A 55,818-nucleotide genomic window follows, 5' to 3' on the forward strand; every position below is an offset into this window, starting at 1 on the left:
ACACCGACCGCAACGGCTGCGACACCCGCAACGACGTCCTGGCGCGCGATCTGACGGCCGAGACCTTCCGGCCGGGTGCCCGGGACTGCGTGGTGCAGTCCGGCACGCTGGCCGATCCGTACTCGGGGTCGGTCATCGAGTTCGTGCGCGGGGAGGGCACCAGCGAGGCCGTGCAGATCGACCACGTGGTGGCGCTGTCGGACGCGTGGCAGAAAGGGGCGCAGGGCTGGGACACCGACCGGCGCGTGGCGTTCGCCAACGATCCGCTGAACCTGCTCGCCGTCGACGGGCCGCTGAACATGCAGAAGGGCGACGGCGACGCCGCCACCTGGCTGCCGCCGACGACGTCGTTCCGGTGCGCCTACGTCGCGCGTCAGATCGCGGTCAAGGTGACCTACGGACTGTGGGTGACCCAGGCGGAGCGGCAGGCGATGGCCGACGTCCTGGCGGAGTGCCCGGCGGAGCCGCTGCCGGACGGCGGCACCGGCCCGGCGGTCCTCCCGCCGTCCGGACCCGCGGCGGTGACCTACGCCGACTGCGCGGCCGTGCGGGCTGCCGGCGCCGCCCCGATCCGCCGCGGTGAGCCCGGCTTCTCGGACGCGTTCGACGGCGACGGCGACGGTGTGGGATGCGAGTCGTGAGGCGCACGCGGTCCTGACCTCGGCAGTTCCCTCGCGGGTTGCGTGTCGCGGCGTACCGGGGCGGTGGCCGCGCCTACGTTCCGGAGCGCTGTCGTCTCGCCCGGGGGAGTAACCGTGTCCGCTGCACCTGTCACCGGTCGACGCCGGGTGGCCCTCGCTGGAGCCGCCGCGCTCGCCCTGGTCCTCGTCGTGGCCGGTGCCGCCTCCGGCGGAGCTCCGGGCGCGCTGGTCATGGCCGGGCTGGTCGTCCTGGTTCTCGGTGTCGGCGCGGCACTCCTCGGGCACGCGCGCTGGGCCTTCATCGCCAGCCGCCGCGCCGCCGGGACCGTCGCAGCCGCCGGCCTGGTCGCGGTGCTCGTGGGTGGCGCGACCATGCCCGGCACCGAGCCGACAGCGTCGACTTCCGAGGCGCAGGAGGTGGAGGAGGAGCAGCAGGCGGAGCCCACGCTCAGCGCGGCCGAGCTCGAGGCCGCAGCGGCGGCCGCCGACGCGGCGCTCGCCGAGGCCGAGACCGCCGAGACCGCTGTCCAGGCCGACCGCATCGCGTCGGCCGCCGGCGTGCTCAACCCGACCAGCGCCGACGCCGTCGTGGGCACGGCGTCCCCGACCTCGGCGCTCGCCGCGCTGGCGGCGCTAAAGGTCAAGGGCCGGGCACCGCGCACCGGCTACGACCGCGATCTCTTCGGCTCCGGCTGGGTGGACACCGACCGCAACGGCTGCGACACCCGCAACGACGTGCTGACCCGCGACCTGACCGGTGAGACGTACAAGCCGGGCACCCGCAGCTGCGTGGTGCTCTCCGGCTCGCTGGCCGATCCCTACTCCGGCCGGGACATCGCGTTCACCCGGGGGCAGGGCACCAGCGAGGCCGTGCAGATCGACCACGTGGTGGCGCTCTCGGACGCCTGGCAGAAGGGCGCCCAGGGCTGGTCGACCGACCAGCGGGTGCGCTTCGCCAACGATCCGCTGAACCTGCTCGCCGTCGACGGACCGCTGAACATGCAGAAGGGCGACGGCGACGCCGCCACCTGGCTGCCGCCGACGACGTCGTTCCGGTGCGCCTACGTCGCCCGGCAGGTGGCGGTCAAGGTCACCTACGGGGTCTGGGTGACCCAGGCGGAGAAGAACACGATGGCCACGGTGCTCAGCACCTGCCCCGGCGAGCCGCTGCCCGGCGGCGTGGTGGCGGCGCTGCCCGAGCGCGCTCCCGCCCCCGCGCCGGCTCCCGCCCCGGCTCCCGCCCCGGCTGTCGCGCCGGCCCCGGCCCCGGCTCCCCGGCCCGCGCCCGCGCCCGCGCCCGCGCCCGCCCCCGCTCCTGCACCCGCCCCGGCCCCGGCGCCCGCTCCTGTGCCGTCGGCGCCCGTGTACGCGAACTGCACGGCCGTGAAGGCCGCCGGCGCGGCTCCCATCCACCGAGGAGCGCCGGGCTGGCAGGACAAGTTCGACCGCGACGGCGACGGCATCGCCTGCGAATGACCGGTCACGACGTCGAGTCCTCCGACCCACCGCCCTTCTCGAGACGGTGGTGGACGGACACGAACCCCTACTGGGGGGAGTGGCGCTCCGGACCCTGGGGACGGGCCTACCTCGCCCTGGTCGTCGTCCTGCTGCCCCTCGGCGCGTACTTCTCGGGCGGCACGTGGCAGGGGTGGATCACCGCGATCGCGCTCCTGGCGTTCGTCCTCGTCGCCAGCCTGACCGCCCGACCGGGCCGGCGCAGCGACATGGCGCGCCTGCGCCGTCACCAGCACGGGTACCGGGGCGACCACGAGCGCGACGGCTGAGTGCGGGCCGTCCCCGGGGCCGCGCGGCTAAGCTGGACGCCGGCACGAGCCCCGCCGAAGCCTCGGCATGCTCGCTCTCTCAGACGACCCCGTAGCGTCCGCCGGTTCCTGGCCGGGCGCGGACACTGGAGCGACATGACCGCCAGCACTGGCACCCGCACGCTGACCGACGGCGACTTCAAGGTCGCCGACCTCTCCCTCGCGCCGTTCGGCCGCAAGGAGATCCAGCTCGCCGAGCACGAGATGCCCGGCCTCATGGCCCTGCGCGCCGAGTACGGCGACGAGCAGCCCCTGGCCGGCGCCCGCATCGCCGGCTCGCTGCACATGACCGTGCAGACCGCCGTCCTCATCGAGACGCTCACCGCGCTCGGCGCCGAGGTCCGCTGGGTCAGCTGCAACATCTTCTCCACCCAGGACCACGCCGCGGCCGCGATCGTCGTCGGCGACGGCACCCCCGAGCAGCCCGCCGGCGTGCCGGTCTTCGCCTGGAAGGGCGAGACGCTGCCCGAGTACTGGTGGTGCACCCAGCGCCTGTTCGAGTTCCGCGACTCCTCGGGCGAGATCGTCGGCCCGAACATGCTGCTCGACGACGGCGGCGACGCCACCCTGCTCATCCACCTCGGCACCCGCTTCGAGGCCGACGGCGTCGTCCCCGACACCACCGACGCCGACTCCGAGGAGTACGGCGTCATCCTCGAGACGCTCCGCGGCTCGCTGGCCGAGAGCAAGGACTACTGGACCCGCATCGGCCAGGGCATCGCCGGCGTCACCGAGGAGACCACCACCGGCGTCATGCGGCTCTACGAGCTCGCCCGCGACGGCCGGCTCCTCTTCCCGGCGATCAACGTCAACGACTCGGTCACCAAGAGCAAGTTCGACAACCTCTACGGCTGCCGGCACTCGCTGATCGATGGCATCAACCGCGCCACCGACGTGATGATCGGCGGCAAGGTCGCCGTCGTCTGCGGCTACGGCGACGTCGGCAAGGGCTGCGCGGAGTCGCTCCGCGGCCAGGGCGCCCGGGTCATCGTCACCGAGATCGACCCGATCAACGCCCTCCAGGCGGCGATGCACGGCTACGAGGTGACCACGCTCGACGAGGTCATCGGCAAGGCCGACATCATCATCACCGCCACCGGCAACAAGGACATCATCAGCGCCGACCAGCTGAGCCGGACCAAGCACCAGGCGATCATCGGCAACATCGGGCACTTCGACAACGAGATCGACGTCGCCGGCCTCGCCCGCACCCCGGGCATCGAGCGCACGACGATCAAGCCGCAGGTCGACGAGTGGCGGTTCGCCGACGGCCACACGATCATCCTGCTCTCCGAGGGCCGGCTGCTGAACCTGGGCAACGCCACCGGGCACCCCAGCTTCGTCATGAGCGCCTCGTTCTCCAACCAGGTGCTCGCCCAGATCGAGCTGTGGAACAACCGGGCGGCCTACGAGGGCCAGGAGCCCACGGTCACCGTGCTGCCGAAGAAGCTCGACGAGCACGTGGCCCGGCTGCACCTCGACGCGCTGGGCGTGAAGCTCACCGAGCTCTCCAAGGTGCAGGCCGACTACATCGGCGTGCCGGTCGAGGGCCCGTACAAGAGCGACCACTACCGCTACTGAAAAAGGACCCGGCCGCTCCCCGCGACACGCTTCGCGCGCCGCGGGTCCCTGCGGCCGGGCCGTTCCATCCCCTCACCACGGCGGGCCTTCCGGAACAGGAAGGCCCGCCGGACGGGGGGTCTCACCCGGGCGGGTGGGACGACTTCTTGCCCGATCAGCGCAGAATGGTCGCCGTGCCACCCACCGCTCCCCAGAACGGGCCCGCTCGCGGCCGAGTCCTCGTCGTCGACGACGACGCCGCCCTCGCCGAGATGCTGGGCATCGTGCTGCGCCGTGAGGGGTACGAACCCGCGTTCGTCTCCGACGGCAACCGGGCGCTGGGCGTCTTCCAGCAGACCCGGCCGGACCTGGTGCTCCTGGACCTGATGCTGCCCGGCCGCAACGGCCTGCAGATCTGCCAGGACATCCGGCAGCAGTCCACGGTGCCGATCGTCATGCTCACGGCCAAGGGCGACACGATCGACGTCGTCCAGGGGCTGGAGGCCGGCGCCGACGACTACGTCACCAAGCCGTTCAAGCCCGTCGAGCTGGTCGCCCGCGTCCGGGCGCAGCTGCGCCGCGGCGAGACGGGGCAGGCCGAGAACCTGAGCATCGGCGAGGTGCAGATCGACGTGCCGGCGCACCAGGTCACGCGGGACGGCGCCCAGATCGCGCTGACCCCGCTGGAGTTCGACCTGCTCGTGGCGCTGGCCCGCAAGCCGCGCCAGGTCTTCACCCGCGAGCTGCTCCTGGAGCAGGTGTGGGGCTACCGGCACGCTGCCGACACCCGGCTGGTCAACGTGCACGTCCAGCGGCTGCGGGCCAAGGTCGAGCGCGACCCCGAGAAGCCCGAGGTCGTCCTCACGGTGCGGGGGGTCGGCTACAAGGCCGGACCGCCGTGAGCGGAGCGGTCCGCGGCAGCGAACCATCCGGCCCCGTGAGCGCTCCCGGGCGTGGGCTCGCCGCTTCGCGCCCCGGTTCACCGACAATGGGGCAGTGACCGCCACCCGCTCTCCCGAGACGGGCACCGGCGCGGAGCCCACCGGGGGACCGGCCCCTGCCCGCTCGCGCCGCGAGGAGCTGCTCCGGCGACGACGGGAGCTGCGCCGGCGCGCGGTCCGCGCGCGGCGGAAGCTGCGCCGCGACAGCCGCCGGCTGGCCGCCCGCGCGCTGCACGCCTGGCGGTCCTCCCTGCAGGTGCGGATCGGCGCCATCACCACGGTGGTCGCCGGCACGGTCGTCGTGATCGTCAGCCTGGTGCTGTTCAGCCAGATCCGGGACCAGCTGCTAGACGTCAAGCGGCAGGCCGCCATCGACCAGGTGCAGGCCGGGGTGGTCTACGCGCAGAGCGAGGTCACCGGCATCGCGACCGGCGATGCCGCCAGCGTCCGGGCCACCCTGACCCGCACGGTGAACAACCTGCTCGAGCGCGGGGGCGCCGCCGGTGACTTCGACGTCGTCATGGTCTACCGGCCGGGCAACCCCGACCGCACCACCACGACCCGGCGTCCCCTCTACGAGTCGCTGCCCCAGGAGCTGCGGGCCGCCGTCGACGGCGGCAGCCAGGCCTCCAAGTACGACGTGATCCCGGACGCCGCGGGCACCGAGCGGCCGACCCTGCTGGTGGGCGCTCCGGTGGTGCGCGACGACCAGGCGCCCGACCGGATCGAGCTGTACTACTCCTTCCCCCTGCAGCAGGAGCAGGAGAGCCTCTCGCTCATCCGCAGCACCGTGGTGATCAGCGGCCTGGCGCTCACGCTCCTGGTCGTGGGGATCGCCGTGCTTGTCACCCGGCTGGTCGTGGACCCGGTGCGGCGGGCGGCCGGGACGGCGCAGCGCCTCGCCGAGGGGCAGCTCGAGGAACGCATGGCCGTGCGGGGCGAGGACGACCTGGCCCGGCTGGCCACCAGCTTCAACGCGATGGCCGACAGCCTGCAGCGGCAGATCACCCAGCTCGAGGGGCTGTCCCAGCTCCAGCAGCGGTTCACCTCCGACGTCTCCCACGAGCTGCGCACGCCGCTGACCACCGTGCAGATGGCGGCGGAGGTGCTGCACGAGTCCCGCGAGGACTTCGCCCCGCACGTGGCCCGGTCGGCGGAGCTGCTGCACACCGAGCTCGACCGGTTCGAGGCCCTGCTCACCGACCTGCTGGAGATCAGCCGCTACGACGCCGGGGCCGCGGTGCTGGACGCCGCCCCCACCGACCTGGGCGTGATCGTGGGCCGGGTCGTGGACGGCATGGGCGCCCTGGCGCGGCGGCACGACTGCGAGCTGCAGGTCTCCGTGCCCGCGGAGAGCGTGCTCGCCGAGACCGACGCGCGCCGCGTGGAGCGGATCCTGCGCAACCTGGTGGGCAACGCGATCGAGCACGGCGCGGGGCACCCGGTGGAGATCACGCTCGCCTCGAACCGCTCGGCCGCCGCGGTGACGGTCCGCGACCACGGCGTGGGGCTCAGCGCAGGGGAGGCGCAGCACGTGTTCGACCGGTTCTGGCGGGCCGACCCCTCGCGGGTGCGCACCGTCGGTGGCAGCGGGCTGGGCCTCTCGATCAGCCTGGAGGACGCCCGCCTGCACGGTGGCTGGCTGCAGGTCTGGGGCCAGCCCGGCGCGGGCGCCCAGTTCCGGCTCACCCTGCCGCTGGTGGCGGGCACCGACCTGACGAGCTCGCCCCTGCCGCTGCGCCCGGTGCGGCTGCGACGGCCGGGGGTGCCGCGGTGAGCCGGTCCCGGGCGCTCGCGGGCGCCCTGCTCGCGGCGCTGCTCCCGCTCGCGTCCTGCTCCACGGTCCCGACCAGCTCGCCGACGGTGGAGATCCCGCAGGCACCGGTCCGGCCGGCGGAGTCCGTCGGCATCGAGCCGCTGCCCCCCGCGCCCGGCGCCATCGCCGAGGAGGTCGTGCGCACGTTCATCGACGCCTCGGCCAGCACGGCACGCCGGCACCCGGTGGCCCGCCTGCACCTCGCGCCCGAAGCGGCCGAGACCTGGTCCGACGAGACCGGCATCAGCGTCATCGGCACCGACTACGCGATCGTCACGACCGACGCCGGCACGGTGTCCATCACGGCCAACCTCATCGGCACGGTCGATCCGCGGGGGGTGTTCACCGTCGCCGGCCGCGGGGTCTTCACCCGCGAGTTCCGCCTGGTCCAGGTGGACGGCGAGTGGCGGATCAGCGACCCACCCGACGGCCTGATCATGCTCCAGCCGGACTTCCAGCGGCTCTACGACGAGGTGCAGGCCTACTTCCTCGACCCCACCGCCTCCCGCGTCGTCCCCGATCCGCGCTACCTCGTCGTCGGCGACGCCCAGCCCACGGCGCTGGTGGAGCGGCTGCTCGGCGGGCCCTCGTCGGCCCTGGCCGCCGGCGTCTCCAACCCGCTCAACGGGGTGCAGCTGGGCCGCTCCGTGGTGGTCGAGGACGGCACCGCCACCGTGGAGCTCACCGGGCTGCCGGCGGACTCGCCGCTGCTGGACCAGGTCTGCCCTCAGCTGGTCTGGTCGCTGCAGCAGCTGGGCGGCGGCCGGATCAGCGACGTCGTCGTCGTGGTGGACGGCGAGCCGGTGTCGCCGGAGCGCATCCCGGAGCGGCAGACGGTCGAGGACTGGGCGTCCTTCGACCCCGACGCCGTGCCGGTCGACGGCGTGGGCCACTACATCGACGCCGGCGGCCTGCGCACCGCCGTCGAGGGCGCGCCCACCCCCGGGCCGGCGGGGGAGGGCGTCTACGGCCTGACCAGCGCCGCCGTCGCCGCCGACCCCCGGAGCGGGCAGCTCTCCTTCCTCGCCGGGGTGCGGCCGGAGGGGACCGGGGCGACGCTCCTCGCCGGTCCGTACGACGGCCCGCTGACGGAGGTCCTCTCCGGTGCCTCGCTGACCGCGCCGACCGTGCCCGGGACCCGCGCCGAGGCCTGGGTGGTCCAGGACGGCACGACGGTGGTGCGCGTGCCCGCCGGAGCGCCGCCGCAGCCGGTGACCGCACCGACCCTGGCCGGGCTGGGCCGCACCGACGTGCTGCAGCTGTCCCCGGACGGCGTGCGTGCCGCCGTCGTCATCGACGGGCCGGAGGGCAGGCGGCTGTACGTGGGCACCGTGGTGCGCTCGCCCGCGGACGGCGCCGTCGTGCTGCGCGACCTCCGGGAGGCGGCACCGACGCTGGCCCAGGTCATCGACGTCGGCTGGCGCGACAGCAGCAGCCTGCTGGTGCTGGCCGGCGACGAGAGCCGGGACCGGATCGTGCCCTACTCGGTCGGTGTGGACGGCTGGGACCTGACGCGGGTCAGCACGTCCGGCCTGCCCAGCCAGCCGACCGCCCTGGCGGTGGCCCCCTCGCGACCGGCCCTGGTGAGCGCGGGCGGCACGGTGTGGCGGCTCGCCGGCGGCACCTGGAGCACCCTCGTCCGCGGCGCCGAGCCGCTCGTCGGAGGGGCGCCCTTCTACCCGCTGTGAGCCGGAGGCCGTCCACAGCTGGACGGCCCGAGCGGTCGGGGTGGTCGGTTGCCGGGCACGCTGGCCCGATGGGCGTGTTCCCGTCGCTGGCCGACCTCGTGCTGCCGCGCACCTGTGCGGGCTGCGGGGTGCCGGGGCGGAGCCTGTGCCCGCGGTGCGCCGTCCTGCTCACCGTGCCGCGCCTGGCCCAGCCCCGCCGGTTCCCGGAGGGGTTGCCGCCGACGGTGGCCGCCGGCGCCTACGCCGGAGCGGTCCGGCCGGTCGTCAACGCCTTCAAGGAGCACGGCCGGGCCGAGCTGGCCCGGCCGCTCGGCGTCGCCCTGGCCCTCGCGGTCGCCGCTGTGCGCACCGGCGTGCCCGGTCCGGCGCGGCCGGTGGTGCTGGTCCCGGTCCCGGGGTCGCGCGCCGCGCTGGCCGCTCGCGGCCGGGACCACGTCCGCGAGCTGACCGTCCGGGCGGTCGCCGAGCTGCGGGCGCAGGGGGTGGCCGCCGAGCAGCGCCGGCTGCTGCGCCGCCGTGGCCGGGTCCGCGACTCCGCCGGCCTGACGGCGGTCCAGCGGCGGGCGAACCTCGCCGGCACCTTCGTCGGCGAGCACCCGGACGGGCGGCTCCCGGCCGGTGCGCTGCTGGTGCTCGTCGACGACGTCGTGACGACCGGCGCCACGCTGTGCGCCGCGGCGGAGGCGCTGGCCGGCGGCGCGGCGGGGGGTGCGCCGCCGGTGCTGGCGGCGGTCGTGGCCGCCACCCCGAGGCCGCTCCCGGGGACGTCCGGGCGCGCTACCGGGTCGCACGGGTACCGGGTCCGGAACGTCCCTCAGCTGCACCACGATCGACTGTCGGGACCGGGGAGGAGCGACTAGCGTCGAAGCGACCAATGCCCGTCCCAACCGGGAGGTCTCATGGAGATCGTGGTCCGTGGTCGTAACGTCGAAGTTCCCGAGCACTACCGGCAGCACGTGGAGGACAAGGTCGGTCAGCTGGAGCGGTTCGACACCAAGCTCTCGCGCATCGACGTGGAACTCTTCCACGAGAAGAACCCCCGCCAGTCGGCCAACTGCCAGCGGGTGGAGATCACCCTGCGGGGCAAGGGCCCCGTCGTCCGCGCCGAGGCCTGCGGGCCGGACTTCTACGCGGCGCTCGACCTGGCCTCCGGCAAGCTGGACAACCGGCTGCGCCGGGCGGCCGACCGCCGCCGGGTCCACCACGGCCGCCGGACGCCGGAGAGCGTCCGCCTGCCGGGCTCGGGCCTCGACGCCGGCGTTCCCGAGCTCGCCATCGAGGCGCAGCTGGAGCGCGACCGCGAGCTGGCCGGCGGCCCGCACCTCACCGAGCTCGACGAGCACCTGCCCGGTCAGGTCGTGCGGGAGAAGCACCACCCGGCGACGCCGATGACCGTCGACCAAGCGCTCCACGAGATGGAGCTGGTCGGCCACGACTTCTTCCTCTTCCAGTGCGCCGACACCGGCCAGCCGACGGTCGTCTACCGCCGGCACGCCTACGACTACGGCCTGATCCGCCTCGACCCCGTCTCCGCGGACGGCGCCGTGCCGGCGTCGGCCGCGGTGGCGCAGCCGGCGACGGTCTGACCTGGGCGGGGCGCGGCCGCCGGCCGCGCCCCGCCCAGGTCAGTCACCGGGCAACCGGCCGAACAGCACCGCGTCCCGCCAGGTGCCGTCGCGCTGCTCCAGCGCGGCCCGCACGACACCCTCGTCCCGGAAGCCGGCGCGCCGCGCGACGGCCTGGGATGCGGCGTTGCCGACGTCGACGAACAGGTGCACCCGGGGCGCGCCCAGGCCCAGCGCCCACTCGGCGAGGGCGTGCGCGGCCTCCGCCGCGTAGCCGTGCCCGCGCGCCCACGGCGCGATCCAGTAGCCGATCTCCGGCCCGAGCCGTCCCGGGCGCAGGTAGGCGCCGGCGGAGCCGACGAGGTCACCGGCCGCCTCGACCGCGGTGGTCAGACCGGTCCCCTCGGTGCGCTCACCGGGCGCCACCTCCTCGACGAACGTCCTCGCCGAGTCCCGCGTGTAGGGCACCGGCAGCTGGCCGATCCACCGCTGGATGTGCGGGTCCTGGCAGGCGCGGTGCACCTGGTCGACGTCGCCGGGGCGGTAGGGCCGCAGCACGAGACGGCCCCGTCCAGAGGCTCGCCGCGAGCGTGCGAGCGGTGAGGGGGACGGGGTGTTTCCTCAGGCGTTGCCCAGGATGCGGTCCACCGAGATCTCGATGACCACGCGGGCCGGGTTCTCGCGGGGCTGCCGGTACCGCTGCGCGTACCGCTCGACCGCGTCGGCGACCGAGCCGGCGTCGTCCCGCACCACGGCCGATCCCTCCAGGGTCGCCCAGCGGCGGCCGTCGACCTGGCACACGGCGACGCGGGCCTGCCCGTCGCGGACGTGCCGGGCCTTGGCCGAGGTGCCCGACGTGATCACCCGCGCGGTGCGCGTCGCGGCGTCGTAGGTGACGCCGACCGGCACCACGTGCGGGGTGCCGTCGGGGCGCAGCGTGGTCAGCGTCGCGAGGTGCCGTTCGGTGAAGAACAGCAGCAGACCGGGGCCGGGGTCGGAGAGGTCGCGCGCCATCGGTGCAGCGTACGGATGGGACGCGTGGTGCCGCGGACGGTCGGGGGACCGCTCCCGGGGCCGGGCCGCCTACGCTGGGGACGTGGTGTTCTCCAAGATCCTCCGTGCCGGTGAGGGCAAGCTCGTCCGTCGACTCTCCAGGATCGCCGATGCGGTCGAGTCGCTGGCCGACGACTACACGGATCTCTCCGACGCGGAGCTGCGCGCGCTGACCGACGAGTTCAAGCAGCGGTACGCGGACGGGGAGACCCTCGACGCGCTGCTGCCGGAGGCGTTCGCCGTCGTCCGGGAGGCGGCCACCCGCACGCTCGGGCAGCGGCACTACCGCGTCCAGCTGATGGGTGGTGCGGCGCTGCACCTCGGCAACATCGCCGAGATGAAGACCGGTGAGGGCAAGACCCTCACCGGCGTGCTGCCGGCCTACCTCAACGCGCTCACCGGCGACGGCGTGCACGTCGTCACCACCAACGACTACCTGGCCAAGCGCGACGCCGAGTGGATGGGCCGGGTCCACCGGTTCCTCGGCCTCACGGTGGGCACGATCCTCTCCGGTCAGACGCCCGCCGACCGGCGCGCGCAGTACGCCTGCGACATCACCCACGGCACGAACAACGAGTTCGGCTTCGACTACCTGCGCGACAACATGGCCTGGAGCAAGGCCGACCTCGTGCAGCGCGGCCACCACTTCGCGATCGTCGACGAGGTCGACTCGATCCTCATCGACGAGGCCCGCACCCCGCTGATCATCAGCGGCCCGGCCGAGACGGCGGGCAAGTGGTACCTGGAGTTCGCGCGGCTCGTCCCGCTGATGAAGCGCGACGTCCACTACGAGGTGGAGGAGGCCAAGCGCACGGTCGCCGTCACCGAGGAGGGCGTGGAGTTCGTCGAGGACCAGCTCGGCATCGACAACCTCTACGAGGCGGTCAACACCCCGCTGATCGGCTACCTGAACAACGCGCTCAAGGCCAAGGAGCTGTTCAAGAAGGACCAGCAGTACATCGTCAGCAACGGCGAGGTCCTCATCGTCGACGAGTTCACCGGCCGCGTGCTGGCCGGGCGCCGCTACAACGAGGGCATGCACCAGGCCATCGAGGCCAAGGAGAAGGTGAAGATCAAGGACGAGAACCAGACCCTCGCCACGATCACCCTCCAGAACTACTTCCGGCTCTACGAGAAGCTGTCCGGGATGACCGGTACGGCCCAGACCGAGGCCGCGGAGCTGAACCAGACCTACAAGCTGGGCGTCGTTCCGATCCCGACGAACCGGCCGATGGTGCGGCAGGACCGCTCCGACGTCATCTACAAGACGGAGAAGGCGAAGTTCGAGGCCGTCGTCGACGACATCGCCGACCGGCACGAGGCGGGCCAGCCGGTGCTGGTCGGTACCGCGAGCGTCGAGAAGTCCGAGCTCCTCGCGAAGTACCTGCTCAAGCGCGGGATCCCGCACGAGGTGCTGAACGCCAAGAACCACGCCCGTGAGGCGTCGATCATCGCCATGGCGGGACGCTCGGGTGCGGTGACCGTGGCCACCAACATGGCCGGCCGAGGGACCGACATCCAGCTCGGCGGCAACGCCGAGTTCATCGCCGACGAGAACCTGCGCGCCCGCGGCCTGAACCCCACGGAGACCCCGGAGGAGTACGAGGCCGCCTGGGACGACGCGCTCGCCGCGGCGAAGGCCCAGGTCAAGGCCGAGCACGAGGAGGTCGCCGAGGCCGGTGGCCTGTACGTGCTGGGCACCGAGCGGCACGAGAGCCGCCGGATCGACAACCAGCTGCGCGGCCGGTCGGGCCGGCAGGGCGACCCGGGGGAGTCGCGGTTCTACCTCTCCCTCGGTGACGACCTGATGCGCCGGTTCAACGGCCCGATGCTCGAGTCGATGATGAACACCCTGCGCGTGCCCGACGACCAGCCGATCGAGTCGAAGATGGTCAGCCGGGCGATCCTGTCGGCGCAGACGCAGGTGGAGCAGCAGAACTTCGAGGTCCGCAAGGACGTCCTGAAGTACGACGAGGTGCTCAACCGGCAGCGCACGGTCATCTACGACGAGCGCCGCAAGGTGCTCGACGGCGCCGACCTGCACGTGCAGGTGCGCTCGATGGTCGACGACGTCATCGGCGCCTACGCCGACGGCGCCACCGAGACCGGGTACGCCGAGGACTGGGACCTCGAGCAGCTGTGGACCGCGCTCAAGGCCCTCTACCCGGTGGGGGTCACCGTCGACGAGCTGGTCGAGCAGGCCGGTGGTGACCAGACCGACCTGACGCCCGCCGGGCTCAAGCAGGCGCTCCTGGACGACGTGCACCGCGCCTACGAGGAGCGCGAGGGCACCCTCGGCGCGGAGGTCATGCGCGAGCTGGAGCGCCGGGTGCTGCTGTCGGTGATGGACCGCAAGTGGCGCGAGCACCTCTACGAGATGGACTACCTGCGGGCCGGCATCCACCTGCGCGCGATGGCGAACCGCGACCCGGTCGTGGAGTACCAGCGCGAGGGCTACGACATGTTCACCGCGATGCTCGACGGCATCAAGGAGGAGTCGGTCGGCTTCCTGTTCAACCTCGAGGTGAAGACGAAGGAGGAGCAGGAGGCCGAGGCCAAGGCCAAGCAGGCCGAGGCCGAGGCCAAGGCGCTGGCCGCCGCGCAGGAGGGGACGGCGAAGGTGCTGGCCCGTCAGGCCGCAGCGGCCCAGGCAGCTGCGGGCACGACCGCCGCGGCCACGGCCCGCCGGTCCACCCCGGAAACGGCTCCCGCCCCGTCCCTGGAGAAGAAGGCCCCCGAGCCCTCGTCCACGGGAGCTGCGCCCGCGCTGTCGGTCAAGGGTCTCGAGGAGCCCCGCCGGGCGCCGGAGAACCTGACCTACTCCGCGCCCAGCCTCGACGCCTCCCCGGCCGAGGGCGGCAAGGCGAAGGCGGCGAAGAGCGCGACCGTGGTCGGCTCCAAGGAGACGCCGCGCAACGCGCCGTGCCCCTGCGGCTCGGGCCGCAAGTTCAAGCAGTGCCACGGGGCATCCGGCGCCTGAGCCGGTCCCGTCGAACCGAGAGGGCCCCTGCCGACACCGTCGGCAGGGGCCCTCTCGTCGTGGTGCTCAGCCGACCTGGAGCACGGTGCAGCGCCAGCGACCGTCGATGCCCTCCAGCCGGGCCGCGACCGCGTGCGCCCGCCCGCCGCGGTGTGCCACCGCGCTGATCTCCGCCACGCCGTCGACCGGCTCGCACACGCGCATCCGCCCGACCACCAGGGGGGCGCTGCCCTCGGCGCACCACGCCGGCCGGCGGCCACCCACGAGCGCCGCGTAGATCCCCGGCGAGGTCAGGTCGCGGACGTGCGCCAGCGGGCGCCGGCCGGCCAGCGCCTCGAGCGTCGTGCGGACCAGGCGGTGCCCGGCCTCGACTGCCGGGGGCAGGTCGGCGCGGGTGGAGCGGACCGGGCCGAACTCGTCGGCCGGCATCCCCGTGATGGCCTGCCGGGGCGGCGGGCCGGGCCGGTGCACCGGGCGGGGGATCGCGCGGTCGGGCTCGACCAGGCGCAACGGGGTCCGCTCCTGCAGCGGCGGCTGCGGGGTCGGGACGACGGTCAGCCGGAGTGCGGGCCGGGCGACGGGCGGTGCGGTGCGGGTGGGTGCGGTCATCGGGAGCTCCCTGCAGCGTGGGGTGGGTCAGTGGGTGGGCGGGCGCAGGACCTGGCCCGGCAGGAGGAGGTCGGGGTCCGGGCCGATCACCTCGGCGTTGGTCTGCCACCACGCCTGGACGGCGTGCGCCACGTCGGCGGTGGAGGGCGCCGAGCCGGTCGCGGCCAGGTGCCGCTCGGCGATGTCCCACAGGCAGTCGCCGCGGACGACGACGTGCTCGCCGGCGACCGGCGCCTGCGGCCAGTCGGGGAGGACGTCGGCGCCGGGGAGAGCGGGGGCGGGAGCCGACGCTGCCCCGGGCCAGTCGGGCACCCCGCCGGGAGGCGCCGTCTCCTCCGCCGCCGCGACCGCGGGCGTCGCGACCACGACGGCGAGCCCGAGGGCCGGCGGGGCGATGCCGAGGCCGACGCCGAGCGCGAGGGCCGCGGCGCGGCGCGCCCCGGCGGGCAGCACGCGGCGCAGCAGCCCGTCGGCCATCCGGCCCGAGAGCCCGGGGAGGGCCGAGGCCGCGGTGAGGGCCAGCCCGAGCGCGCCCCAGCACCACACGAGCCAGGCCAGCAGCCCGGCCAGGTGCAGCACGAGGGCGTCGGCCCCCGCGGCATCCACGGTCGCCTGGGCGTGGCCGAGAGCGTCGGCACTGCCGCGCAGGGGCGGGGTGAGCGCGGCGAGCAGGACGGCGGCGACGGCCATGCCTGCCGCTGTGCCGAGCAGTCGTCGTACCGACATCACGCCTCCGAACCGTTGATGGGGCCACACTAAAACAAGCAAACGCATGCAAACGCAAGTATCGACGTGCATCTACGCTGGCGGGCATGCGGTGGCAGCAGCTGTTCGCGGACCTGCAGGCGCAGTTCGAGGCCGCGGAAGACGCGGAGGCGCGAGCGGAGTGGGCGTCGCGCGCCCGCGCGGAGATGGGGGCGGTCCGGCTCGCCGACCGGCTCGGGGGCTCGGTGGGTGCGCACCTCACGCTGACCTGCCGGGGCGCGGGACGGGTGAGCGGCGTTCTCGCCGAGACGGGCAGCGACTGGCTGCTGCTGACCGACGACCGCGGGCGCGACCAGCTGGTGTCGGTGGCCGCCGTGCGTGCGGTCGGGGGCCTGGGGCGCCTGAGCGCGATGCCGGAGGAGGAGGGGTCGGTGCGCGCGCGGCTGGACCTGCGCCGCGCGCTACGAGGTCTGGCCCGCGACCGGAGCGCGGTGCAGGTCGTCCTGGACGACGGCACCGCGCTGACCGGGACGGTCGACCGGGTGGGGGCCGACTACGTGGAGCTGGCCGAGCACGCCGCCGACGAGCCGCGGCGGTCCGGGGCGGTGCGCTCGGTGCAGGCGGTCGTCATCGGCGCGGTGGCGGTGGTGCGGCCGCTGCTGCCGGGGTGGGACTGAGACGTCAGGCGCGCTGCTCGGCGGCCGGTGCGTCGGCTGTCGCGGCCGCGGGCTCCTCGGGGACCGAGCCGGCGCGGGCCTCGGCGTACTTCTGCTGGATGAAGCGCTCGAGCTCGTCCACCTCGACGCGCCACTGGCCGCGGCCGCCGATCTGGATCGCGATCAGCTCCTTGCGCCGGACCAGCGCGTAGGCCTGCGACCACGAGACGTTGAGGATCTCGGCGACGTCGTCGAGGGTCAGGAAGCGGGGCGTGGGCATCTGCGGTCTCCGTCCGGTCGCCGCCCAGTGTGTCAGCCACGCCGGGGAACGTGCGCGTCTGTCCACACCCGAACGTGTGGATGACGGATGCACGGAAACGACTGCGTGCCGCATCATCGGCGTTCGAACGTCGTCAGCGGTCCGCAACGGCGTGTCAACGCGCGCTTCCCTGCGCTCGACGTGCTGGAAGAGGTGAGGCGCCGTGACCGCCCTCCGGAGCCCGGTCCCCGTCCCGGAGGCCGATCTGCCCGTCGGCCCGACCCCCCGCCGCGTCAAGGCCCCGACCTGGCTGGACCTGCGGCTGGTGCTGGGAGTCCTGCTCGTGCTCGGCTCGGTGCTGCTCGGCGCCCGCGTCGTGAGCGCCGCCGACGCCACCGTGCCGGTCTGGAGCGCGGCCGAGGACCTCGCCGCCGGGACCGAGCTCACCGCGGAGGACCTCGTGGTCGTCGACGTCCGGCTCGACGACGCCGCGAAGGCCTACCTGTCGGGCAGCGCGCGGCCCGAGGGCAGCGTCCTGTCCCGTCCGGTGCGCGCGGGGGAGCTGCTGCCTCGCACGGCCCTGGAGGAGCCCGGTGACCTGGTGCAGCTGGCCCTCCCGGTCCAGGCCGGCTACGTGCCGCCGGGGCTGCGGCACGGCCGGCTGATCGACGTCTACGCCGTGGCCGATCCGGCCGCCGGCGCCACCGGGCAGGCGGTCGGCAGCGTCACGCTGGTCGTCGGCCGGGCCCCGGTGCAGGCCACGACCGGCAACTCCGACGGGGTCCTCTCCACCCCCTCGACGACGATCCAGGTGGTCGTCAGCGTGCCGGCCGACGAGGCCGCCGACGTGCTCGCGGCGATCGCCGGCCGCCCGCTGGTGGTCGTCGCGCACGACTCCGTCGACACGTCCGCCGAGGCCGCGGAGCAGGCCCGGGCCAGAGCTGCGGCCCGCCCGTCAGCACCGGCCCCGGCACCCGCTCCGGCGCCCGCGCCGGCCCCGGCACCGGCCGCCCCGCCGGCCGTCGTCCCCGCGCCCGCCGCCGGTGGCCCGCCGGCGCCCGCGCCCGCGCCGGCCGGACCGGCCGGCTGATGGCGCTGCAGGTCTTCACCGCGGTCACCGGCGCCGGCTGGGAGTCCGAGCTCGTCGGCGCGCTCGACCGGGACGCCCACGGGGTCACCGTGGTGCGGCGCTGCGTCGACGTCGCGGAGCTGCTCGCGGCGGCCGCCACCGGTACCGGCCAGGCGGCCCTGCTCTCGGCCGAGCTCCGCCGGCTCGACGGCGAGGCGGTGAGCCGGCTGCACGCGGCCGGCGTGGCGGTCGTCGGCCTGGTGGAGCCCGGCGACGAGCTCGCGGTCCAGCGGCTGCGGCAGCTCGGCGTGGCCCAGGTGCTGCCGGCCGACGCCGATCCCGAGGTCATCGCCGCCGCGCTGCGCGAGGCCGTCGCCGGTGTGCCGGACGCCGGTCGCGACGTCGCCGACCCGCGCGCCGCCCTGCCCGCGCCGGCCGAGCCCGAGCCGGCACTGGCGCGGCCCGGCGGGCGCGGACGCGTCGTGGCGGTGTGGGGACCCACCGGCGCCCCGGGCCGCACGACCGTCGCCGTCGGTCTGGCCGACGAGGCGGCGCGGCTCGACGTCGCCACCCTGCTCGTCGACGCCGACGTGTACGGCGGCGTCGTGGCCCAGGTGCTCGGGCTGCTCGACGAGTCGCCCGGCCTGGCGGGTGCCGCCCGGCTGGCCGGCACCGGGATGCTGGACGCCGCGGCGCTGACCCGGCTGGCATGGGCCGTGCGTCCCGGGCTGCGGGTGCTCACCGGCCTCGCCCGGGCCGACCGCTGGCCCGAGCTGCGGCCCTCGGCCGTGGGCACGGTGCTGGAGGAGGCCCGCCGGCTGGCCGACCTCACCGTGGTCGACTGCGCCTTCAACGTGGAGGACGACGAGGAGCTCTCCTTCGACACCGCCGCGCCCCGGCGCAACGGGGCCACCCTGGCCGCGCTCGAGCAGGCCGACACCGTGCTGTGCGTGACCGGGGCCGACCCGGTCGCGCTGCAGCGCTGCGTCCGCGCCCTGGACCAGCTGCGCGAGGCGCTCCCCGACGTGGAGCCGGTGCTGGTGGTCAACCAGCTGCGCCGGGGACCCGTGCCCGGGGATCCGCGCGAGGAGGTGGCGGCCGCCCTGGACCGGTTCACCGGCCGGCGTCCCCGGTCGTTCCTGCCCGCGGACCGCCGGGCCACCGATGCCGCCCTCGCCACCGGCCGCACGCTGGCGGAGGTCGCGCCGGGCTCGCCCCTGCGCGCGGAGCTCCGCGCGCTGGCCGCGGACCTGGCCGGCGTCCGGGCGCCCGCGGCGGGCCGCCGACGGCTGCGGGACCGGCGGGCCGGGTGACCGCTGGAGTGTCGGCGGACCGGCTCCCCGTCGTAGCGTGAGGCACCGACCCGGAAGGAGACCGATGGTCGAGCGGCTCAGCACCCTGGACGCGTCCTTCCTCTACCTCGAGGAACCGGGCACGCCCATGCACGTCGGGGGCGTCCTGGTCCTGGAGACCCCGCCCGGCGGGCTCGACGCGCTCGAGCAGCTGATCGCGGCGCGGCTCCCGCTCGTGCCCCGCTACCGCCAGCGGGTGGTCGAGGTCCCCGGCCAGCTGGCGAACCCGGTGTGGGTGGACGACCCGGAGTTCGACATCGCCTACCACCTCCGGCGGTCGGGTCTGCCGCGACCGGGCACCCGCACCCAGCTGCTCGACCTGGTCTCCCGGCTGAACTCCCGGCCGCTGGACCGCAACCGCCCGCTCTGGGAGGCCTACCTCGTCGAGGGGCTCACCGGCGGCCGGGTGGCCGTGGTGACCAAGACCCACCCCGCGCTGGTCGACGGGCTCAGCGCCGTGGACATCGGGCAGGTGCTCCTCGACGTCACCCCGGACGCGCCGGCGCCCGAGCCGGTGGAGTGGGACCCGCAGCCGCTGCCGACGGGTCTGGAGCTGGTCCGCGACGCGCTGGAGGAGTACCGGCAGCGGCCGAGCTCCCTGGTGGAGGCCGCCCGAGCGGTGGTGACCGACGCGGGCACAACCGCGGCGCGCGTCGGCACCCTGGCCGGCGGGCTGCTGCGCACCGCACGGTCGGCGATCATGCCCGCGCCGCACAGCCCGATGAACGCGCCCGTCGGCCGCCAGCGCCGGGTCGCGGTCGCCTCCGCACCGCTGGACGACCTCAAGCGGGTCCGCAAGGCGCACGGCGGCACGGTCAACGACGTCCTGCTCACCGTGGTCACCGGGGCGCTGCGCGAGTGGCTGCTGTCCCGGGGCGAGCCGGTGGTCTCCTCGACGTCGATCCGCGCGCTGGTGCCCGTCTCGGTGCAGGACGAGGAGGGCGCGCCGGGGAACCGGGTCACCTCGCACCTGGTCGACCTGCCGGTCGGCGAGCCGAACCCGCGGGTGCGCCTGACCCGGCTCACCTACGCGATGCGCGGCGTCACCCAGCACGGCGAGTCCGTGGGCGCCGACAGCCTGATCGCGCTCAGCGGCTTCGCGCCCTCGACCCTGCACGCGCTCGGTGCCCGGGCCGCCCGCGGGCTGTCCCGGCGGCTGTTCAACGTGGTCGTCACCAACGTGCCGGGTCCGCAGGTGCCGCTCTACGCGGCCGGGGCCCGGATGCTCGAGGTCTTCCCCGTCGTGCCGCTGGCCCGCGGGCAGGGGCTCTCCATCGGGATGACCTCGTTCGACGGCACGGTGTTCTTCGGGTTCAACGCCGACCGGGACAGCGTCGGCGACGTCGACGTCCTGGCCGACCTGGTGGAGCAGGAGGTCGCGGAGCTGGTCGAGACGTCGTCCTGAGCCGCGCGGGGCCCGCCGGATACGGTTTCCCCTCCATCGACGAAGGGGGTGCCCGGGTGCGCGTGTACCTGCCGGCCACGACGAACGTGCTCCGGACGCTGGTCGACGAGGGGTTGCTGCCCGCGCCGCACACCGCGTTCGCGGTGACCCCGCAGCTGCGCGAGTTCTACGCGGTCAGCGAGGCCGAGGCCGACACCGAGGAGCTGGAGTACGCAGCGCTCCTCACGGCGGCACGGGCAAGCCTGCGGCTGATCGACCTGGATCCGCTGGCCGCCCGCCGCCGGGTGGTCCTCGCCGCCGACGTCCCCGACGACTCGGTCACCCCGATGGACGACCCGCACGTCGAGCACGGCGCCGCGCGCGTGACCTCCGGGATCCGGCTGGCCGACGTCGCCAGCGCGCACATCGACGGCGAGGACGCCGAGGACGACGTCCGCAAGGCCGTGAACGTGGTGCTGGAGGCTGACCTCGGCAGCGAGGACGCCCAGTTCGTCGTGGACGAGGCCGAGGGCCACGAGCTGGGCTGGTACGCCTCCCAGGAGATCGGCACGGTCCTCGAGCTGCTGTGAACGCCTGCGGGTGCGGCCCGCCGGCGCGTCCGTAAGATCACGACCCGTCTGTCAGCGTCGACGTCGGGAGCGCATCCATGCAGTTCGGTCGGTACTACGAGGAGTTCGAGGTCGGCGCGGTCTACAAGCACTGGCCCGGGAAGACCGTCACCGAGTACGACGACCACCTGTTCTGCCTGCTCACGATGAACCACCACCCGCTGCACATGGACGTGAACTACGCGGAGAAGACCACCGACTTCGGCAAGAACGTCGTCGTCGGGAACTACATCTACTCGATCCTGCTCGGCATGAGCGTCCCCGACGTCTCGGGCAAGGCGATCGCGAACCTGGAGATCGAGTCGCTGCGGCACGTGGCGCCGACCTTCCACGGCGACACCATCTACGGCGAGACGACCGTGCTGGACAAGACGCCGTCGAAGTCCAAGGACGACCGTGGCGTGGTCTACGTCGAGACGATCGGCTACAAGCAGGACGGCACGGTCGTCTGCATCTTCCGCCGCAAGGTCATGGTGCCCAAGCAGTCCTACGGCGAGGCCCGCGGCGGCGAGCAGCCCGGTCGCCCGGAGCCCACGCCCCGCGGCTGAGCCGGCCGGGGCGTGCGCCGGTCAGTCCGGCAGCACGCCCCAGCCGTCGAGCGTCTCCACCAGCCGGGGCGTGCACGCGAGCCCCGCCAGCGTGGCCGCGTCGGCGAAGACGGCGTCGGTGGCGTCGTCCCCGGCCGCCGGGACGGCGTCGTCGTCCAGCAGCGCGCACGCCAGGTCCGCGACGTCGTAGACGACGGAGGCGGCGTCGATGCGCACCCGGCCGACCTCGTGGCCCGCGCGCACCCGCAGCCCGGTCTCCTCGAGCACCTCGCGCTCGACGGCCTCGGCCACGGTCTCGCCCGGTTCCACCCGCCCGCCGGGCACCGACCACAGGCCACGCCCAGGGTCCTGGCCGCGCCGGATCAGCAGCAGCCTCCTGCGCCGGTCGTGCACGATCGCCCCGACGCACGGCACCACCGGGCGGTCGTCGCGCTCCTCCGGTGGCACGCGCGCAGGCTACGCACCGGCGCGCCTCGCCGCTCTTGACGATCGGCCTCCTTCCCGCGACGGTTGTCCCCGATGAGTGCCTCCCCGGTCTGCCCCCGGTGCGGCGAGCTGCTGGCCGCCCGCCCCGGGTCGGACGGGCACGCCTGGTGCCACCTGCACGGCGCCGTCACCCCGCTGCACCACACCGCGCTGGTGGCCCACGACGCCATCGCCGCGGTCACGGCCGACGCCCGCGTCCCCGCCTGGGTGCCCGACCCGATGCCGTCGGGGTGGGCGGTCACCGGCCTGGCGTGGGGCGGGGAGCCGGGTGCGCGGGCCATCGTCGTGGACTGTGCCGGACCGGCCCCTCTCGGTGGTTCCGCCGAGCTGGTGCTGGTGGCCGAGGAGCCCGGGACCGGAGTCGGGTGCGGCTACGCCGGGCTGCCGGGCCTCGACCCGGGTGATGTCATCGACGGCCCGAGCTCGGTGGACGTCAAGGCCGCCGGCCAGCGCGCCCCGCTGTGGACCGTCCCGACCTCGGACGACCGCGCCGCCTTCGTCGGCGAGGCCTACGGCGTCTGGTTGTGGCTGGTCACGTGGCCGATGAACGCCGCCTGGCTGCTGGCCGAGCAGCTGGAGCTGCTGGACCTGCGGGACCGCATCTACCCCGACCTGCCCCTGGGCCCGCCGGGGGAGCACCTGCTGCCCGGCTGCTGACCGCGTCCGCTCCGGAACCCGACCGGCTCTTCCATGATCGGCGCGTCGGCGGGGGCGGCCCTGGGGCCTGTGTTACTCATGGGACGAACGCGTCCGCCGCACCCGGCGGGCTGTCCGAGCAGGCTCGTCCTGCCCCTCGCACGCGCACCCCTGGAGGTGGCGGTGAACCTCAAGAAGGTCCTCACCTGGCTGGTCGTCGCCTTCGTCCTCTTCTACGTGATCCAGCAGCCGGAGGCCTCTGCCGCGCTGGTCCGCAACGCCGGTGAGGCGCTGGGCAGCGCGGCGTCCTCCCTGTCCGAGTTCGTCGGCTCCCTGGTCTGACGATGGCCGCCCCGGAGGGCGGGACGTCGGAGCCGGCGGTCCTGCCGACCCGCGCCGAGAAGGACGTGCGGAAGTACGTGCTCGCGGGCGAGGAGCTCACGGTCGCCACCCGGCGGCACTGGGCGGTGCTCATCGCGCCGACGGTCCGCTGGCTGCCCGTGCTGGTCCTCGGCGGATGGCTGCTGCTGCTCGACCCGGACAACCGGTTCACCACGGTCCTCGGCCTGCTCGTCGCCCTCGCGGCGTCGGCGGTCTGGGCCGTGCGCGTGGGCGAGTGGTGGATGCGGCACTTCATCGTGACGAACCGCCGGGTGCTGCTCACCTCCGGCCTCGTCGTCCGCAGCGTCACCCTGCTCCCGGTCCGCCGGATCACCGACCTCACGTGGAAGGAGACCCTGTTCGGCAACCTGCTCGGCTACGGGACCTTCCGCTTCGAGTCGGCCGGGAAGCTGAAGGCCCTGTCGGAGATCACCTACCTGCCGCACGCCGAGGAGCTCTACCGGAAGGTCAGCCGCCTCCTGTTCACCAGCGGCGGTGACGACGAGGGCAACCCCGAGAGCGCACCGGCGGCCCGGCGGGACACCGAGCCGATCACCGGCCTGCCGCCGCGCCGGTCCTGACCCGGCAGGTGGAGCGGGCTCCTGTGCGGCAGGCTGGCCGGTGATGCGGATCGACCTGCACACCCACTCCTCGGTGTCCGACGGCACCGACAGCCCCGCCGAGCTGCTCGCCACCGCGCGCGCCGCCGGGCTCGACGTCGTCGCGCTCACCGACCACGACACCACCGCCGGCTGGGCGGACGCTGCGGCCGCGCGCCCGCCGGGGTTGACCGTCGTCCCCGGCATGGAGCTGTCCTGCCGCTGGTTCCCCACCGACCAGCCGCCGATCAGCGTGCACCTGCTGGGCTACCTGTTCGACCCGCTGCACCCGGCCTTCGCCGCCGAGCGCGCCCGGTTGCGCGACGAGCGGCTGGCCCGTGCCGAGCGGATCGTCGAGGCGCTGGCCGCCGACGGCCACCCGGTCGACTGGGCCGACATCGTGGCGCACTCCGGCGGCGGGGTGGTCGGCCGGCCGCACATCGCCGGGGCGCTGGTCCGCGGAGGAGCGGTGGCCTCGGTGGAGGAGGCGTTCACGACGCTGCTGCACCACCGCAGCCCGTACTACGCGACGAAGGCCGACACCGACGTTCGCCAGGGCATCGCCCTGGTGCGGGCGGCCGGCGGCGTGCCGGTGTTCGCCCACGGGCTGGCCACCAAGCGCGGCCGGGTCGTCGGGGACGACGCGGTCGCGGCGATGGCCGAGGCCGGGTTGCTCGGACTGGAGGTCGACCACCCCGACCACAGCGAGCAGGAGCGGTCGCACCTGCGTGGCCTGGCCGACGACCTCGGCCTGGTGGTCACCGGCTCCAGCGACTACCACGGCAGCAACAAGACGACGCCGATCGGCGCCTGCACCACGGACCCGGCGGAGTTCGAGCGGCTGCTGGCCGCCGGCACCGGGACGGCGGTGCTGCGCGACTGAACCGTCGGCGCCCGCCGCTACCGTGGCCGGCATGCGCAACCCCACGGACGGCGGTGAGACGGTGCTGCCGGGCATGCCGCGCCGGCTGCTGCGCGCCTCGCCGAAGTCGCTGGCCGACTTCTCCGACTGCCCCCGCCGCTACCGGTTCGCCAACGTCGACCGGCCGGTGCCGCAGCGCGGTCCCCGGTTCGCCCACCACACGGTCGGCACGGCTCTGCACCAGGTGCTGTCCTCGTGGTGGGACCTGCCGGTGGAGCGGCGCACGCCGGGGGCGGCCCGGCAGCTGCTGTACGCCGCCTGGAGCCCCGCCGGCTTCCGCGACGACGAGCAGTCCGACCGCTGGAAGGCGAAGGCGGCCGGCTGGCTCACCGACTACCTCGACGGCGTCGACCCGACCGACGAGCCGCGGTCGCGGGAGCGCACCGTCAGCACGACCACCGAGCGGATGACGCTGTCGGGCCGGGTCGACCGGATCGACGAGCGCGGCGACGAGCTGGTGGTCGTGGACTACAAGACCGGCCGCTCGCCGAGCACCGACGACGAGGCCCGTGGTTCGCAGGCGCTGGCGCTGTACGTCCTGGCCGTGCGCCGCACGATGCGCCGTCCGTGCACCCGGGTGGAGCTGCACCACGTGCCCACCGGAACCGTCGCCGCCTTCGAGCACACCGAGCGTTCGCTGGCCAACCACGCCCGGCGGGCGGAGGACGTCGCGATCGACATCCAGGCCGCCATGGGCGCGGTGGACGAGGGGCAGGACCGCGACGCCGCGTTCCCCGCCGTCCCGGGCGTGCAGTGCGGCTGGTGCGACTTCCGGCCCAGCTGCCCGACCGGTCAGGCCGCCGTCCCGGCCCGCGAGCCGTGGGCCTTCCTCGCGGAGGAGTCAGCCGGCTGACAGCCCCCGGACGGCCAGCGAGATGCCCAGGGCGGTCATGACGACGGCGATGACGGCGTCGAGCACCCGCCACGCCGTGGGCCGCGCGAACACCGGACGGAGCAGCCGGGCGCCGAAGCCGAGGCCGGTGAACCAGGCCACGCTGCCCACGGCGGCACCCGCGGCGAACCACCAGCGGTCGTCGGCGTAGGTGGTCGACAGCGAGCCCAGCAGGACGACGGTGTCCAGGTAGACGTGCGGGTTGAGCCACGTGAGCCCGAGGACCGTGGCGATCGTGACCGCCAGGGCGGTGCGCGAACCCGAGGCGTCGGCGGAGAGCGCACCGGCCGGCCGCAGCGCCCGCCGGGCGGCGAGCGCGCCGTAGACCAGCAGGAAGGCGGCGCCGGCGAAGCAGACGACCGTCAGCAGTCCGGGTCGGCTGAGCAGCAGGGCCCCGGCGCCCAGCACGCCGGCGCAGATGAGCAGCGCGTCGGAGAGCGCGCACACCGCGACCACCGCGCCGACGTGCTCCAGGCGCAGCCCCTGGCGCAGCACGAAGGCGTTCTGCGCGCCGATGGCGACGATGAGCGAGAGACCGAGCCCGAGGCCGGCGAGGGCGGCGGTCCAAGCGGACGACGTGAGCACCTCCCGACCGTAGGAACTCCAGGACCGAAAGCCCAGCTCACGTTTCTTCAGCGGATGTAGCGTCGCTTACGTGGACCTCGAGCTCGGCCAGCTCCGGGCGCTCGCTGCCGCGGTGTCGACCGGCACCCTGGACGGCGCCGCGCGCGAGCTGCACGTGACGCCCTCGGCGGTGAGCCAGCGGCTCAAGGCCCTGGAGGCGGCTACCGGCCGGGTCCTCCTCGTCCGGTCCCGCCCGGTCCGGGCGACGCCCTCGGGGGAGGCGGTGCTCCGCCTCGCCCGTCAGGTCCAGCTGCTGGCCGCGGACGCCGCCCGCGAGCTGCAGGCGGACGACGCGGACGGGACGCCGGTCACCGTGCCGATCGCGGTCAACGCCGACTCCCTCGCCACCTGGGTGCTCCCGGCGCTGGCCCCGCTGGCCGGTGAGCTCCGCTTCGACCTCCACCGCGAGGACCAGGAGCACACCGGCGACCTGCTGCGGGACGGGACGGTCATGGCGGCGGTCACGGCCGAGGCCGAGCCGGTGCCCGGGTGCCGCGTCGTCCGGCTGGGCGCCATGCGCTACCGGCCCATGGCCACCGCGGCCTTCGCGCGCCGCTGGTTCCCCGAGGGCGTCACGCCGGACGCCCTCGCCGTCGCTCCCGTCGTCGTCTTCGACCGGAAGGACGACCTGCAGCACGCCTACCTGCGACGGTGGGGGATCACCCGCCCGGCCGTGCACCACGTGCCCGCCTCCGCCGACTACGTGCGCGCCGTCCGCCTCGGCCTGGGCTGGGGGATGGTGCCCGACCTCCAGCTGGCCCAGCCGACCGACGGCGCCGACCTCGCGGAGCTGGACCCGGACGGCGCCGTCGACGTCGTCCTGCACTGGCAGCAGTGGCGGCTGCAGTCCCCGGCGCTCGACCGGGTCGCCGAGGCGGTGCAGGCCGCGGCACGCACCGCGCTGACCCGCTGAGCTCAGGCTGCCACCCGGTCGATGCCGGCCCAGACGATGGGGGAGCGGCGGGCGGCGCGTGGCAGCCGGAGGGTCGCCTGCCGGAACGCGCGCACGGCGCCGGTGGCGGCCGCGTCGGTGAGCGACAGCCCGGGCAGCGAGTACATCCGCCGCGCCCAGGCCGGCAGCAGCGCCACGGAGAGCGCGGCCAGCCCACCCCAGGCCGGCTGGGCCGGGGTCAGGTACCGCACCCAGGTGGGCATCGGCGGGAGCACGACCAGCCGGTAGGCGTCGCGCGCGGCGGTGGTCGCGCCCAGCTCCGGTCGCATCCGCTCGAAGTAGGCGGCGAGGTCGTCCACCGACGCGGGCACCTCGGCCCGCTCGACGCCGATCAGCTCGGCCGCGGTCACCTGCTCGGCCACGTACCGGTCGGCGTCGTCGTCCGAGAGCTCCAGGCCGCCCCGCCGCGCCGCGGTGAGCAGCGAGTCCACCTCGCAGCAGTGCACCCACAGCAGCAGGTCGAGGTCGTCGACCCGGTAGGTGCGCCCGGTCGTCTCCTCGGTCCCGCCCAGCCGCCGGTGGATGCCGCGCACCTGGGCGGCGGCCCGCACGGCCTCGGTGCGGGTGCCGAACGTGATGGTGTCGACGTAGGCGGCGGTGCGGATCAGCCGGGGCCACGGCTCCTCCCGTAAGGCGCCGGAGAACTTCGCGACGCCGTCCATGGCCACCGGGTGCAGGGCCTGGAGGAGCAGCGCGCGCAGCCCGCCGACGGAGAACGAGGGATCGGCGTGCACCCGCCAGGTCACGCTGTCCGGGCCGAAGAAGCCGAGCCGGTCCTCCTCGTCGGTCCACTCGGCGCGCTTCGGCAGCCGGGTCATGCCGGGACCACGTCCGCCCAGAAGCTGCAGAGCACCTCGAGCGTGCGCGGCGGGTTCTCCACGGCGGGGGAGTGGATCGAGTTGTCGATGACCTCGTGCCGCGCCCCGAGCCGCTGCGCCATGTCGTTCTGCACGTGCGGCAGCCAGGCGTCGTCGGCCTCGCCGTGGGCCACCAGGACCGGGATCCCGACGGCCTTCAGCTCCTCGACGCGGTCCGGCTCGCCGAGCATCGCGTCGGCCATGCCGCGCAGCCCCGCGGCGGAGTTGGCGAGGAAGCGCCGGGCGTAGAACTCCCGGGTCGGCGCGGGGACCGCCTGCGCCCGGGGGTCGGTCATCGCCACCTGCTCCAGCGTCTCGTGCACCAGGGGCACCCCGCCGGCGTCGAGCAGCGGGGCGAGGTGGTCGAGCAGCTCCGCCCGCCGGCCGGTGAGCCGCGAGGGCCCGGACCCGAGCAGCGTGAACGACGTGAAGAGCTCCGGCTCGGACAGCACCGCCGCCCGCGTGACCAGGCCGCCGAAGCTGTGCCCGACCAGGTGCAGCGGCTCGCCGGACTCCTCGCGCAGGACCCGGGCGACGGCGACGACGTCGGCCCCGAGGATCTCCACGGTGTACTGCGCCGGGTCGTCCGGGCCGGGGGACTCGTACTGGCCGCGCTGGTCCACGGCGACCACGCGGAATCCCGCCTCGGCGAGCGGTCGGAGCAGCGGGGCGAAGTCCTCCTTGCTCCCGGTGTAGCCGGCCACCATGAGGACGGTGCCGCGGGCGGCGTCGCCGCCGGTGTCCAACGCGGCCAGGGGGCCGGCGCCACCGGGGAAGCTGCGTGCCCCGGCGTCGTGCTCGGCGAGCTGGCGCAGGTCGTCGGGGGCGATGGCGAGGGGCACGGCATCGGGGCCGCCGGGCATGACCATGGTCCCCAGTGAACCCCGTTCGCCGGAGCGGTGCTGCCGGGGGTCAGCGGTAGCCGAGCACGCGGTCGGCCAGCCGCGCGACGACGACCGGGCCGACGAGCGTGGTCGTGCTCCCGGCGGGCAGGTCCTCGACGGTGGACCGGGCCACCTCGACGCCGGTCGCGGCCTCGCGCGAGACGACCGCGTCGCCGTCCGGGACCGGCAGCACCGTGCCCTCGGCGTCCGGGCCGGGCAGCCCTGTGGCGGGTGACTCCCAGAGCAGCTGACCCGAGGCCGGGTCGAGCGCGGTGAGCCGTCCGCCGGCGGCGACCAGCACCGCGGCCGGGACCGACGTCTGCTGCGCGGAGCGGTCCGGACCGGTGGGCAGCGTCGTCAGCTGGGTCCCGTCGGCGGAGCCGAACAGCCGGATCTCGTCGCCGGCCAGCACGCCCACGAGCCCGTCGGCGCCGAGCAGGACGGCGTCGCCCCGGTCGCCGACCACCACGTCGCGGACCCAGTGCTCGTCGCCGTCGAAGCCGTCGGCCAGCCGCAGCTGCAGCGCGTCCCGTTCGCCGCAGCGCTGCAGCACCGCGATCCCGGCGCTCCCGGCCGCGGCGTCCAGCAGCCGGCACCCGTCCGGGGCCGACCAGCGCCAGCGGATGTTGTTGCCGGTCGGGTCGAGCGTGACCATGCCGGTCGGGCTGTGCGCGAGCACGATCCGGCTGGTGGAGGTGAGCGTCGCGTCGGCGCGGAAGTTGACGTTCCGGGTCCAGCTCCGCACGCCGGTGCCGGCGTCCAGGCCGACGGCCTCGTCGCACCGGTCCGCGGTGCGGAAGACCGCGACCGCGACGCCGTCGGTCGCGGTGAGCCCGCAGAGCCAGGCGTTGTCCCGCGTGTAGTGCCAGACCTCCTCGCCGGTCGCCGGGTCCAGCGCCCGGACGCCGTGCTCGGAGCCCACCAGCACCCGGCCGTCCTCGACCACGTCCTCGGGTAGGGGATCGCCGGCGGCCGACCAGACCCGGGAGACGGCGCCGGCCGGCGCCCCCGAGGGGACGTCGGCCGGGCGCGCGGTGGTGCTGGAGGTGGCCGCCGCGTCGGAGCCCCGCCAGAGCAGGGCTGCGACGACGACGAGCGCCAGGGTGGCCGCCGTCCAGACCCAGACCCGCGCAGGCGGGAACCGGAGACGGGACATGCCGACCCCGAGGTTCAGGAGGCGGACTCGGGAGCCCCGGCGGCGGAGCCACCGCGACCCGCGCCACCGCGACGGCGACGACGACGGGGACGGCTCGCGCCGCCCTCGGACGAGCCCTCGGCCGCCGGGGCGTCCGACTGCGCGGGAGCCTCGGACGAGCCCTCGGCGCTGCCCGCGCCACGGGTGCGACGGCGGGGGCGGCTCTTGCCCCCACCGGCGGGCTTGTCCTCGTCGACGGTCCGGCCGCCCGGGCCACGCGAGTCGCCCCGCCCACCGGAGTCACGCCCGCCGGCGGCTGCCGGACGGTTGCGCTTGCCGGTCTCGCCGAGGTCCTCGAGCACCTCGCCCTCGAGGCCCTCGCGGGTGCGCTGCGAGCGCGGCAGCCGGCCCTTGGCGCCCTCGGGCACGTCGAGGTCGGAGTAGACCCACGGCGAGGTGGAGTACGTCTCCGGCGGGTCGTCGAAGCCGAGGCCGAGCGCCTTGTTGATCAGCTGCCAGCGGGGGATGTCGTCCCAGTCGACCAGCGTGACGGCGACACCGGTGCTGCCGGCGCGGCCGGTGCGGCCGATCCGGTGCACGTAGGTCTTCTCGTCCTCGGGGCACTGGTAGTTCACGACGTGGCTGACGCCGGTGACGTCGATGCCGCGGGCGGCGACGTCGGTGGCGACGAGGACGTCGACCTTGCCGCTGCGGAAGGCGCGCAGCGCCTGCTCGCGGGCGCCCTGGCCGAGGTCGCCGTGCACCGCGGCCGCGGCGAACCCGCGGTCGACGAGCTCGTCGGCGACCTTCTGCGCGGTGCGCTTCGTGCGGCAGAAGACCATGACCAGGCCGCGGTCGCGGGCCTGCAGCACGCGCGAGAGCAGCTCGGGCTTGTCCAGGTTGTGCGCCCGGTAGATGAACTGGGTCGTCTGCGGGACCGTCGAGCCCTCGTCGTTGCCGTGCGCCCGGATGTGCGTCGGCTGGGTCATGAAGGTGCGCGACAGCGTCACGATCGGGCCGGGCATGGTGGCCGAGAAGAGCATCGTCTGCCGCTTCTCCGGGACCATCGCGAGGATCCGCTCGATGTCGGGCAGGAAGCCCAGGTCGAGCATCTCGTCGGCCTCGTCGAGGACGAGCGCCTTGACCTTGCCCAGGATCAGGTCGCCGCGCTGGGCCAGGTCGAGCAGCCGGCCGGGGGTGCCGACGACGACCTCGACGCCGTTGCGCAGCGACTCGATCTGCGGCTCGAACGCGCGGCCGCCGTAGATGGCCTGGACGCGCAGCCCGCGCTTGGCGCCAGCGGTGCCGAGGTCGCGGGCGACCTGGACGCACAGCTCACGGGTGGGGACGACGACCAGCGCCTGCGGGACGCCGTCGCCGCCCTCGCTCGGCGGCGTGACGCGGGTGAGCATCGGGACGCCGAAGCCCAGGGTCTTGCCGGTGCCCGTCCGGGCCTGGCCGATGAGGTCGTTGCCGGCCAGCGCCAGGGGGAGGGTGAGCTCCTGGATGGCGAAGGTGCGGGTGATCCCGGCGTCGGCCAGCGCGGAGACGATGTCGGGGTGGACGTCGAAGTCGCTGAACAGCGGGCTGTCGGGCGCCACAGGGGCGCCGCCGAGCTCCTCGACGGTCTGCTCGAGCTCCTCGGGGGCGGGCGCGCCGGTCTCGGCGTGGTCCAGCTCCGCGATGGGGATGTCGGTGGGGGTCTGCTCGGTGGAGGTCAGTGCACTCGCCTCTGGTCTGCTGGGGGACCGGCTGCGGTGGCGGTGTCGCCGCCTCGCGCCCGTCCCGGTCTGGTGTCGCGGGTCGGTTCCAGCGCCGACGCGGCCAGCAGACCGGGCCTCGCAACAGCCCGGGAGACAGCCCCAGGGGCGTCGTCCAGCGGTCGTCAGCGCACAGATGTACGAGCGCGCCCGAAGGCTCGCCGATTCCCATGCTAGCGCGGGCACCGGTTAGCCTCTCCGCGCCGCGCTCCCCGATGTCGCGTCGGTCACTCGTCGGGGGCACCACCACCGCCGTCGAACTGCAGGAGATGCCGTGCCCCCGGTCGACAACACGGCCGTCGCCGAGCTGCTGGGTGCGCTGGCCTACGCCGAGCTGACCGCGTTCGACCGGCTCGCCGAGGACGCCCGCATGGCGCCGACGCTCGCCGGTCGCGCGGCCCTGTCCCGCATGGCCGCCGCGGAGATCGCCCACCACGTCCGGCTCACCGCGCGGCTGACCGAGCTCGGCATCGACCCCGCCGTGGCCATGGCGCCGTTCGTCTCCGCGCTCGACACCTTCCACGAGAGCACCCGCCCCAGCACCTGGTTGGAGGGGCTGGTCAAGGCCTACGTCGGTGACGGGCTGGCGACCGACTTCTACCGGGAGATCGCCGGCTTCCTGCCCGAGCCCGACCGCGGTCTGGTGCTCGAGGTGCTCGCCGACACCGGGTACGCCGACTTCGCCGTGCGGGAGGTGCGGGCCGCGATCGCGGCGAACCGCAAGGTGGCCGGCCGGCTCGCGCTCTGGGGCCGGCGGCTGGTGGGGGAGGCCATGACGCGGTCCCAGGCGGTGATCGCCGAGCACGAGGGGCTGACCGAGCTCATCGTCACCGGAACCGGCGACCTGTCCGGCATCGGCCGGCTCATCGACCGGATCACCGCCGCGCACACGGAGCGGATGAAGGCGCTCGGCCTCAACCCGTGACGATGTCATCGTCGGCCTCCGGCCGACACCGCGGCCAGGTGCCGTACCCCCGCTGCTCGGAGCGCGTCCGTCGCGCCTGCGCGGACCCCTCCGGGGCCCACTCGCCACGACCACGCGCAGAAGGGGCGTCTCCGCCGCAGCGGAGACGCCCCTTCAGGTGCGCTGGTTCAGCTGCCGGCGCCTGCGATGAAGCCGACGCGGCGCTGGTCGGCCTGCGCGATCTCCACGTAGGCGATCCGGTCGACCGGGACGAGGAGCTTGCGCCCCCGCTCGTCGACCAGGGTGAGCAGGCCGTCCTTGGTCGAGCCGGACATGGCCGCGGCCACGTCCGCCGCGATCTCGTCGGGGGTCTTGGGGCTGTCGATGACCAGCTCCCGGGGCGAGTGCTGGACGCCGATCTTGACTTCCACGTGGGCGATGCCTCCTCGTTGGCGCGACTGGCCCCAACGCTAGTCCAGTCGGCGGCGTGAGGACCGGGCGAGCGGGTGCGCCGTCAGCGAACGCCGGTCAGTCGCCCTCGACGCGGGGGAATCCGGAGATGCCGCGCCAGGCCAGGGAGGACATCAGCTCGACCGCCTCGTCGCGGGACACCGTGCCCTTGCGCGGCAGCCACCAGCGGGCGCTGCCCTCGGCGAGGCCGGACAGCCCGGAGGCGATGAGCAGGGCGCGCTCGGGGTCGGCCCCCGTGTCGGCGGCGATCACCCCGGCGATGGCCTCGACGCACACGCGGGTGCCGCGGTCCACGATCGCGCGGACGTCGTCGTCGTTGCGCAGGTCGGACTCGAAGACCAGCCGGAAGGCCTCGCCGTCGGCGTCGATGAAGTCGAAGTAGGCGCCGACGGCGGCGTCGACGCGGGTGCGGTTGTCCTCGGTGCGGCCCATGGCCTCGCCCACCCGGTCGGCGAGCTCGGAGACGTGCTCCTCCAGCAGCGCCAGGTAGAGCTCCCGCTTGCCCGGGAAGTGCTGGTACAGCACCGGCTTGCTGACGCCGGCGCGGTCGGCGATGTCGTCCATCGCGGCGGCGTGGAAGCCGTGCGCGACGAAGACGTCCTGGGCGGCGCGAAGGAGCTGCAGCCGGCGGGCGCCGCGCGGCAGGCGGGAGGTGCGCCGACTGGCCGCGGCGGGGCGTGATGGCTGCATGGCGGGAGGATGTTACCGAGCGGTTCCCCTCGCATCCGGGGTGCGGCGTGCAGCGTTACCGTCGCGAGTGATGTCCGAGGCCGATCTCTCTCCCACTCCGCTGCCGCAGACGAAGGGCGTTCTCCCGCCGTGGCCGGGCCAGGAGGTGCCCGTGCGCGGAGGAACGGTGTTCGTCCGGCACACGCCGTGGAGCGGTCCGGTGGACCGCGCGGCGGGCGACGACGCGCCGCGCGAGCGGGCGCTGTACGTGCACGGCCTCGGCGGGGCGTCGACGAACTGGACCGACCTGGCCGCGCTCCTCTCGGTCCGGTTCGAGGGGTGGGCGGTCGACCTGCCGGGGTTCGGCCACTCGCAGCCGCCGCGCGGCGACCACTACTCGGTCCGGGGCCACGTGCGCAGCGTCGTGGACGTCCTCGAGCACGTCCGGGCCCAGCCGGGGGAGGGCGCGGGCCGGCCCGTCCACCTCGTCGGCAACTCGCTCGGCGGGCTGGTCAGCCTGCTCGTCGCCGCCCGGCGCCCCGACCTCGTCGCGACGCTGACGCTGGTGTCGCCGGCGATGCCGGTCTACCGCGTGCCCCCGGCCTTCAGCCGCCTGCTGCTGCTCCTCCTGGTCCCGGGTGTCCCGACCCTCGCCGAGCGCCGGCTGGCCGGCGTCGCCCCGGAGGAGAGCGTCCGGTCGATGATCCGGATGTGCTTCGGGAACCCGGCGGCGGTGCCGCCCGAGCGGATCGAGCAGGCGGTGCAGGAGATGCGTGAGCGGGCCGGGCGCCCGTGGGCCGACCGGGCGCTGGCCCGCAGCATGCGCGGCCTCATCACGTCCTACCTGCGGGTCGGCCGGGCGAACGCCTGGCGGGCGGCCCGCGGCCTGAAGATGCCGACCCTCGTGGTGTGGGGCGGCCGCGATCGCCTCGTCGACCCGGCCCTCGCGCCGCGGCTGGCCGCCGCCGTTCCCGGCGCCCGGCTGCTGGTCCTCGACGGCGTGGGGCACGTGGCGATGCTCGAGGCGCCGGAGCCGACCGCGCGGGCGGTCCTGGCGCTCGTCGAGCACCGACCCGCCGCACCGGGCGGCTCGGACGTGCCGGCTGGCGTCGACACGCCACGCAGCGTGAGACGCTGATGTCCTGACGGCGGAAGCGTCGAGGAGCAGGGAGACCGGCCGGTGGGTGGACGTCTGACCGACGACCGGCCCACGCCTCGCCCGGCACCCCTCGTCGCCCACCGGGAACCGCGGGTGGCGCCGCCCAGCCGGGGGCCCGAGCGCAGGGCCGGCCGGGTGCGACGGTTCGTCCGGCGGCACGGCTGGCGGGCCTACGCGATCCCGTTCCTCGTCGTCGCCACCGTCGCCGTCCTGGTGGACCTGGCCTTCCACCCGCCGGGGTCCGGCTCCTCGGCCGTGGCCGTGTCCCAGCCCAGCGCCACGACGGCGCCGACGACGACGGTCGCGCCGCCGTCACCCACGGCACCCGCGGAAGGCGATGCGGGCCCGACCGAGACCGTTCCGCCGGCGGTCGCCGACTCCTACGTCGAGCGCGGCGCCGGCACCCTGTCGATCGTCGACGGCGCCTCCCAGGTCTACGGCACCGGTCCGCTGAAGCGCTTCGTCGTCGAGGTCGAGGACGGCATCGGCGTCGACGGTGCCTCCTTCGCCGACGCCGTCGCCCAGACCCTCGGCGATCCCCGTTCCTGGGGTAGCGGCGGCCGGATGTCCTTCCAGCGGGTGGGCGCCGCCGAGGCGGCGGCCCGGCAGTACGACTTCCGCGTCAGCCTGGTCAGCCCCGGCAGCATGGAGACCTACTGCCCCGGAGTCGGCACCGGCGGCTACACCTCGTGCCGCTACGGCGAGCGGGCCGTCATCAACCTCGCGCGCTGGGCCACCGCCGTCCCCGACTACCAGGGCGACGTCGCCACCTACCGGCTCTACGTGGTCAACCACGAGGTCGGGCACGCCCTCGGCAACGGCCACGAGGACTGCCCCGGCGCCGGGCAGCTCGCCCCGGTGATGCAGCAGCAGACCCTGGGTCTCGAGGGGTGCGCGAAGAACGCCTGGCCCTTCCCCTGACCCGGCTGCGCGGACCACGCCGCGGTGGGATTACCCGGGCCTGTCACGCTGTTCTCCACTCGAACGCCGGTCCTCCGGGGCCGCTGTCCGCGACGTGAAGGAGCAAGCGTGTCCCTGCCACCGCTGGTGGAGCCGGCCGCAGACCTGTCGATCGACGAGGTCCGCCGGTACAGCCGTCACCTGATCATCCCCGACGTCGGCATGGACGGGCAGAAGCGCCTGAAGAACGCCAAGGTGCTCGCCGTCGGTGCCGGTGGTCTGGGCTCGCCGGTGCTCATGTACCTGGCCGCCGCCGGGGTCGGCACCCTCGGCATCGTCGAGTTCGACACCGTCGACGAGTCCAACCTGCAGCGCCAGATCATCCACGGCGCCTCCGACGTCGGCCGGTCCAAGGCCGAGAGCGCGCGGGACTCCATCAGGGAGATCAACCCGCTCATCGACGTCCGGCTGCACGAGACGCGGCTGGACAGCGACAACGTCATGGAGATCTTCGCCGACTACGACCTGATCGTGGACGGCACGGACAACTTCGCCACGCGCTACCTGGTCAACGACGCGTGCGTGCTGCTGAACAAGCCCTACGTCTGGGGCTCGATCTACCGGTTCGACGGTCAGGTCTCGGTCTTCTGGAACGACCACGGGCCGAACTACCGCGACCTCTACCCGGTCCCGCCGCCGCCCGGCATGGTGCCCAGCTGCGCCGAGGGCGGGGTGCTCGGCGTCCTCTGCGCGACGGTCGGCGCCATCCAGGCCACCGAGGCCGTCAAGCTCATCACCGGCGTCGGCGAGACGCTGCTGGGCCGGCTGATGGTCTACGACGCCCTCGAGATGACCTTCCGCGAGATCAAGATCCGCAAGGACCCGGAGGGTGAGCCGATCACCGGCCTCATCGACTACGAGACCTTCTGCGGCGTCGTCTCCACCGAGGCCCAGGAGGCCGCGGCCGGCGCGACCATCACCGTCGACGAGCTCAAGGACATGATGGACGCCGGCAAGGACTTCGAGCTGATCGACGTCCGCGAGCCGAACGAGTACGAGATCGTGTCGATCCCGAGCGCGAAGCTCATCCCCAAGGACGAGCTGCTGTCGGGCCGGGCGCTGTCGCAGCTGCCGCAGGACAAGCCGATCGTGCTGCACTGCAAGACCGGTGTGCGTTCGGCCGAGGTGCTCGCCGCGATCAAGAACGCCGGCTTCAAGGACGCCGTCCACGTCCAGGGCGGCGTGACGGCGTGGGCCACCCGCATCGACAAGGCGCTGCCCACGTACTGAGCGTCGGATTACGGCCCGGTTCGTTCCTCTCGGGGAGCGGGCCGGGCCGTCGTCGTCTGTACTGGGTCGCATGGCCGACTTCTCGCCCGTCGAGCTCCTCGAGCTCTTCCAGCGCGCCCAGAACCAGTTCACCGACCGGGTGGATGCCGTCGACCCCGACCAGTGGGAGGAGCCGTCGCTCCCGGGCTGGACGGTCGCCGACCTGGTCGCGCACCTCGTGAGCGAGCAGCTCTGGGTGCCGCCGCTCCTGGCCGGTGAGCCCTACGCCGAGGGCCGTTTCCCCGACGAGACCACCGACCTGCTCGGGAACGACCCCTTCATCGGCTGGGAGTCCGCGGCCGACGACGCGCTGTCGGCCTTCGCCGAGGACGACGCCCTCGTGCGCACGGTCCACCTGGAGCGCGGCGCCACCCCGGCCACCCGGTACATCCTCGAGATGACCGCCGACCTGACCGTGCACGCCTGGGACCTCGCGCACGCGACCGGAAGCGACACCCAGCTGGACGGCGAGCTCGTGACGGCCGCACTCGTCTTCGCCGAGCAGTTGCCGGAGGACGGCGTCCCGGGGCTCTTCGACCCGCCGCTGGACGTGTCCTCCTCGGCCTCGCCGCAGACCCGCCTGCTCGCCCGTTTCGGCCGCAAGGACTCCTGACGGGAGGACCCCCTCGCCCCCCACCGCTCGCATGCTCGCGACGGGGCCCTGCGAGGGGGCCGGGGATCGCGTCAGGATGGGCGGGTGACCGATGCCGTGCTCGACGTCGATGAGGCCGTGTTCGACGCCGTGGACCGCATCCCGCCGGGTCGGGTGAGCACCTACGGCGCGATCGGCCGGCTGGTCGGCGTCGGGCCCCGTCGGGTCGCGCGCGCCCTCTCGCAGGGCGGGGGAGCGGTGCCCTGGTACCGGGTGGTGCGCGCCGACGGGACGGCCGCGGAGCCGGTGCGGGCCCGGCAGCTGGAACTGCTGGCAACCGAGGGCGTGCCCGTGCGCAACGGTCGGGTGGTCCTGGCCGCCGTCGGCTGGCCGGACTGACGCCGTCCTCAGGTTCCTGGTCGTTCGTGCCGAACAGAGAGGCATGAACACGATGGCATGCCGAGCGGTCGCCCAGGCGGGGCTGTCCGCCGCGACCGCCTCCCTCGACGACGAGGGGGCCTGGCCGCTGCTGCTCGTCGCCGGCTGGCTCACCACCGCCGCCGACCTGACCCTCGAGCAGACCCTCCTGGACTCGTTCGTCTGACCTACGGCTGCGGCTGCTGCGCGGGAAGAGCCGGCAGCGGCCGGATCGCCCGGCGCGGCCGAGCCGACGGACGGCGAGCCGTCCTGGCCTCCTCGGCGAGCTGACGGGCGGCCACGACCGACGCCGGCTCGGGGGCGGTCACCCGTACCCCAGGTCTTCGCGGCACTGCTGCTCCACGACGGCGTAGGTCTCCATCTCCGCCGGGTCGTCGGTCTCGTAGCCGAAGGAGTCGGGGTGCACGGTGACCTCCACGCCGCGACCGGTCAGGCACTGCACCATGGACGAGAGGTAAGCGGTGGGGGAGCCCACCACCGCGGTACCGGGCCGCTCGGTGTCGAACTGCTGCGGCGGCATCCGGTAGGCGACCGCGCCGTCGCGGAGCACCTGCAGCTCGACGTACAGCGGCCAGGTCGGGCTCGGCGCCCTGCTGATCGCCACGCCGTCCACGGCGGGCACGTCCTGGTAGCCGCCGACCGGTTCGCCGTCCGCGTCCAGCGCGCCGTACCGGACCTGGTCGCCCGGCTTGGTCACCACGACCAGGTAACCCTCGTCGCCGGTCGCGTCGTGCAGCGCCATGGGGGTGTCGGGGAAGGCGAAGTCCGGACCCCACGTCAGAGCCATGCCGTCCGCGGTGGCACCGGTGAACCAGGCGAAGAGCGTGCGGTCGCCGACCACCCCTTCGACCAGCGCCCACACCTGCCCGTCGGTCATCTCCCCGGCGAACAGCACCCGGCGGGTGTCCACGGGAGGGACGACGGACTCCCCGGGGTCACGGGGGATGCCGTCGTCCCAGCTCAGCTGCACGATCCGGTCGAGGAGCTCCCGGTCGCCGGCCAGCGAGCCGCGGGTCGGGATGTCGTAGAGGTCCACCGCGCGCTCGGCGCTCTCGCGGGGGCCGGCTGCCTGTCCGGGGTCCTCCAGCTGCGTGCGCAGCAGGGGCAGCCCGCCGCTCAGCAGCGCGACCGCGAGCGCCCCGCCGACGAGCCCGCCGGCGACCTGCCGGGTGCGCCGGCGCCGGAGCTCGCGGGAGCCGGCGAGGACCGTCTCGTGCAGGTCCCAGCGGGGAGCGTCCACGGCGTCGGCACGGTCGGCGAAGTTGCTGCGCAGGAGCTGTTCGACGTCCATCTCAGCGGCCTCCGTTCACGTAGGCGGGGTTCTCGACGAGGGCTCTCAGGCGGTCCAGACCCCGGCTGGTCTGGGTCTTGACGGTGTTGACCGAGCAGCCGAGCACCGCGGCCGTGCCGGTCTCGCTCAGGTCCTCCCAGTAGCGGAGGACCAGCACCGCACGCATGCGGGGCGGCAGCGTCGCGAGCGCCTGGGTGAGCTCGTCGCGGTCGCCGAGGTCGGAGCGGGGCCGGTCGTCGGCCTGCTCGACCGCGGGCAGGTCGACGATCTCCTGCACGGTCCGCCGCCGGTGCCATCCGGCGGCGGTCGTGACCAGCGCCTTGCGGACGTAGGCATAGGGGTCGCCGCGCTCGCTGACCCGCCGCCAGTGCCGGTACACCTTGATGAGTGCGGCCTGGAGGAGGTCCTCGGCGTACCCGCGGTCGTGGGTCAGGAGGACCGCGGTCCGCAGCAGCGCGGCCGACCGGGCGGCGACGAACGCCTCGAAGGACGCCTCGTCGTCGTCTCGCACGTCTGTCTCCCTCCGGTCGAGCCCTCATCCGGTAACACGCGGTCCGCGGTTGTCCCGGGTGACAGCGTTACCGAACCGTGACGTCGGCGTCCGGCCGGCACCACGCCGGCCCCGTCCGCCCCGCGGCGCGCAGGAGTGTCAGGGGTACGTGTTTCCATCGGGGTGTGGCACAGCGCGGGGGTGAGGACGGTCCGGTCTACCGGCTGCTCGCCGGGGAGCCGCAGCGCACCACGGTGCCGGTGCTCGACCCGACGCAGCAGGCGGTCGTCGACCACCCGGGCGGGCCGCTGCTGGTGCTCGCCGGACCAGGGACCGGGAAGACGACGACGATCGTCGAGGCGGTCGCGGCGCGCATCGGTGCCGGGATCGATCCCGAGCAGATGCTCGTCCTCACCTTCAGCCGGAAGGCCGCCGCGGAGCTGCGCACGCGGATCACCTCCCGGGTCGCGCGCACGATCCGCGAGCCGCTGGCCCGCACGTTCCACTCCTACGCCTACGGCGTGCTGCGCCGGGCCGCCGTCCTCCGGGGCGATCCGCCGCCCCGGCTGCTCACCTCCGCCGAGCAGGACGCCGTCGTCGCCGAGCTGCTGCGCGGTGACGCCGAGGGGCTGGGAACGGTCCGCTGGCCCGAGGACCTCGCGCCGGCACTGGGCACCGAGGGCTTCCGCGCCGAGCTGCGCGACCTGCTCCTGCGCGCCACCGAGCGGGGCGTCAACGCAGCGCAGCTGGCCGCCTGGGGCCAGGAGTCCGGCAACGAGCACTGGGTGCACGCCGCGGCCTTCCAGCAGCAGTACGAGAACGTCAGCGACTTCTGGGTGGCCTCCCGCGGTGACGCCTCCGGGTACGACCCCGCAGAGCTCGTCCGGCAGGCGATCCTGGAGCTGAGCGAGGACCCGGAGCTGCTGCGCCAGGAGCGCGAGCGCGCGAGCTGGCTGTTCGTCGACGAGTACCAGGACACCGACCCCGCCCAGGTCGAGCTGCTCGAGCTGCTCGCGGGGGGCGGCGGCAACCTGGTCGCGGTCGGTGACCCCGACCAGTCCATCTACGCCTTCCGCGGCGCCGAGCCCCGGGGCATCGTCGAGTTCCCGGAGCGCTTCCGGCACACCGACGGACGCGCCGCCCGCCGGGTCTCCCTCGGGGTCTGCCGGCGCTCGGGCGAGGAGCTGCTCCGGATCAGCCGGCAGGTCGCCGAGGGGCTGCCCGGGCCGTGGGAGCACCGGCGGCTGGCCGCGGGGGAGGGCACCCCGCCCGGCGAGGCCGAGGTGCACGTGTTCGGGTCGGCCGCCGTCGAGGCCGCCTACGTCGCCGACGCCCTGCGCCGGGCGCACCTGCTCGACGGCGTCCCGTGGTCGGAGATGGCCGTCGTCGTGCGCACCGCCTCGGTGCTCGGACCTTTCCGGCGCGCCCTGGCCTCGGCCGGGGTGCCGGTCACCGTCTCCACCGACGACCTGCCGCTGGCCGCCCAGCCCGCCGTCGCCCCCTTCCTGCACTGCCTCACCGCGCTGCTGCCGGGGAAGGACGCCGAGCCGGCAGGGCTGGACGAGCCGGGCGCCGAGGCGCTGCTCGCCTCCGCTCTGGGCGGCGCCACCGTGCTCGACCTCCGCCGGCTGCGCCGTGCCGTGCGGGTCGCGCTCGCCAAGCAGGGGGTCGACCCCGCCGAGCGCGGGGCGCCCCTGGCCGACGCGCTGACCGACGCCGCGCTGCTGGAGGCGCTGCCCGAGCACGTCGCCCGCCCGGCTGCCCGGGTGGCGTCGGTGCTCGACGCCGGCCGGCTGGCCCTGGCGCAGGAGGGCACCGCCGAGGACGTGCTCTGGGCGATGTGGCAGCGCAGCGGCCTGTCCTCCCGCTGGGCGAAGGCCAGTGCCGTCGGCGGGCCCACCGGTGCGGTGGCCGACCGCGACCTCGACGCCGTCGTCGCCCTCTTCGACGCCGCCGCGGGCTTCGTCGACCGCCTGCCGTCGGCCGACGTCCGCGCCTTCGTGGACCACCTGTCCGCGCAGGAGCTGCCCGGTGACACCGGCGCGGCGCGGGCGGTGGCCGGCGAGACCGTCCGGCTGCTCACCGCGCACGCCTCCAAGGGGCTGGAGTGGGAGCTGGTCTGCCTCGCCGGGGTGCAGGAGGGCGTGTGGCCCGACCTGCGCGAGCGCACCTCGCTGCTGGGTGCCGAGGTCCTCGTGGAGAGGGCGGCCGGCATCGACGGCGCCCGCACCGACCGACGCGCCCTGGCGCTGGCCGAGGAGCGCCGGCTGTTCTACGTCGCCTGCACCCGCGCCCGGCGGCGGCTCGTGGTGAGCGCGGTCGAGGGCGCCCTCGACGGCGCCGACGCCGGCGCGACCGCCTCCCGGTTCCTCGACCTGGTGTCGCCCCCTCCACCGGACGGCCGACCGCTCACGGAGCTGCCGCGCGCGCTAACCCTCTCCGCACTGGTCGCCGAGCTGCGCCGGGCGCTCACCGACCCGCACACGCCGGCCGCCCGACGGTCGGCCGCCGCCTCCGTGCTGCGCCGGCTGGCCGACGAGGGAGTCCCCGGTGCCGCGCCGGCGCGCTGGTGGGGGCTGGCGCCGCTGTCCGACGACGCCCCGCTGGTGCCCGAGGAGAAGTCGGTACCGGTGCGTCCCTCGGCCATCGAGACCTTCCAGCGCTGCCCGCTGCGCTGGGTGCTCGGCGCCGTGGGTGCCGAGGCCTCGCCCGACTCCACCCGCACGGTCGGGACGGCGGTGCACGACGTCGCGCAGCAGGTCGCCGAGGGGATGCCGGCGGCCGACGCCCGCGGAGCGCTCGACGCCGAGCTCGACCAGCTCGACCTGGGGCCGGGGTGGGCCGACCAGCGGCAGCGCGTGCAGGCGCAGGACATGCTCGACCGGTTCCTGCGCTGGCACGCCACCAACGGCCGGGAGCTGATCGGGGCCGAGGGCAAGGTCGACGTCGTCGTCGGGCGCGCGCGCATCAGCGGCCGGGTCGACCGGCTCGAGCGCGACGCCGAGGGCCGGCTGGTCGTCGTCGACCTCAAGACCGGCAAGACCGCGGCGAAGAACACCGAGGAGCACGGGCAGCTCGCCGCCTACCAGGTGGCGATCGCCGCCGGCGGGTTCGCCGAGCACGGCACGGTTCCCGGCGGAGCGGCCCTGCTGCAGGTCGGCACCGGAGCCAAGGCGAAGGAGCAGCACCAGGAGCCCCTGCCGGCGGACGTGCCGGTGGGCGAGACGTGGGCCGGGCAGCTGGTCGCCGAGGTGGGCGACGGCATGGGGGCGGGGACGTTCGAGGTGCGCACCGGCACGCACTGCTCGCGGTGCCCGGCGCGGCGCAGCTGCCCGTTGCAGGAGCCCGGCCGGCAGGTGACCGGATGAGCCGCCGCGACGACGGCCAGCTGAGCTTCGAGGACCTGTTCGCCGAGGTCGCCGCCCAGGAGCCCGCGGCCCGCCGGGTGCTGAGCCCCGCGGAGGTGGCGGAGCGCTGCGGCCTGTCCTACGCGCCCTCGGACGAGCAGGCCGGGGTCGTCTCCGCCCCGGCGGACCGGCCGCTGGTCGTGGTCGCCGGCGCCGGGTCGGGCAAGACCGAGACGATGGCCGCGCGGGTGTCCTACCTGGTGGCCAACCGGATCGTCGAACCCGAGGCGATCCTCGGGCTGACCTTCACCCGCAAGGCGGCCAGCGAGCTCAACGAGCGCATCCGGCTGCGGCTGGGCGCCCTGGCGCGGCACCCCGACACCGAGGACGACCTCCGCGAGCGGCTGGCGATCGCCCAGCCGACCGTGTCGACCTACCACGGCTACGCGGCCGCGCTGGTCGCCGAGCACGGGCTGCGGATCGGCGTGGAGCCCGGCGCCGGCGTGCTCGGACCGGCCATGTGCTGGGGGCAGGCGGCGACCGTGGTGGCCGCGTGGACCGGCGACATGTCCGACGTCCCGCTCACGCTGCTGACCACCGTCGAGGACGTGCTGGCGCTCGCCGGGGAGATGGGGGAGCACGACGTCACCCCCGCGGCGCTGCGCAACTGGACGGCGCGGCTGGAGGCGCAGGTCGCCGGCTACCCGGACGCGCCGAAGAAGAAGGGCCCCTACGCCGCGGTCACCGAGATGCTCGCCCGGCAGAAGGCCCGGGTGGCGCTGCTGCCGCTGGTGGAGGGCTTCGAGGCCCGCAAGCGGTCGCTCGGGTCCATCGACTACGCCGACCAGGTCGCCTACGCCGCGCGCATCGCCGTCTCCTCGCCCGAGGTCGGCCGGCGCGAGCGGGCGCGGTGGAAGGTCGTCCTGCTCGACGAGTACCAGGACACCAGCGTCGGGCAGTTGCGCATGCTGGAGGCGCTCTTCGGCGGGGCCACCGGCCACCCGGTCCTGGCCGTCGGTGACCCCCGCCAGTCGATCTACGGGTGGCGCGGGGCGTCGGCCGGCACCATCGAGCGGTTCGCCCGCACCTTCCCCGGCCTGCCCGGACGCGAGGCCGAACGGCTCACCCTCGCCACCAGCTGGCGCAACGACGAGGCGGTGCTGGCGGTGGCCAACGCCGTCTCGGGGATGCTGCCCGAGCCGGCCCAGCCGCTGCCCGACCTGGCTCCGGCGCCGACCGCAGGTCGCGGCTCGGTCACCGTCGGGCTGTACGAGACCGTCGCCGACGAGACCGCCGCTCTGGCCGACCGGATGGCCGCCTGCTGGAACGGCACGGACGCCGTCGTGCAGCCCAGGGCCGACGGTCGTCCGCCCTCGATGGCGGTCCTCGTGCGCACCCGCAAGCAGCTGCCCGGCATCGCCGCGGCTCTGCGCGAGCGCGGCCTCCCGGTCGAGGTGGTCGGGCTCGGCGGACTGCTGGAGGTGCCCGAGGTCTCCGACGTCGTCGCCACCCTCACCGTGCTGGTCGACCCGACCGCCGGTGACGCCATGGGGCGGCTGCTGACCGGGGCCCGCTGGCGGATCGGTCCGCGGGACCTCGCCGCGCTGGAGGCCCGCGCCCGCGCGCTGGTGCACTCCCGCCGTCCGGCCCGGCCGGCCGACGGGGCGGAGGCCGCGGCGGCGACCGCGGAACCGCCGCAGGAGCGCGGCAGCATCGTGGAGGCGCTGGACGACCTCGGCGACGCCGAGCAGTACTCGCCGACCGGGTACCGGCGGATGCGCCACCTGGGTGCCGAGCTCGCCCACCTGCGCGGTCGGATCGGGGAGTCGCTGCCCGACCTCGTCGACGAGGTGGCCCGGACGCTGGGCCTGGAGACCGAGCTGGCCAGCGCGCCCGGCGTCAGCCCGGCCGGTGCCCGCGCCCACCTCGATGCGCTGCACGGGGTGGCCGCCGAGTTCACCGAGCTGGCCGAGCTGCCCTCGCTGCCGGCGTTCCTGGGCTACCTGCGCGATGCCGAGCAGCGCGAGCGCGGCCTGGAGCCCGGGGAGGTCGCGGTCAACCCGGAGGCGGTCCAGCTGCTCACCGGTCACTCCGCCAAGGGCCTCGAGTGGGACGTCGTCGCGGTGCCCGGCATGACCGACGGGCAGTTCCCTGCGCGCAGCAACGCGAGCGACTCCTGGATCAAGGATCCCGGGGCCGTGCCTGCCGAGCTGCGGCTCACCGACCGTGCCGAGCTGCCCCGCCTGAAGCTCCCGGTGCCCGGCTCCGGCGACCAGGCGGTCGTGCGCGACGCGCTGGAGGAGTACGTCCAGGACTGGAAGGACTTCGGCCGCGACGAGGAGATCCGCCTCGGCTACGTCGCCGTCACCCGCGCCAAGCGGCTGCTGCTGTGCTCGGGCAGCTGGTGGCGCGACGGCGTCAAGCCGTGCGGTCCGTCGTCCCTGCTGGAGACCGCCAAGGAGGCGTGCGAGGCAGGGGCGGGCGCCGTGGTGCAGTGGGCCCCCGCACCCGAGGACGGCGCCACCAACCCGGCGCTGGAGGAGTGGGCGGTCGGCGTGTGGCCGGTCGACCCGCTCTCCGAGCCGCGCCGGCGGGCACTGACGGCGGCCGCCCAGCTGGTCGAGGGCGCGGCTGCGCACCCCCTGGACCCCGACCGGAGCCTCGGCGGTGAGGACGAGCTGGTCGACTCCTGGGTGCGTGACGCCGACCTGCTGCTGCGCGAGCGCGCCCGGCACGCCAGCCCGACCGTCGACGTGCCGCTGCCCTCGCACCTGTCGGTGTCCGCGCTGGTCACCCTCCGCCGCGACCCGGCCGAGCTGGCCCGCCGGCTGCGGCGTCCCATGCCGGCCGCGCCTGCGCCCCAGGCGCGCCGCGGCACCGCGTTCCACGCGTGGCTGGAGGAGCGATTCGGTGCCGCGCGGCTGGTCGACCTCGACGAGCTCCCGGGCTCCGGGGACGAGCTGGCCGCGCCCGACGACGCGCTGACCGAGCTGCGCGAGGCGTTCCTCGCCAGCGAGTGGGCCGACCGGCAGCCGATCGAGGTCGAGGTGCCGTTCGAGACGCCGCTGGGGCCGCTGACCCTGCGGGGGCGGATCGACGCGGTCTTCCAGCGGGAGGACGGCGGCTTCGAGGTCATCGACTGGAAGACCGGTCCGCCGCCGACCGCGGGGGAGATGGCCGCCGCGGGGGTGCAGCTGGCCGCCTACCGGCTGGGCTGGTCCCGGCTGACCGGCGTGCCGGTGGAGCGGGTGAGCGCCGGGTTCCACCACGTGGCCGCCAAGGAGACGATCCGCCCGGTCGACCTGCTCGACGAGGCCGGCCTGCTCGCGCTGGTCACCGGCAGCGAGGAGTAGCTCGACCTGTCGACGAGTCGACATGTCGCTCAGTCGAGGAGCAGCTCGAACTCGTCCACGGACGCGCCCTCGGGGGAGCGGTGCTGCCGGGCCACGGCCATGCCGAGCTTCCGTGCCACCCCCGCAGAGGCCTCGTTGCCCTGCTGGACCACCGAGACCAGCTGCGGGACGCCACGAGCACGGGCCAGCTCCACCGCCGCGCGAGCCGCCGCCGTCGCCAGCCCGCGGCCCCAGAAGCGTCGGCCCAGCCGCCAGCCGGCCTCGAGCGACCCGGTCGGACCCCAGGGGTGGCTCCACGGGTGGATGCCCGCGAAGCCGGCCACCTCGTCGTCGACGACCACGCTGAACAGGCACAGCCCGGTGCTCTCGGCGAGGTCCCGCTGCCGCTGCACCAGGCCCGCGTAGTACTCGCGATCCCGGATCTCGCCGGCCCCGATGAACCGCATGACCTCGGCGTCGTCGAACAGCTCGAACCAGCGTCCGGCGTCCGCGGTGGTCGGGACCCGCAGGCCCGGGCCGGTCACGAGGAGGCGACGCGGTCCAGGATCGCCGCCGCCAGCTGCTCCGGTGCCTGCTCCGGGATCCAGTGCGTGACGCCCGGCAGCTCGACGAACCGGTAGTCGCCGGTCACGAACTCCGCGCACGCCTCGGCCGCGGTCCGCCCGATGGCGACGTCGCCGTCGCTCCACACGAAGGTCGTGGGCACGTCGACCTTGTCCACGCGGATGTCGGAGCTCATCGCCCGGTACCAGTTCAGCGCCGCGGTCAGCGCACCCGGCGCCGACAGCACCGCCACGTACTCGTCGGCCGCCTCGGGGGAGACCCCGGTGTCGCCCTCGGTGCCCAGCAGCATGCGGCGCAGCCGGCGCGCGTCGTCGGCCAGCAGCACCTCCTCGGCCTTGCCCGGCTGCCAGAACAGGCGGATGTAGGCCGACCGCTCCTTCTGCTCCGGGTCGATCCGGAAGGCGGCGGTGTACGCGGCCGGGTGCGGCACCGACACCGCGGTGAGCGAGCGGACCCGGTCGGCGTGCCAGGCGGCCATCGTCCAGGCGACGGTCGAGCCCCAGTCGTGGCCCACGACGTCCGCCACCGGGATCTCCAGCGCCGTCATGAGGTCCGCGGTCACCTGCGCCAGGTTCTGCATGGCGTAGGCGCCGACCTCGTCCGGTCGCGCGCCGGGGGAGTAGCCGAGCTGGTCGGGCGCGTAGGTGCGCAACCCCGCCTCGGTCAGCAGCGGCGTCACCGCGGCCCACGACGCCGAGGTCTCGGGGAACCCGTGCAGCAGCAGGACCGGCCGGCCGTCCTCGGGGCCGTCGGCCCGCACGTCGAAGGTCAGGTCGCCGACATCTACGCGCAGCAGCTCTCCGGGCATGCCCCGGACGCTATCCGGGCGACGGGTCGCGCGCTGGCAGCACTACCGTCACGAGCCGTGACCAGCGAGCGCGAGTACGTCACCGCCCACATCGACGAGCTCCACGCCGATCTCGAGGTGTGGCTGCGGATCCCGTCGATCTCGGCGGACCCGGCGCACGCCGACGACGTCGCGGCGAGCGCCGCCTGGCTCGCCGAGGCGCTCACCCGCACCGGTTTCCCGATCGTGGAGATCTGGCCGACCGCCGGCGCGCCCGCCGTCTTCGCGGAGTGGCCGAGCGCGGACCCGGACGCTCCCGTCGCGCTGGTCTACGGACACCACGACGTGCAGCCGGTCGACCCGCTCGAGCTGTGGGAGCACCCGCCGTTCGAGCCCACCCGGGTGGACGGCCCTCATGGCCCCGAGCTGCACGGCCGGGGCGCCAGCGACGACAAGGGCGTGCTGATCGTCCACCTGCTGGGCCTCCGCGCCCACCTGGCCGCCACCGGCCGCGACACCCCCGCGGTGACGATCAAGCTGCTCGTGGAGGGCGAGGAGGAGTCCGGGTCACCGCACTTCGAGGCGCTGCTGCGCGAGCGCCGGGACCGGCTGGGCTGCGACGTCGTCGTGGTCAGCGACACCGGCATGGCCGCACCCGACGTGCCGAGCGCGGTGACCGCCATGCGCGGGCTGGCCGACGCCGAGATCACCCTGCGCGGCCCGCGGGTCGACCTGCACTCCGGCTCCTTCGGCGGCGCCGTCCCCAACCCGCTGCACGCCCTGGCCGAGCTGATCGCGAAGCTGCACGACGAGGACGGGCGGGTGACGATCCCCGGCTTCTACGACGAGGTGCGGCCGCTGTCGGACCGCGAGCGCGACCTGATGGGGCGGGTGCCCTTCGACGAGCAGGCGTGGCTGGCCGGGCCGGCCGCCTCGCGAGCCACCTTCGGCGAGGCCGGCTTCAGCACCCTGGAGCGCACCGGCGCCCGCCCGACCGCCGAGGTCAACGGCATGTGGGGCGGCTACACCGGCCCCGGCCACAAGACGATCATCCCGGCCGAGGCGCACGCCAAGGTGACCTTCCGGCTGGTCTCCGACCAGGTGCCTGCGGACGTCGGGCCGCGGCTGAAGGCCTGGGTCGAGGCCAACGTCCCGGCCGGCATCGAGGCCGAGGTGCACACCCCGCCCGGTGGCGTCGCGCCGTGCGCCAGTGACCTGGACTCCCCGCACATGGACGCGCTCCTGGCCGCCATCGGCCAGGCCTTCGACACCGATCCCGCCGACGTGCTGCTGACCCGCGAGGGTGGCAGCGGGCCCGAGGCGGCCATCGCCGGCGAGCTCGCGGCGCCGCTGCTGTTCCTCGGCATCGGCCTGCCCACCGACCGGATCCACTCGCCGAACGAGCGGGTGCTGCTGCCGATGCTCACCCGCGGCGCGGAGGCCGCCGCGCACCTGTGGCGCGAGCTGGCCGGCCGCCGGGCGGGCTAACGCGTCCCGACGACGACGGTGGCGCCGCGTTCGTCGTCGGTCACCAGCCGGGCCCGCAGGCCCGCTGAAGTGACCAGCTCCAGCGCGGAGGCCGACTGACCCTCGCTGCACTCGAACAGCAGCGAACCACCGGGCGCGAGCCACGCAGCGCCGTCCGCGGCGAGCCGGCGCGCGAGCGACAGCCCGTCCGGCCCGCCGTCGAGGGTTCCCCGCGGCTCGTGGTCCCGCGCCTCGGGCGGCATCAGCGCGATCGCCTCGGTCGGCACGTACGGCACGTTGGCGGTGAGGACGGCGACGCGGCCGCGGAGCTCGCCCGGCAGTGCGCCGAACAGGTCGCCCTCGTGCACCGGCACCCCGGGCAGGTTCCGGCGCGCGCAGGCCACCGCCGCGGGGTCGACGTCCGCGGCGTGCAGGTCGACGTCCGGCCGGGCGGCCAGGACGGCGACCGCCACCGCCCCGGATCCGCAGCACAGGTCGACGACGACAGCCCCGGGGCCGCACAACCGCACCGCCTCGGCCACGAGCACCTCGGTGCGCCGGCGCGGGACGAACACCCCCGGCGCGACGGCGATCCGCAGCCCGCAGAACTCCGCCCAGCCCAGCAGGACCTCCAGCGGAGCGCCGGCCACCCGCCGCTCCACGAGGTCGGCCAGCGCGCCCGCGCCCGAGGCCGCCCCGGCGAGCAGCAGCGCCTCGTCCTCGGCGAACACGCAGCCGGCAGCGCGCAGCCGGCGGACCACGTCGTCGTCCGGGACAGCGGGATGCACGGCGCCTCCGGGCTCGAGGGGGTCGGCCGACCTAGGCTGGCGGGGTGACCGGAGCCGGGCAGACCCCTCCACCTGGCTGGTACGCCGATCCCAGCGGCGCGCCCGGCATGGTGCGCTGGTGGGACGGGTCGGCCTGGTCCGACGTCATGATGCCGTCCGGGCCGGGCGTCGCGGTGCGGAGCACCCCCGCGGACGCCGCTCCCCGGCCGGCGGACCCCGAGCCGGTTCCGGCGAAGGAGCCCGATCGCCCCTCGGGCCCTTCCCGCGCGTGGACCGTCGCCGTCGCGATCGTCGTCGTCGTGGCCGCGGTGATCGGCACCCTGCTCGCCATCCGGTCCGGCGAGGACGCCGACCGCACCGCCTCCCCGCCGTCCTCGGGCGCCGATCCCGCGCCGCCGTCGGCCGCGGGCCCCACGTTCCCGCCCGGCACGGTGCGGATCATCGACCGGGCCGCGGGCATCTCCTACCCCTACCTGGGCGAGGGCTGGTCGGAGTTCGACCTGGGCATGCAGCTGGAGACGACGGAGACCACCGGGCAGTACTTCACCACCCAGGACGACACCCCCGACGGCGGGCTGTTCATCTCGCAGTGCACCTCCGGGCCGGTCGACCCCCGGTACGGGGGAGCGGCGGACCTGCAGAACACGGTGACCAGGCTGGGCACCAGCGTGCGGGGCAACTACTACCCGGGGCCCAACGAGCTGGAGGTGCTGCGCGACGAGCCGCGCACCGTTGACGGCCGCCCGGCGCACCTCTACGAGTTCGAGCTGTCCTGGGACGTCCCGGGGTACGACGCCACGGGGGAGCGGGCCGCGCTGCTGCTCATCGACGTCGGCAGGCCCGAACCCGCGCTGCTCTACGTCTCCATCCCGAACACCCACGCCGAGCTCTACGGCGTGATCAACCGGGTCATCGACGCCGTCGAGGTGCTGTAGAGGACGACGACGGGGTGGGCCGGTCGCGGGGCCCGCAGGGTCCCCGACCGGGACACGGGCAGCCGCTCCACGCAGCGGGGGGACGGCGCCTGGCCGCGGTGTCATCCGGAGGATGACGAAGTCGTAGTGTCGGTCGCGTGAGTGCAGCCGGAACGGAACTGACCCTGCGGCACCCGATCGAACGGTTCACGCTGGACAACGGGCTGCGGGTCGTCCTCGCCCCCGACCGCAGCGTGCCGGTGGTGGCGGTGAGCGTCTACTACGACGTCGGGATGCGCAACGAGCCCGAGGGGCGCACCGGCTTCGCCCACCTCTTCGAGCACATGATGTTCCAGGGATCGGCGAACGTCGCGAAGATGGAGCACGCCCGGCTCGTGCAGGCAGCCGGTGGCACCTTCAACGGGTCGACCCACCAGGACTACACGAACTACTTCGAGGCGCTGCCCGCGGAGGCGCTGGAGCGCGCCCTCTTCCTCGAGGCCGACCGCATGGCGGCGCCGGCCATCACCCCGGAGAACCTCCGCAACCAGATCGACGTGGTGAAGGAGGAGATCCGGGTCAACGTGCTCAACCGGCCCTACGGCGCCTTCCCCTGGCTGCAGCTGCCGCAGGTCGCGTTCGAGACGTTCGCCAACACCCACGACGGCTACGGCTCGTTCGTCGACCTCGAGTCCTCCACCGTCGACGACGCCACCGACTTCTTCTCGACGTACTACGCGCCGGGAAACGCCGTCCTGTGCATCGGGGGCGACCTCGACGTCGCCGAGACCGAGGCGCTCGTGCGCCGCTGGTTCGGCCCGGTGCCCGCGCGCGACGTGCCGCCGCTCCCGCCCACCGGGGAGCCGTCCCCGACCGGCGTCCGCTCGACCGTGGTCGAGGATCGGCTGGCCACCGTGCCCGCGCTCGCGCTGGGCTGGCGGGTGCCCGACCCGGTCGGTGACTTCGACACCTACCTGGGCACGGTGCTCCTGGCCGAGGTGCTCAGCGAGGGTGACGCGTCCCGGCTCGAGCGCCGGCTGATCCACGGCGACCGCATCGCGATCGGGCAGAGCAGCTACGTCGGCCTCTTCGGCGACCCGTTCGACGTCCGCGACGCCACGCTGCTCACCACCCAGGTGCACCACCCGGCGGGCGTCCCGGCCGAGCGGGTCACCGCCGCCGTGCACGAGGAGATCGACCGCATCGCGCAGGACGGCGTCGACGCCGAGGAGCTGCGCCGCGTGCAGGCCCGCGCCGAGGCCCAGCTGCTCCAGCAGTCGGACTCGATCCTCGGCCGCACGCTGTCCTTCGCCGCCGCGGAGCTGATCCACGGCCGCGCCGAGCTGGCCGGCGAGCTCGCCGCCCGGCTGGCCGCGGTCACGCCCGAGGCGGTGCAGGCAGCCGCCCGGGGACTGGATCCCGGCACCGTCGCCATGCTCGAGCTGCGTCCGGCGGGAGGCGCCCGATGACCGACGTCCAGACCTCGTTGATCCCGCCGCTCGGTGAGCCGCGTCCGCAGCCGGTGCCCGTGGCGGAGGAGACGACGCTGCCGAACGGGCTGCGTCTCGTCGTCGTCCCGCGCCCCGGTGTACCGCTGATCGAGCTGCGCCTCCGGGTGCCGTTCGCCGCCGCCAACGCGCGCAACGCCGGCGTGCACGCCGCCCGCGGCGCCGTCCTGTCCGGGGCGGTCCTGCTGGGCAGCCGGCAGCGCGACCAGACCGAGATCGCCCAGCTCCTGCAGACCCACGGGGCCGAGCTGTCCGTCGCCACCGACGCCGACCGGCTGGTGTTCGGGACGACGCTGCTGCCCGGCGGGCTGGCGCCGGTCCTGGGCGTCCTCGCCGAGCTGCTCACCGGCGCGAGCTACCCGGCCGGCCAGGTCGACGGCGAGCGGGACCGGCTGGCGGAGCGGATCGCCATCGCCCGCACCCAGCCGGGGACCATCGCGCGCTCGGCCCTGGCCAAGCGGCGCTACGGAGCGCACCCGTACGCGATCCAGCTCCCCGACGCCGAGCTCGTCGCCGCCGTGCGCGCACCCGCCCTGCGCCGCCTGCACCGCGAGCGCGTCCTGCCCGCCGGCAGCATCCTCGTGCTCGTCGGCGACCTGGACCCGCAGGCGGCCGCCGACACCGTCGCGACGGTGCTCGAGGGCTGGTCGGGCAGCGGCACGGCGGTCGAGGCGCCGCCGGTCACCGAGCTGCGGTCGGCCGGCATCGAGCTGGTGGACCGGCCCGGCGCGGTGCAGTCGAACCTGCGCCTCGGCGGACCGGCACCGCGCCGCACCGACGACGACCTCCCGGCGACCCGGCTGGCGGCGATGATCTACGGCGGGTACTTCTCCTCCCGGCTCGTGGAGAACATCCGCGAGCGCAAGGGCTACAGCTACAGCCCGCGCAGCGCCGTCGACCACCAGCGGGCGTCGTCGTCGTTCCTCGTCGAGGCCGACGTCGCCACGGAGGTCACCGGCCCGGCGCTGCTGGAGACGCTGTACGAGCTGGGCCGGATCGCGCTCACCCCGGTCACCGAGGCCGAGCTGGACGCCGCCCGGCGCTACGTCCTGGGCAGCATGGCGCTCTCCACCGCCACGCACGCGGGCCTGGCCAGCACCATCTCGGCGCTGCTGGGCGCGGGCATGCCCGCGGACTGGCTGCGCACCCACCAGCAGGACCTCGCCGAGGTCACCGTCGAGCAGGTGCAGGCCGCGGCCGCCCGGTACCTGGCCCCGGAGACGCTCACCGCCGTCGTCGTCGGCGACGCGAGCCGGGTCGCCACCGAGCTGGCCGCGCTGGCCCCGGTCACCGTGACCGGGAGCGGCGAGGACGCGTGACCGCCGACGGGCGGCCGGTCCTTTCCCGGGCGGCGCACGACCGGGCCCACCTCGCCCGGACGCTGCCGGACCCGGCGGGCGGCCGCCCGGTGCGGGTGCTGACCGTCGACGGCCGGCGGACGGTGCCGGTCCGGGAGGGGACGTCGGGACCCGAGCTGGTCTGGGACGAGCGTCCCGAGCTGCCCACCGGTGCGGTGTTCCTCGGCGAGGCCGATGGCGTCCCGTACGCCGCGGTGCGCGGGGAGCGTGCGCTCACGGTGAACGGCCGGCCGGTCGACCTGTGGGCCGGGCTGCGCGACCTGGGCGCCGACCTCGGCGACCTCGACGCCGGTCTGCTCGCCGAGGCGATCGGCATCCTCGAGTGGCACGAGCGGCACCGGTTCTCACCCCTGACCGGCGCTCCGACCACGGTCGAGCGGGCCGGGTGGACGCAGCGCGACCCCACCACGGGCACCGAGTTCTTCCCCCGCACCGACCCGGCCGTGATCATGCTCGTCCACGACGGCGCCGACGGCGTCGTGCTCGGCCGGCAGGCGGTCTGGCCGCCCGGGCGCTTCTCGATCCTCGCCGGGTTCGTGGAACCGGGGGAGTCGGCGGAGGCCGCCGTCGCGCGGGAGGTCGAGGAGGAGGTCGGGCTCCGGGTGACCGACATCCGGTACGTGACCAGCCAGCCGTGGCCGTTCCCCCAGTCGCTGATGCTCGGCTTCGTCGCGCGGGCCGACCGCAGCCAGGAGCTGCGGCTGGACCCCACCGAGATCGAGGAGGCGCGGTGGTTCACCCGCGACGAGCTGCGCACCCGCGACGGTCAGCTCGCGGTGCCGCCGTCGATCTCCATCGCCCGGCACATCCTGGACCTCTGGCTGCGGGGCGAGCTCTGAGTCAACCCCAGCGCCCGCCGAGCACCAGGGCCGGCTTCTCCGGGTGGTCGGCGAGCACGACCGCGTCGGCCAGCGCGGCCGGGTCCACCTCGTCGTCGTAGCGGTCGAAGGCCGGCAGCGCCCACTGCTCCTCGGCCGGTGTCCGGCGTCGCCGTGCGGACGGCGACAACCGGAGGTGGACGACGACGTCGAAGGCCAGGCCCACGCCCTGCAGCAGGGCGCCGGCCACCAGGACGACGGCTCCCGGCGGCGCGGGTCGCCGGGGCACGCGGGCCGCGCGGTCGCGGGCGAGGTCCCACAGCACCGGCAGGTACTCGCCGCTGCCACCGGGCCCCAGCGGGTCGAGCACCTCGCGGTTGAGGGCGCCGGTGTCCAGCCAGTCGGTGTAGCGCGCGTCGGGATCGGTGCGCCCGTGCTCCAGGCGCAGCGAGGCCGGGCGGTAGAAGCCCGGGGCGGGGACGACGACCGCACCGTGGCCGAGCGCCGGCAGCCGTTCCGCGACGGCCGCGGCCAGCCGCTCCGGCTCGGCGACCTCCGGCCCGTCGACCCCCACCCGCAGCGCGACGGCGCCCGGCTCGGGCGGGGTGCCCGCCAGCAGGCCGGCCAGGCGATCGGCGAGGGCGCCGGGGGAGAGCGGAACCGGGCGGGTCAGGACCGGCCGTCCGCGACGACGGCGGCCGGCGGTGCCGGCTGGGACCGCGGGGCGGGGGTCCGGCGGGCACCGGCAGCCGGAGGAGGGGCGACGACGCCGGGCGCGGGGTCCGCGGCCAGCCCGTCCAGCACCTCGCGGGCGAGCTCGACGACGGGCCGGCCCTGCGTCCGGGCTTGACCGCGGAGCTCCTCGAACGCCGTCCGGGGGCTCGAGCCGTTCCGCTCGGCCAGCACGCCGATCGCCCGCTCGGTGGAGACCCGGGCGGCCAGCGCGTGCTCCAGCTGGGCGACGGTGCGCTCCAGCGCCGCGACCCGGGCGTCGACCGGATCGACGTCCGCGGGCGTGCCGGGAACGCCGCGCGCCGAGCGACGGGCGTTGCGGTCGGGTTCGGGCAGACCGCCGAGCTCCTCGGCGACGAGGTCGGCCAGCGTCATGCCCTCGACCAGGTCGGCGACGCGCTCCCCGTCGGCCGGCGGGGCGAGGGGGATGACGGTCCAGCCCCGGCCCGTGCGGGCGAGGGCGACGCGGGGGTGGTCGACGGCCGCCGCGGGGCCTGCGCCGAACGACGCGGAGCCGCCGATCTCGTCGGCGG

The 55,818-nt window shown here is 75.0% G+C and carries 56 protein-coding genes (2 of these 56 only partly in view); 36 read left to right on the forward strand and 20 right to left on the reverse strand.

Annotation, left to right across the window (positions count from 1 at the left end):
* From DQ244_RS10910 to hpf, 9 genes are all read left to right on the forward strand, one after another.
* A protein-coding gene (locus tag DQ244_RS10910) for a DUF1524 domain-containing protein (protein WP_233491318.1) crosses the window boundary here: on the forward strand, window positions 1-641 show its 3' portion. The gene continues 247 nt to the left of window position 1, outside the view; 641 of the gene's 888 nt are visible here — the last part of the coding sequence; the start codon falls outside the window, past its left edge; its stop codon occupies window positions 639-641.
* Window positions 642-755: 114 nt separating this feature from the next.
* Complete coding sequence (locus DQ244_RS10915; protein ID WP_233491319.1) at window positions 756-2,117, forward strand: DUF1524 domain-containing protein; 1,362 nt, start codon at window positions 756-758, stop codon at window positions 2,115-2,117.
* A complete protein-coding gene (locus DQ244_RS10920; protein WP_113811478.1) occupies window positions 2,114-2,425 on the forward strand; it encodes a hypothetical protein in 312 nt (103 codons plus the stop codon). The genes DQ244_RS10915 and DQ244_RS10920 overlap by 4 nt, the downstream gene beginning before the upstream one ends.
* Before the next feature lie 135 nt (window positions 2,426-2,560).
* Window positions 2,561-4,045 carry an adenosylhomocysteinase gene (gene ahcY / locus DQ244_RS10925; RefSeq protein WP_113811479.1) on the forward strand — a complete coding sequence of 495 codons (1,485 nt, stop codon included), beginning with the start codon at window positions 2,561-2,563 and terminating at the stop codon, window positions 4,043-4,045.
* 164 nt (window positions 4,046-4,209) lie between these two features.
* Window positions 4,210-4,926, forward strand: a complete 717-nt coding sequence (gene mtrA, locus DQ244_RS10930; RefSeq protein WP_113811480.1) for an MtrAB system response regulator MtrA — start codon at window positions 4,210-4,212, stop codon at window positions 4,924-4,926.
* 94 nt (window positions 4,927-5,020) lie between these two features.
* The gene (gene mtrB / locus DQ244_RS10935) at window positions 5,021-6,742 is read left to right on the forward strand and encodes an MtrAB system histidine kinase MtrB (RefSeq protein ID WP_113811481.1); all 1,722 of its coding nucleotides are present in this window, start codon (window positions 5,021-5,023) and stop codon (window positions 6,740-6,742) included.
* Window positions 6,739-8,469, forward strand: coding sequence for an LpqB family beta-propeller domain-containing protein (locus DQ244_RS10940; RefSeq protein WP_113811482.1), 1,731 nt, complete (start codon window positions 6,739-6,741; stop codon window positions 8,467-8,469). Before mtrB ends, DQ244_RS10940 begins: the two co-directional genes overlap by 4 nt.
* A gap of 68 nt (window positions 8,470-8,537) precedes the next feature.
* On the forward strand, window positions 8,538-9,329 hold the full coding sequence (locus tag DQ244_RS10945) for a ComF family protein (RefSeq protein WP_233491320.1): 792 nt from the start codon (window positions 8,538-8,540) through the stop codon (window positions 9,327-9,329).
* A gap of 39 nt (window positions 9,330-9,368) precedes the next feature.
* Window positions 9,369-10,055, forward strand: a complete 687-nt coding sequence (hpf, locus tag DQ244_RS10950; RefSeq protein WP_113811483.1) for a ribosome hibernation-promoting factor, HPF/YfiA family — start codon at window positions 9,369-9,371, stop codon at window positions 10,053-10,055.
* 39 nt (window positions 10,056-10,094) lie between these two features.
* Here the strand turns inward: hpf and DQ244_RS10955 are convergent, their stop codons facing one another.
* The gene (locus DQ244_RS10955) at window positions 10,095-10,592 is read right to left on the reverse strand and encodes a GNAT family N-acetyltransferase (protein WP_113811484.1); all 498 of its coding nucleotides are present in this window, start codon (window positions 10,590-10,592) and stop codon (window positions 10,095-10,097) included.
* A gap of 63 nt (window positions 10,593-10,655) precedes the next feature.
* Window positions 10,656-11,048 (reverse strand): pyridoxamine 5'-phosphate oxidase family protein, encoded by a 393-nt coding sequence (locus tag DQ244_RS10960; protein WP_113811485.1) that lies wholly within the window; start codon window positions 11,046-11,048, stop codon window positions 10,656-10,658.
* Between the two features lie 82 nt (window positions 11,049-11,130).
* Between DQ244_RS10960 and secA the strand changes: the two genes are divergently transcribed.
* The gene (secA, locus tag DQ244_RS10965; RefSeq protein WP_113811486.1) at window positions 11,131-14,067 is read left to right on the forward strand and encodes a preprotein translocase subunit SecA; all 2,937 of its coding nucleotides are present in this window, start codon (window positions 11,131-11,133) and stop codon (window positions 14,065-14,067) included.
* Between the two features lie 66 nt (window positions 14,068-14,133).
* On the opposite strand, the gene DQ244_RS10970 is transcribed toward secA, so the two are convergent.
* Both DQ244_RS10970 and DQ244_RS10975 read right to left on the reverse strand, forming a co-directional pair.
* On the reverse strand, window positions 14,134-14,676 hold the full coding sequence (locus tag DQ244_RS10970) for an Rv3235 family protein (protein ID WP_113811487.1): 543 nt from the start codon (window positions 14,674-14,676) through the stop codon (window positions 14,134-14,136).
* Window positions 14,677-14,703: 27 nt separating this feature from the next.
* Window positions 14,704-15,366: a LysM peptidoglycan-binding domain-containing protein gene (locus tag DQ244_RS10975; protein WP_233491321.1), complete on the reverse strand. Its 663-nt coding sequence runs from the start codon at window positions 15,364-15,366 to the stop codon at window positions 14,704-14,706.
* Window positions 15,367-15,488: 122 nt separating this feature from the next.
* Here DQ244_RS10975 and DQ244_RS10980 point away from each other — a divergent pair, with 122 nt between their 5' ends.
* Window positions 15,489-16,058, forward strand: coding sequence for a hypothetical protein (locus DQ244_RS10980; protein ID WP_113811489.1), 570 nt, complete (start codon window positions 15,489-15,491; stop codon window positions 16,056-16,058).
* A gap of 4 nt (window positions 16,059-16,062) precedes the next feature.
* Here the strand turns inward: DQ244_RS10980 and DQ244_RS10985 are convergent, their stop codons facing one another.
* Complete coding sequence (locus DQ244_RS10985; protein WP_113811490.1) at window positions 16,063-16,317, reverse strand: helix-turn-helix domain-containing protein; 255 nt, start codon at window positions 16,315-16,317, stop codon at window positions 16,063-16,065.
* A 202-nt stretch (window positions 16,318-16,519) separates the two neighbouring features.
* Here DQ244_RS10985 and DQ244_RS10990 point away from each other — a divergent pair, with 202 nt between their 5' ends.
* The 5 genes from DQ244_RS10990 to DQ244_RS11010 all read left to right on the forward strand — a co-directional run bounded on the left by DQ244_RS10990 (window position 16,520) and on the right by DQ244_RS11010 (window position 21,278).
* Window positions 16,520-17,386 (forward strand): SAF domain-containing protein, encoded by an 867-nt coding sequence (locus DQ244_RS10990; RefSeq protein WP_113811491.1) that lies wholly within the window; start codon window positions 16,520-16,522, stop codon window positions 17,384-17,386.
* Window positions 17,386-18,678 (forward strand): chromosome partitioning protein, encoded by a 1,293-nt coding sequence (locus tag DQ244_RS10995; RefSeq protein ID WP_113811492.1) that lies wholly within the window; start codon window positions 17,386-17,388, stop codon window positions 18,676-18,678. Before DQ244_RS10990 ends, DQ244_RS10995 begins: the two co-directional genes overlap by 1 nt.
* 64 nt (window positions 18,679-18,742) lie before the next feature.
* Window positions 18,743-20,122 (forward strand): wax ester/triacylglycerol synthase family O-acyltransferase, encoded by a 1,380-nt coding sequence (locus DQ244_RS11000; protein WP_113811493.1) that lies wholly within the window; start codon window positions 18,743-18,745, stop codon window positions 20,120-20,122.
* Window positions 20,123-20,178: 56 nt separating this feature from the next.
* Window positions 20,179-20,691, forward strand: coding sequence for a DUF6912 family protein (locus tag DQ244_RS11005; RefSeq protein ID WP_113811494.1), 513 nt, complete (start codon window positions 20,179-20,181; stop codon window positions 20,689-20,691).
* 77 nt (window positions 20,692-20,768) lie between these two features.
* On the forward strand, window positions 20,769-21,278 hold the full coding sequence (locus DQ244_RS11010; protein ID WP_113811495.1) for a MaoC family dehydratase: 510 nt from the start codon (window positions 20,769-20,771) through the stop codon (window positions 21,276-21,278).
* Window positions 21,279-21,299: 21 nt separating this feature from the next.
* On the opposite strand, the gene DQ244_RS11015 is transcribed toward DQ244_RS11010, so the two are convergent.
* Window positions 21,300-21,725: an NUDIX domain-containing protein gene (locus tag DQ244_RS11015; protein WP_113811496.1), complete on the reverse strand. Its 426-nt coding sequence runs from the start codon at window positions 21,723-21,725 to the stop codon at window positions 21,300-21,302.
* A gap of 72 nt (window positions 21,726-21,797) precedes the next feature.
* Between DQ244_RS11015 and DQ244_RS11020 the strand changes: the two genes are divergently transcribed.
* From DQ244_RS11020 to DQ244_RS11035, 5 genes are all read left to right on the forward strand, one after another.
* Window positions 21,798-22,421, forward strand: a complete 624-nt coding sequence (locus DQ244_RS11020) for a DUF6758 family protein (protein ID WP_113811497.1) — start codon at window positions 21,798-21,800, stop codon at window positions 22,419-22,421.
* Between the two features lie 162 nt (window positions 22,422-22,583).
* Window positions 22,584-22,742 carry a hypothetical protein gene (locus DQ244_RS19650; protein WP_199580345.1) on the forward strand — a complete coding sequence of 53 codons (159 nt, stop codon included), beginning with the start codon at window positions 22,584-22,586 and terminating at the stop codon, window positions 22,740-22,742.
* A gap of 2 nt (window positions 22,743-22,744) precedes the next feature.
* Window positions 22,745-23,362, forward strand: coding sequence for a PH domain-containing protein (locus DQ244_RS11025; protein WP_113811498.1), 618 nt, complete (start codon window positions 22,745-22,747; stop codon window positions 23,360-23,362).
* Window positions 23,363-23,405: 43 nt separating this feature from the next.
* On the forward strand, window positions 23,406-24,263 hold the full coding sequence (locus DQ244_RS11030; protein ID WP_113811590.1) for a PHP domain-containing protein: 858 nt from the start codon (window positions 23,406-23,408) through the stop codon (window positions 24,261-24,263).
* A gap of 31 nt (window positions 24,264-24,294) precedes the next feature.
* Complete coding sequence (locus DQ244_RS11035; protein WP_233491322.1) at window positions 24,295-25,155, forward strand: PD-(D/E)XK nuclease family protein; 861 nt, start codon at window positions 24,295-24,297, stop codon at window positions 25,153-25,155.
* Here DQ244_RS11035 and DQ244_RS11040 read toward each other — a convergent pair.
* Entirely contained in the window at window positions 25,144-25,779 is a 636-nt protein-coding gene (locus tag DQ244_RS11040) for a LysE/ArgO family amino acid transporter (protein ID WP_113811499.1), read from the reverse strand. The two genes, DQ244_RS11035 and DQ244_RS11040, sit on opposite strands and share 12 nt — an antisense overlap.
* A gap of 70 nt (window positions 25,780-25,849) precedes the next feature.
* On the opposite strand from DQ244_RS11040, the gene DQ244_RS11045 reads away from it, so the two are divergent.
* Complete coding sequence (locus DQ244_RS11045) at window positions 25,850-26,731, forward strand: LysR family transcriptional regulator ArgP (RefSeq protein WP_113811500.1); 882 nt, start codon at window positions 25,850-25,852, stop codon at window positions 26,729-26,731.
* A gap of 2 nt (window positions 26,732-26,733) precedes the next feature.
* On the opposite strand, the gene DQ244_RS11050 is transcribed toward DQ244_RS11045, so the two are convergent.
* From DQ244_RS11050 to DQ244_RS11065, 4 genes are read right to left on the reverse strand one after another with little or no spacing between them, the layout of a single operon-like run.
* Window positions 26,734-27,588, reverse strand: a complete 855-nt coding sequence (locus tag DQ244_RS11050; protein ID WP_113811501.1) for an oxygenase MpaB family protein — start codon at window positions 27,586-27,588, stop codon at window positions 26,734-26,736.
* Window positions 27,585-28,496, reverse strand: a complete 912-nt coding sequence (locus DQ244_RS11055; protein ID WP_113811502.1) for an alpha/beta fold hydrolase — start codon at window positions 28,494-28,496, stop codon at window positions 27,585-27,587. The genes DQ244_RS11050 and DQ244_RS11055 overlap by 4 nt, the downstream gene beginning before the upstream one ends.
* A 43-nt stretch (window positions 28,497-28,539) precedes the next feature.
* Window positions 28,540-29,667: a PQQ-binding-like beta-propeller repeat protein gene (locus tag DQ244_RS11060; protein WP_113811503.1), complete on the reverse strand. Its 1,128-nt coding sequence runs from the start codon at window positions 29,665-29,667 to the stop codon at window positions 28,540-28,542.
* A 14-nt stretch (window positions 29,668-29,681) separates the two neighbouring features.
* Window positions 29,682-31,247 (reverse strand): DEAD/DEAH box helicase, encoded by a 1,566-nt coding sequence (locus tag DQ244_RS11065; protein WP_113811504.1) that lies wholly within the window; start codon window positions 31,245-31,247, stop codon window positions 29,682-29,684.
* Between the two features lie 433 nt (window positions 31,248-31,680).
* On the opposite strand from DQ244_RS11065, the gene DQ244_RS11070 reads away from it, so the two are divergent.
* The gene (locus DQ244_RS11070) at window positions 31,681-32,331 is read left to right on the forward strand and encodes a ferritin-like fold-containing protein (protein WP_113811505.1); all 651 of its coding nucleotides are present in this window, start codon (window positions 31,681-31,683) and stop codon (window positions 32,329-32,331) included.
* A gap of 167 nt (window positions 32,332-32,498) precedes the next feature.
* Here DQ244_RS11070 and DQ244_RS11075 read toward each other — a convergent pair whose 3' ends face one another.
* Both DQ244_RS11075 and DQ244_RS11080 read right to left on the reverse strand, forming a co-directional pair.
* Window positions 32,499-32,741: a DUF3107 domain-containing protein gene (locus DQ244_RS11075; RefSeq protein WP_113811506.1), complete on the reverse strand. Its 243-nt coding sequence runs from the start codon at window positions 32,739-32,741 to the stop codon at window positions 32,499-32,501.
* Window positions 32,742-32,838: 97 nt separating this feature from the next.
* Window positions 32,839-33,471, reverse strand: a complete 633-nt coding sequence (locus DQ244_RS11080; protein WP_113811507.1) for a TetR/AcrR family transcriptional regulator — start codon at window positions 33,469-33,471, stop codon at window positions 32,839-32,841.
* A gap of 70 nt (window positions 33,472-33,541) precedes the next feature.
* On the opposite strand from DQ244_RS11080, the gene DQ244_RS11085 reads away from it, so the two are divergent.
* From DQ244_RS11085 to DQ244_RS19655, 6 genes are all read left to right on the forward strand, one after another.
* Window positions 33,542-34,588: an alpha/beta fold hydrolase gene (locus DQ244_RS11085; protein ID WP_113811508.1), complete on the forward strand. Its 1,047-nt coding sequence runs from the start codon at window positions 33,542-33,544 to the stop codon at window positions 34,586-34,588.
* 42 nt (window positions 34,589-34,630) lie between these two features.
* Window positions 34,631-35,530, forward strand: coding sequence for a DUF3152 domain-containing protein (locus tag DQ244_RS11090; RefSeq protein ID WP_233491323.1), 900 nt, complete (start codon window positions 34,631-34,633; stop codon window positions 35,528-35,530).
* Between the two features lie 108 nt (window positions 35,531-35,638).
* Complete coding sequence (gene moeZ, locus DQ244_RS11095; RefSeq protein WP_113811509.1) at window positions 35,639-36,799, forward strand: adenylyltransferase/sulfurtransferase MoeZ; 1,161 nt, start codon at window positions 35,639-35,641, stop codon at window positions 36,797-36,799.
* Window positions 36,800-36,869: 70 nt separating this feature from the next.
* Entirely contained in the window at window positions 36,870-37,451 is a 582-nt protein-coding gene (locus DQ244_RS11100) for a TIGR03086 family metal-binding protein (protein ID WP_113811510.1), read from the forward strand.
* 84 nt (window positions 37,452-37,535) lie between these two features.
* The gene (locus tag DQ244_RS11105) at window positions 37,536-37,829 is read left to right on the forward strand and encodes an MGMT family protein (protein ID WP_199580346.1); all 294 of its coding nucleotides are present in this window, start codon (window positions 37,536-37,538) and stop codon (window positions 37,827-37,829) included.
* Window positions 37,830-37,872: 43 nt separating this feature from the next.
* Window positions 37,873-38,034 (forward strand): hypothetical protein, encoded by a 162-nt coding sequence (locus tag DQ244_RS19655; protein ID WP_199580347.1) that lies wholly within the window; start codon window positions 37,873-37,875, stop codon window positions 38,032-38,034.
* A 138-nt stretch (window positions 38,035-38,172) separates the two neighbouring features.
* Here the strand turns inward: DQ244_RS19655 and DQ244_RS11110 are convergent, their stop codons facing one another.
* Window positions 38,173-39,159: a hypothetical protein gene (locus DQ244_RS11110; protein WP_113811511.1), complete on the reverse strand. Its 987-nt coding sequence runs from the start codon at window positions 39,157-39,159 to the stop codon at window positions 38,173-38,175.
* Between the two features lies 1 nt (window position 39,160).
* Window positions 39,161-39,670, reverse strand: a complete 510-nt coding sequence (locus DQ244_RS11115) for a SigE family RNA polymerase sigma factor (protein WP_113811512.1) — start codon at window positions 39,668-39,670, stop codon at window positions 39,161-39,163.
* A gap of 164 nt (window positions 39,671-39,834) precedes the next feature.
* On the opposite strand from DQ244_RS11115, the gene DQ244_RS11120 reads away from it, so the two are divergent.
* Window positions 39,835-43,017, forward strand: a complete 3,183-nt coding sequence (locus DQ244_RS11120; RefSeq protein ID WP_233491324.1) for an ATP-dependent DNA helicase — start codon at window positions 39,835-39,837, stop codon at window positions 43,015-43,017.
* Window positions 43,014-46,349, forward strand: a complete 3,336-nt coding sequence (locus tag DQ244_RS11125; RefSeq protein ID WP_113811595.1) for an ATP-dependent DNA helicase — start codon at window positions 43,014-43,016, stop codon at window positions 46,347-46,349. Before DQ244_RS11120 ends, DQ244_RS11125 begins: the two co-directional genes overlap by 4 nt.
* 29 nt (window positions 46,350-46,378) lie before the next feature.
* Here the strand turns inward: DQ244_RS11125 and DQ244_RS11130 are convergent, their stop codons facing one another.
* Both DQ244_RS11130 and DQ244_RS11135 read right to left on the reverse strand, forming a co-directional pair.
* The gene (locus DQ244_RS11130; RefSeq protein ID WP_158544525.1) at window positions 46,379-46,873 is read right to left on the reverse strand and encodes a GNAT family N-acetyltransferase; all 495 of its coding nucleotides are present in this window, start codon (window positions 46,871-46,873) and stop codon (window positions 46,379-46,381) included.
* Window positions 46,870-47,721 (reverse strand): alpha/beta fold hydrolase, encoded by an 852-nt coding sequence (locus DQ244_RS11135; protein WP_113811514.1) that lies wholly within the window; start codon window positions 47,719-47,721, stop codon window positions 46,870-46,872. Before DQ244_RS11135 ends, DQ244_RS11130 begins: the two co-directional genes overlap by 4 nt.
* 57 nt (window positions 47,722-47,778) lie before the next feature.
* On the opposite strand from DQ244_RS11135, the gene DQ244_RS11140 reads away from it, so the two are divergent.
* Entirely contained in the window at window positions 47,779-49,188 is a 1,410-nt protein-coding gene (locus tag DQ244_RS11140; protein WP_113811515.1) for a M20/M25/M40 family metallo-hydrolase, read from the forward strand.
* Here the strand turns inward: DQ244_RS11140 and DQ244_RS11145 are convergent.
* Window positions 49,185-49,955 carry a putative protein N(5)-glutamine methyltransferase gene (locus DQ244_RS11145; RefSeq protein WP_113811516.1) on the reverse strand — a complete coding sequence of 257 codons (771 nt, stop codon included), beginning with the start codon at window positions 49,953-49,955 and terminating at the stop codon, window positions 49,185-49,187. The two genes, DQ244_RS11140 and DQ244_RS11145, sit on opposite strands and share 4 nt — an antisense overlap.
* 44 nt (window positions 49,956-49,999) lie before the next feature.
* On the opposite strand from DQ244_RS11145, the gene DQ244_RS11150 reads away from it, so the two are divergent.
* The 4 genes from DQ244_RS11150 to nudC all read left to right on the forward strand — a co-directional run bounded on the left by DQ244_RS11150 (window position 50,000) and on the right by nudC (window position 54,574).
* On the forward strand, window positions 50,000-50,890 hold the full coding sequence (locus tag DQ244_RS11150) for a DUF2510 domain-containing protein (protein WP_113811517.1): 891 nt from the start codon (window positions 50,000-50,002) through the stop codon (window positions 50,888-50,890).
* 137 nt (window positions 50,891-51,027) lie between these two features.
* The gene (locus DQ244_RS11155) at window positions 51,028-52,338 is read left to right on the forward strand and encodes a pitrilysin family protein (RefSeq protein ID WP_113811518.1); all 1,311 of its coding nucleotides are present in this window, start codon (window positions 51,028-51,030) and stop codon (window positions 52,336-52,338) included.
* A complete protein-coding gene (locus DQ244_RS11160) occupies window positions 52,335-53,696 on the forward strand; it encodes a pitrilysin family protein (RefSeq protein WP_113811519.1) in 1,362 nt (453 codons plus the stop codon). The genes DQ244_RS11155 and DQ244_RS11160 overlap by 4 nt, the downstream gene beginning before the upstream one ends.
* Window positions 53,693-54,574: an NAD(+) diphosphatase gene (gene nudC, locus DQ244_RS11165; protein WP_113811520.1), complete on the forward strand. Its 882-nt coding sequence runs from the start codon at window positions 53,693-53,695 to the stop codon at window positions 54,572-54,574. The genes DQ244_RS11160 and nudC overlap by 4 nt, the downstream gene beginning before the upstream one ends.
* A 1-nt stretch (window position 54,575) precedes the next feature.
* Here nudC and DQ244_RS11170 read toward each other — a convergent pair whose 3' ends face one another.
* Both DQ244_RS11170 and DQ244_RS11175 read right to left on the reverse strand, forming a co-directional pair.
* Entirely contained in the window at window positions 54,576-55,127 is a 552-nt protein-coding gene (locus DQ244_RS11170; RefSeq protein ID WP_233491325.1) for a uridine kinase, read from the reverse strand.
* 95 nt (window positions 55,128-55,222) lie between these two features.
* On the reverse strand, window positions 55,223-55,818 hold the 3' portion of the coding sequence (locus DQ244_RS11175) for an ANTAR domain-containing protein (protein ID WP_113811522.1). 28 nt of this gene lie beyond the right edge of the window; the window shows 596 of its 624 coding nt (coding positions 29-624); its start codon lies off the right edge, out of view; the stop codon is at window positions 55,223-55,225.

This window comes from Blastococcus sp. TBT05-19 (assembly GCF_003319095.1).
Lineage (GTDB): Bacteria > Actinomycetota > Actinomycetes > Mycobacteriales > Geodermatophilaceae > Blastococcus.

Coding starts and splice junctions, on each gene's coding strand:
- DQ244_RS10920 (WP_113811478.1), top strand. CDS start 2,114: ATGACCGGTCACGACGTCGAGTCCTCCGACCCACCGCCCTTCTCGAGA.
- ahcY (WP_113811479.1), top strand. CDS start 2,561: ATGACCGCCAGCACTGGCACCCGCACGCTGACCGACGGCGACTTCAAG.
- mtrA (WP_113811480.1), top strand. CDS start 4,210: ATGGTCGCCGTGCCACCCACCGCTCCCCAGAACGGGCCCGCTCGCGGC.
- DQ244_RS10945 (WP_233491320.1), top strand. CDS start 8,538: ATGGGCGTGTTCCCGTCGCTGGCCGACCTCGTGCTGCCGCGCACCTGT.
- hpf (WP_113811483.1), top strand. CDS start 9,369: ATGGAGATCGTGGTCCGTGGTCGTAACGTCGAAGTTCCCGAGCACTAC.
- DQ244_RS10960 (WP_113811485.1), bottom strand. CDS start 11,048: ATGGCGCGCGACCTCTCCGACCCCGGCCCCGGTCTGCTGCTGTTCTTC.
- DQ244_RS10970 (WP_113811487.1), bottom strand. CDS start 14,676: ATGACCGCACCCACCCGCACCGCACCGCCCGTCGCCCGGCCCGCACTC.
- DQ244_RS10975 (WP_233491321.1), bottom strand. CDS start 15,366: ATGGCCGTCGCCGCCGTCCTGCTCGCCGCGCTCACCCCGCCCCTGCGC.
- DQ244_RS10980 (WP_113811489.1), top strand. CDS start 15,489: ATGCGGTGGCAGCAGCTGTTCGCGGACCTGCAGGCGCAGTTCGAGGCC.
- DQ244_RS10985 (WP_113811490.1), bottom strand. CDS start 16,317: ATGCCCACGCCCCGCTTCCTGACCCTCGACGACGTCGCCGAGATCCTC.
- DQ244_RS10995 (WP_113811492.1), top strand. CDS start 17,386: ATGGCGCTGCAGGTCTTCACCGCGGTCACCGGCGCCGGCTGGGAGTCC.
- DQ244_RS11000 (WP_113811493.1), top strand. CDS start 18,743: ATGGTCGAGCGGCTCAGCACCCTGGACGCGTCCTTCCTCTACCTCGAG.
- DQ244_RS11010 (WP_113811495.1), top strand. CDS start 20,769: ATGCAGTTCGGTCGGTACTACGAGGAGTTCGAGGTCGGCGCGGTCTAC.
- DQ244_RS11020 (WP_113811497.1), top strand. CDS start 21,798: ATGAGTGCCTCCCCGGTCTGCCCCCGGTGCGGCGAGCTGCTGGCCGCC.
- DQ244_RS11025 (WP_113811498.1), top strand. CDS start 22,745: ATGGCCGCCCCGGAGGGCGGGACGTCGGAGCCGGCGGTCCTGCCGACC.
- DQ244_RS11030 (WP_113811590.1), top strand. CDS start 23,406: ATGCGGATCGACCTGCACACCCACTCCTCGGTGTCCGACGGCACCGAC.
- DQ244_RS11035 (WP_233491322.1), top strand. CDS start 24,295: ATGCGCAACCCCACGGACGGCGGTGAGACGGTGCTGCCGGGCATGCCG.
- DQ244_RS11050 (WP_113811501.1), bottom strand. CDS start 27,588: ATGACCCGGCTGCCGAAGCGCGCCGAGTGGACCGACGAGGAGGACCGG.
- DQ244_RS11055 (WP_113811502.1), bottom strand. CDS start 28,496: ATGGTCATGCCCGGCGGCCCCGATGCCGTGCCCCTCGCCATCGCCCCC.
- DQ244_RS11060 (WP_113811503.1), bottom strand. CDS start 29,667: ATGTCCCGTCTCCGGTTCCCGCCTGCGCGGGTCTGGGTCTGGACGGCG.
- DQ244_RS11080 (WP_113811507.1), bottom strand. CDS start 33,471: ATGCAGCCATCACGCCCCGCCGCGGCCAGTCGGCGCACCTCCCGCCTG.
- DQ244_RS11085 (WP_113811508.1), top strand. CDS start 33,542: ATGTCCGAGGCCGATCTCTCTCCCACTCCGCTGCCGCAGACGAAGGGC.
- DQ244_RS11100 (WP_113811510.1), top strand. CDS start 36,870: ATGGCCGACTTCTCGCCCGTCGAGCTCCTCGAGCTCTTCCAGCGCGCC.
- DQ244_RS19655 (WP_199580347.1), top strand. CDS start 37,873: ATGAACACGATGGCATGCCGAGCGGTCGCCCAGGCGGGGCTGTCCGCC.
- DQ244_RS11110 (WP_113811511.1), bottom strand. CDS start 39,159: ATGGACGTCGAACAGCTCCTGCGCAGCAACTTCGCCGACCGTGCCGAC.
- DQ244_RS11125 (WP_113811595.1), top strand. CDS start 43,014: ATGAGCCGCCGCGACGACGGCCAGCTGAGCTTCGAGGACCTGTTCGCC.
- DQ244_RS11135 (WP_113811514.1), bottom strand. CDS start 47,721: ATGCCCGGAGAGCTGCTGCGCGTAGATGTCGGCGACCTGACCTTCGAC.
- DQ244_RS11160 (WP_113811519.1), top strand. CDS start 52,335: ATGACCGACGTCCAGACCTCGTTGATCCCGCCGCTCGGTGAGCCGCGT.